Source organism: Brucella sp. RRSP16 (assembly GCF_052246815.1).
GTDB classification, from domain to species: Bacteria; Pseudomonadota; Alphaproteobacteria; order Rhizobiales; family Rhizobiaceae; genus Brucella; species Brucella intermedia.
This window is the reverse complement of record NZ_JBQQAM010000003.1, coordinates 57,672-115,342: the sequence shown is the minus strand read 5'-3', so window position 1 is coordinate 115,342 and position 57,671 is coordinate 57,672. Positions and strand designations below refer to the sequence as shown.

Genomic DNA, 57,671 nt, shown 5'->3' with positions numbered 1-57,671 from the left:
GACACGGCAACCGACTTCGCCAAGCGCGACTGGCTGGTGGCCTATACCAGCCCGAATGCGGAGAAAGTACCGGATTTCCTCAAGAACGAAACCGCGGTCGCGCAGGGCGTCTCCGCCCTCGGTATCGCGTGGAACCCAGCGAGCAAGACGCCGAAGCCTGCCGAATGGGCCGATCTCGCCAAGCCCGAATACAAGGATCAGGTCAACCTGCCGGACCCGGCGCAGTCGGGCGCGACCTTCGAGCTCGTTGCCGCCCTTCAGGCCCAGCAAGGCTGGGACCTGTTCAAGAACCTGCATGAAAACGGCGCGGCTGTGGCCGGTGCCAATGCAGAGGCTCTGAACCCCGTCCTTCAGGGTGCCAAGGCCGCCGTGTTCGGTGCCGTCGACTATATCTCGCTTGCCGGCAAGGCCAAGGGCGAATCCATCGACGTCATTTTCCCGGCATCCGGCACAGTGATCGCGCCCCGCCCCGCCATGATCCTCAAATGGTCGAAGAACCAGGATGAGGCCAAGCAGTTCGTCGACTACATGCTGTCCGACGAAGGCCAGAAAATGGTTGCCGACACCTATCTGATGCCTTCTCGCACCGATGTTCCAGCCAATCGCCCGCTGATCGGCGATCTTAAAATCCTGCCGATCGACGCCAAGGAAGTCTACGGCAAGCGCGACGAGACGCTGAAGGAATTCGGCGCCGCCTTCGCAGCCAGCAACTGATATTTGAGGGGAAGACAGACATGAAGACAGGCGGTGCGGCGGCTCGCAATCCGCTCGGGTTCGTTGCGGTTGCCGGGCTCGCTTTCATCGTCGCGGTACCGTTTGTCTTCATCGTTCTTCAGGCTGTCTTTCCGCAACTGGGGAGAGGCTCGCTGGCCGAGCCTTTCCTGCATCTCCCGGCCCTGTTTGAAGACCCGAAGCTTTTGCGCATGAGCGGCAACACAGTGCTGCTGGGGCTTTCGGTGGTCGTGCTTTCCGCCTTCATCGCCGTTCCGCTCGCCGTTTTCCGCGCGCTCTACAAGGTGCCTTTTGCCGTCCTGTGGGACGTGCTGATGCTCGTGCCTTTCATGATCCCGCCCTATATCGCCACGCTTGGCTGGATCATGACGCTGCAACCGCGCGGCTATCTCGAGCAACTCATCGGTTTCAATCTGGCGCCCTTTCTGTTTTCGGTCGCCGGCATGAGCTTCGTCATGGCGCTGAACACGTTTCCGCTCGTCTATTTTGCGGTATCGCGCACGATTGAAGCGGTCGGCGCACGTTATTCCGATGTCGGTCGCGTGTTCGGCGCCTCGCCGTGGCGCTCCTTCTTCCGCATCACCCTGCCACTGGCGACACCGGGCCTTGCGGCAAGCCTTTTGCTCGTTTTCGCCGCAGCCATCGAGGAATATGGCACCCCGGCAGCCCTTGGACACCGTTCCGGCTTTGAAGTGCTGGTGACGGAGATCGATCTTCGCATTTCCGACTGGCCCATCGACCTTGCGGGTGCTGCCGTCTTTTCGCTGGCGCTCGTCTGCCTGTCGCTGGCGGCTTTTCTGGTCCAACGCTGGATATTGACGCGCCGGTCCTATGTGACGACCGGCGGCAAGCCACAGGCAAAGGACAAGCGTCCGCTCGGAGCGCTCACCATTCCCGTGGTCGCTCTCTTCGCCCTCGTTGCCTTCGCTGCAACGGGCGTTCCCCTGCTGGCCATTCTGGCGACCGCTCTTTCCAAGACCGTATCCGGCGGGCTGGTGCCGTCGAACCTCGGCTTCGACAATTTTGCCGCCATTGCCGAAAACAGCGCAGGCGGCATGCGCGCGCTCGTCAACAGCCTCTCGCTCGGCGTCGCAAGCGCTCTCCTGACCGGGCTTCTCGGCGCGGTCGCCGCCTATGCCGTCGTGAAGATGCGTTTTCGCGGGCGCTTCTGGCTCGACATACTGACTGTCCTGCCCAATGCCTTGCCCGGCGTCGTCGTCGCGGTCGGACTCATTCTGGCCTGGAACCAGCCCGCCCTGCCCGTCTCGCCCTACAACACACCGCTGATCCTGCTGCTTGCCTATTGCTGCATTCTTCTGCCGCAGCCGATCCGCTATGCATCCGCTGCCTTCCACCAGATCGGCGACAATCTGGAAGCCGCGGCGCGTGTGTGCGGCGCAAACAGCTTCACAGCTTTCCGGCGCATCATGCTGCCGTTGATCGCGCCAAGCCTCATAACGGCCATGCTGCTCGTCTTTGCCGTTGCCACGCGTGAGCTGGTCGCATCCATACTGGTCGCTCCGGTCGGCATGCAGACAATCTCGATCTTCATCTGGCGTCAGTTCGAGCAGGGCTCTGTCGGGCTCGGCATGGCCATGGCATTCATCGCCATCCTTATCACCACACTTCTGCCGCTGATCCTGATGGGCTTGTTGAAGCGCTCCGGCCTCGTTAGAATCTGACCTTCCTTCCCTACGGGGACATGCTGCAACAGCAGGGTCGAAATTCAAGCGCCTCGAAAAGCCGGGAGAACCATTTTGACGAAACAAGCCGATGTCTTGAAAAGAGAAGACTGGGCGAGGCGCGACGATGCGTGGTCCGGCCGCGTCGAAGGCAAGAGATTTGGTACCGATGCGTCGATCATATTCTTCTCGACCGATGTTGTCGGGAATGGTCCCAAACTGCACCGGCACCCTTATGACGAGATTTTCATCGTTCGTCAGGGAAATGCGCTGTTCATGGTCGGCGACGAAAAGATGGAGGTATCAGAAGGCCAGGTTGTATTCGGTCCGGCAAACATACCGCACAAATTCGTCAATCTCGGCCCGGACGTCTGGAAACAACGGATATTCACGTGAGCCAGCATTTCGAGCAGGAAGACCTGGAGTGAAATGAGGGGCAACGCCTCACAGCATTTTCGGTAGAATTGGCTTGCCATAGCCGCAAAAGATGATAATTTTAGTCATATTAATGCATTGATATGTTGGCGCATATCCACGAAACACTTCCGGCAGACGAGCCGGAATTTCAACGAAACGCTGCGCACACGGATCGGAACGTTTTGGGCTTCTGGCATTCGATGATCTGGCAGGCCGAAGGCATCCGGGTGGTTGCGCCGGTTCAATGGCGTGTGCTGGATGGGCTGGTGAGCGTCTATTGGGAGGCTGAAAGCCAGACGGGAGCCAACGGCTATTTCCTGTCGCACGATCCCCGCATCATGATTTTCTTCCAGGATGTTTCGTCCAACATTCGCATATCGAACGATAGCGGTGTCTTTACCCAGCATCACCGCTCCCAGCACCATCGCCCGATGACGCGGGCGATCTACATCCCCGCTGGCGTCCCGATGTGGACGAATACCGTTTCGCTCCACCGTTTTTCACATCTGAACCTGCATTTCCACAAGGACCGGCTGCTCAAATATCTGAGCCCCACGCTTGGTGCATCCATGGCGATGGCCGCCATGCGCAGCCCGGTGGAAATTCAGGACCTCGGCGCCATAGAAACGCTTGCCCGCCTGATCGTCGACGAGACAGCCAATCCAACGAAACACGGGCTTTATGCTGAAAACCTCATTGGCAGCATTCTGACCGGCCTTCTCGATATACCCGGGGAAGACAACAGGCAGGGTTATGGACGCCTAACCATGGCGCAGATGAACAAGCTCAATGCGCGTTTCGACAGCTGCAGCGACCGCCGGTTGAGTGTTGCCGAAATGGCCGCAGCCGTCGGTCTGTCGGAAAGCTGGTTCGCCAATGTCTTCAAGCAGACGACCGGCAAGACACCATTGCAATGGCAGATGGCGAAGCGCATCGATCGGGCGCAGCAATTGCTGGCGGAAAGCGATATGACTGTCGCCGGCATCGCGGCCCAGCTCGGTTTTACCGATCAGGCCCATCTAACCAAGGCTTTCCGGCAGGTCGTTGGTGAAACGCCTGCCGCGTGGCGGCGTTTCCAGTCCAAACGCTAGCTGTTCCCGGTTGAGGCTCCGCTGCCTTTACTGACGGAACCGCTCACTCACCACGTTCGGCGCAGCGTCGCGGTGATCTCCCGGCCCGGATTGTAGAAATCCGCTCCAAAGCCGCCATAGGCGACATATTTCTTGTCGAACAGGTTGCTGACATTGACCTGCAACGCCGAGTTATCGAGAAACTCATAGGTAAACGCGGCGTCGAACACCACATTACCGCTCGTGCCCGACGTATTGTCCGGCGTAAAGTAATAGGCGCCGATATAGCGGCCACCAACGCCGAACGTCATGTCGCCGCGCCGGCCACTGCCCTCAACCTTGTAGTTCGCCCAAAGTGAGGCCAGGTGTTTGGAAACAAACTGCGGACGGTTGCCCTCGTTGCCGCCGGTGCCGTTCTCGACGATCTCCGGGTCCATATAGGAATAGGCCGCGATCAGGCTGAGATTATTGGTCAGTTCCGCCTTGGCCTCCAGATCGATACCGCGCACACGGACCTCACCAATGGTCGATGGCTGGAGCGTGATTGGATCGTTGACCGAGATATTGTTCTTGGTCAGGTCGTAAACCGACGCCGTAAACAGTGCAGGAAATGCGGTCGGCTGATACTTCACGCCGACTTCGATCTGCTCGCCGCGTTCAGGATCGACGCCGATGGCCGGAGGTGCGACCGATTCAGCATAGCTTGTATAGACCGCCCATTCGTCCGTTACCCGGTAGGTAAGGCCGAAACGGCTGGTAAATTCGCCCAGATCGCCATCCGTCGATGTATTGCTGAGACGGTTGGTCTCCGACAGGTCGAGCCAGTCATTGCGCAGGCCCACGCTGGCGATCAGCTTTTCTGCGAATGTCAAATCTTCCTGGAAATAGATTGCCCTGGTCTTCTGCCGGGTCGACGTATTGCCGATGAGCGGCAGACCAACCGGGGCACCGGTAAAGACCGGGTTGGTCCAGTCTATGCCTGGTGCTGGACCCCAGAGTGTCTTGTTGGTCGCCGAATAATTGTTGTACTCGATGCCCGCCATCGTCCGGCTTTCAAACCGGTCGAAGCTGGTTTCATATTTGAGATTCACATCGCCCACGAAATTCTCGGCCGAGGATTCGTTCCCGAAGAAATCGCGCCGGGCAATCGTTGAGCCATCGGTCGGCGTCGCAGAAATATAGGCATAGCCGAAATCGGTATCCTGATTGCTGTAACGTCCGTTTGCGCTCAACGTCAGGCCATTGCCGAAGTCATGATCGAACATGGCGCTGACGGTATTCCGGTCGGTACCGCGATAATTGAAGTCAGGCTCTCCAAAAAAGCGGCTTCTGCTGAAATTGGTGCCGACCGGATGGCCCCCGCTTCCGGGCACGCCATTACGGTGAAGATGATCAAAGATCACCGTCAGATTGGTCGCATCGCTCGGACGCCAGGTCAGGCCGCCCATGATGAACTTTTCATCATCGCGCGAATAATCATATTCGGCATCGGCATCCTTGAACTTGCCGGTAAGGCGATAGGAAAGCGTTTCATCGCCGGTCAAATTATCGCCGAAATCGAAGCCGACTTCCTTATGATTGAAGGACCCGCCCGTAACATAAGCTTCGCCGAAGCGCTCCGTTTTCGGTCGCTTGGTCACATAGTTGACCATGCCGCCGGGATCGGAAACACCGAAGGCCGTGGAACTGGCGCCTTTCAGCACTTCGATACGTTCGAATGCATAGGGCTCCTCCCGCACACCCCCAAAGGGGCGGCCAAGCGTAAGCCCGTCGCGATAGGTGTTGGCGTCGAAGCCGCGTATCTGGAAGAAGTCGAACCGATCATCCGATCCGTAGAAATTGGTGGACACGCCTGCCGTATATTGCAGAACCTGCTCGACAGTCTGGGCGTTACGTTCCTGCATTTCCTTGGCAGTGATCACCGATACGGAAGCTGCCGTGTCCATGATATCCGCCGCCATCTTGCCGCCGCCGGTTGTGCGCGTTGCGACGATTGATTTGGAATCGTCGTCGCTTCCGCCGGAGCCATTGACCGTGATGGTCTTGAGCACCGTGGTCGTTTCCCCCGTTGCCGCTTGCTGCGCCGAAGCCAGATCGGGCATGGATACGACCAGCGCCGTACACCCCAGAAGAATTGCCCTGCGGTAGCGGACCCGCGTGATCTTCTTCGTCTCAGCAGTCTTTTCAGTGTCCATGGTCAGGTCCGATATGCAGTTTGCGGCGGCCGCCTTCGGCGACGGTTTTCAAATCGTGGGGATGTTGGCCAGCCTTGCGATTCCAGCCTTTCAAAGACCGGACGCGTCCGGTCATCGACTGTCGGTAAACTGAAATTGTCCCCGGATCGCCATTAACTTGATAAGCGTTGTCCAGTATTGTAGAAAACTGCTTTTTTGTAGGAAGTCACGGTTAATTCGCAACAGCTTTATCGAGGCGCGTGCTTCGGCCTTGACGTGAGGGTCTTAACTTGACAGTGAAAGGCCACTTTACATGCAAGGAGAATGCGCCGGATGACGTGGTCCATTCGCTCTCTATTTTTCGCTGCCCTGGCCTCATTTGCGATCACTGCGCCGCAAAGCGCACAGGCCGGCGCAAAAGCGACTTATCCGATTGTTATCAAACATGCCTTTGGCACGACGACAATCGAGAAAAAGCCGGAGCGGATCGTCACTGTCGCGTGGGCAAATCATGAGGTTCCTCTTGCGCTCGGCGTGGTGCCGGTCGGTTTTGCGCGCGCCAATTTCGGTGATGACGACAACGACGGACTGTTGCCCTGGGTGGCAGCAAAGCTGAAGGAACTTAGCACGGATACACCGGTTCTCTTCGACGAAGGCGACGGGATCGATTTCGAGGCCGTGGCGGAAACGCGGCCCGATGTCATCCTTGCATCCTATTCCGGCCTCAGCCAGTCGGATTACGATACGCTCAGCCAGATCGCTCCGGTTGTCGCCTATCCGGAAGCGCCATGGTCCACCGACTGGCGCGACATGATCCGCCTCAACAGCGCTGGCATGGGCATGGCGGGAGAAGGCGAAGCGCTGATCGCAAGGATCGAAGCGGAAATTGCCGATACAGTCAGCCAGTATCCGCGCCTCAAGGGCAAGTCGGCCATGTTCGTCACCCATCTCGACACGACGGACCTGAGCACGGTCAATTTCTACACTACCAACGATACGCGTGTCAGATTCTTCAACGACCTCGGCCTGACTTCGCCCAAAAGCGTGGTTGATGCCTCCAAACCGGGTCAGTTCTCCGGCTCCATCAGCGCCGAGCGTGTCGACATGTTCGATGACGTCGACATCGTCGTGACCTATGGCAGCCGGGAATTGCTGGACGCGATGAAGCGCAATCCGCTTCTCGCCAGAATGCCGGTCGTGGAAAACGACGCGGTGGTGATGCTGGGCCGAAACCCGCTTGGAACAGCGGCCAATCCCACGCCGCTTTCCATCTCCTGGGTTCTGAAGGACTATGTCGCCCTTCTCGCCGGTGCGATTGATAAAGCAAAATGACCGTCGCCCGCATCCGGCGTTCAAGCCAGCCAATTACCATATATCGGTCCAATAGAGCGAGGTCCGGCTGGCTCGGCGCGGTCGTCTTTCTTCTCGTGAGCCTTTGCGTTCTATCCGTGTCGCTCGGCACGCGCGAAGTACCGTGGTCAGACATTGCTGCCGCGTTGCGGGGCCATATGGACACCGTCGGACAGGCCGCTGTCGCCATGCGCATTCCGCGCACCCTGCTGGCGCTTCTCGCGGGTGCCGCGCTCGGGCTGGCAGGTGCAATCATGCAGGGCATCACCCGCAATCCGCTGGCGGACCCCGGCATTCTGGGCGTCAATATGGGCGCGTCGCTCGCCGTCGTGATCGGCGTCGCCTGGTTCAACATCGTCTCGGCATCTGCCTATATCTGGGCCGCCATATTTGGCGCCGGTTGCGCCTCCGTCTTCGTCTATGCGGTTGGATCGCTTGGGCGCGGCGGCGCGACACCGCTCAAGCTCGCGCTGGCCGGAGCAGCCACGTCGGTCGCTTTTTCCTCGCTGGTCATCGCCGTGGTTCTGCCGCGCAACGATATCGCTGGCGGCATCCGCGCCTGGCAGATCGGCGGCGTCGGCGGAGCAACCTTCGACCGGCTTTCATATGTGCTTCCGTTTCTCGCTGTCGGCTTCATCGTCAGCCTTCTATCGGCACGCAAGCTGAACTCGCTGGCACTTGGCGATGAACTTGCCGCCGGGCTGGGTGAAAATGTCGTCGTTGCACGCGCCATTGCAGCGCTCGGCGCAATCCTCCTCTGCGGCGCGACGACCGCCATCTGCGGTCCCATCGGATTCGTGGGGCTGGTCGTACCGCATCTCTGTCGCTTGCTGGTCGGGGTCGATCACCGCTGGCTGCTGCCATTCTCGGCCCTCAGTGGAGCCTGTCTACTGCTCGCCGCCGATATTGTCGGGCGGCTGATTGCGCGGCCTGCCGAACTCGATGTCGGGATCGTCACCGCGCTCATCGGTGCGCCATTCTTCATCTGGATCGTCAGGCGCCAACGGGTTCGCGAGCTGTGACCATGCTGCATTCCACCGCCGATCTCATCGCCAGAAACCGCCGCAGCCGGACCCGCAAGCGCAATCTGGTCATCGGCCTTCTGCTCGTCATTCTCCTTGCCTTGTTCCTCCTGACTTTGATGCTTGGGCAATCCTTCACGCCGCCGAAGGATATTGTCCGCGTGCTGCTGGGCGAAGACGTTCCGGGCGCAAGCTTCACGGTGGGCAAGCTGCGCCTGCCGCGCGCCGTCCTTTCCGTGCTGGCGGGGTTGAGCTTCGGGCTCGGCGGCGTCGCATTCCAGCTCATGCTGCGCAATTCGCTCGCAAGTCCGGACATTATCGGCATAAGCTCAGGTGCGAGCGCTGCCGCCGTCTTTGCGATCGTCGTGCTTTCCATGAGCGGACCGGTGGTTTCCATCTTCGCCGTCGCCGCCGGGCTTGCCGTGGCGCTTGCGGTTTACGGACTTTCCTTCAGGAACGGGGTTGCCGGAACCCGGCTTATCCTTGTCGGCATCGGTGTTGCGGCGATGATCGAAAGCTTCATCGCCTACATTCTTTCAACCGCGCCCGCCTGGAGCCTGCAGGAAGCCATGCGCTGGCTGACCGGCAGCGTCAACGGTGCGCGGCTGGACCAGATGTTGCCGCTTCTGGTCGCGCTGGTTGTCTTCGGCGGATTGCTTTTAAGCCGGTCGCGCGATCTCGAAGCCTTGCGTCTGGGCGACGACAGCGCCGCCGCGCTGGGAACCCATGTCGGGCGAACCCGGATCGCCATCATCATCGGCGCCGTTGGCCTGATAGCCTTTGCCACCGCTGTCGCGGGGCCTATCGCTTTCGTCGCCTTTCTGTCCGGCCCGATTGCATCGCGCATCATCGGCAACAATGGTTCACTCCTCGTCCCGTCGGCGCTGATCGGGGCCATACTGGTTCTCGCTGGCGATTATTGCGGGCAGTTCCTGCTGCCGGGGCGCTATCCGGTCGGCGTCGTCACCGGGGCCCTGGGCGCTCCCTATCTCATCTACCTCATCATTCGCGCCAACCGCAGCGGGGCTTCCCTATGACCGATCACACGCTCATCGTTCAGGAGTTGACCACCGGCTATGGCGACCGGCTGGTGTTGGATGGTCTCAACCTGGAGATACCATCCGGCAAGGTGACGGCAATCATTGGGGCGAACGCCTGCGGAAAGTCCACGCTTTTGCGGACGATGTCCCGGCTTCTGGCCCCACGCCACGGGCAGGTGCTTCTGGACGGCAGGTCGATCCACACACTTCCCTCCCGCCAGCTTGCGCAGATGCTCGGTCTTTTGCCGCAATCGCCCATAGCACCGGAAGGCATACTGGTTGCCGATCTCGTAAGCCGGGGCCGAAACCCTTATCACGGCGTTTTCTCGCAATGGACACGCGCAGATGACGAAGCAATTGCGGCAGCACTTGAGGCAACCCGGACAACGGAACTGGCCGACAGACCAGTGGATGAACTTTCAGGTGGTCAGCGCCAGCGCGTTTGGATCGCCATGGCGCTGGCCCAGCAGACCGATATTCTGCTGCTCGACGAGCCGACGACCTTTCTGGACATCAGCCATCAGGTCGAAGTCCTAGATCTCCTCACCGACCTTAACCGAGAGCGCGGAACCACCATTGTGATGGTTCTGCACGATCTAAATCTTGCCGCGCGCTATGCGGATTTTCTTGTCGCAATGGCCGACGGGCGGCTGCATGTAAGCGGCGCGCCCGACACAGTGCTGACGGAACAGAATATCCGCGAGGTCTTTCATCTGGAGAGCCGCATCATGACAGACCCGACTTCCGGTCGCCCGATCATGCTGCCATTGGGACGGCATCGCCTCCGGCAAGATCAACTTGAACACCAGCCCGAATCTAGGCCCTGTTGATTTCACAGCGCCGCGATCCATTGATCGCGGCGCTCGTCGTTCTGGCGAGGCCGTCTGCGACCGCTTGATCCAGCCTGTTCGCCCATCTTTACAGCTGGTTCGAGCCATCCAGGGAGCGGATCTTCCGCGCGGTTGCCTGCAGCAGCGTGAAAGCCTCGAAACGCCTGTCGTGCCATCTGGCGCGCTCGGCGTCCGGCCTGTTCACCGCACCCAGTTCCGACATGGCATGCATGGCGGCGGCGAGATCAGGATAAGCCCCTGACGCTACAGCCCCCAGCATGGCCGAACCGAGCAGAACCGGTTCCGGCGACGTAGACGCAGCGATAACGAGGCCTGTCGTGTCCGCAAGCACCTGTCGCACCAGATGCGAACGCGCTGCTCCGCCTGAAACGACGATAGTATCGGTTTCGATACCCTTTGCCTTCTGCGCCTCGACGATCTGTCGCGCACCATAGCCGAGGCCGCAAAGACCCGCTAGATATAGCGCTGTCAGACTGTCGAGCCCGGCATCAAGATCAAGCCCCGCGATGATCGCGCGCGCATCGGGGTCGGCGAAAGGTGCACGATTGCCGAGGAATTCCGGCACGACATGAATATCACCAATGATCGCAGCCGCCTTTTCAGCGCCGCCTCTTGCTCCGACTTCTTCTGCAAGGCTGTCGGCCAGGCCCTTGCCTTGGGCTGCCGCCTGTTTTTTGGCTTCCACGGCAAATGGATGCATATGGATCAGGTGATCGATAGCGGCGCCCGCTGCCGACTGGCCACCTTCATTCAGCCACAGGCCCGGCACCATGGCCGAATAATAGGGTCCCCAGACTCCATCCACGAAAACCGGCTGTTCGGTAGTGGTCATGGTGCAGGCCGATGTGCCGAACACATAGGCCATGCGTGACAATATCCGGCCTTCCGAACCGCGCGCCCCGACTGTGCCGATACCGCCCGCATGGGCATCGATGAGGCCAGCGGCAATCGCGGTGCCCGGCACAAGACCAAGTTCTGCCGCTGCCTGTTCGCTCAAGCCGCCGAGCTTTTCGCCACCCGCACGAACCTCGGTGCCGATGCGGACGAAATTTTCATCGGCCAGTTCGCCAAGGCAAACCTCGCGGAAATAGGCTTCATCCCAGCGCTTTTCATGGCTGAGATAGGTCCATTTACAGGTCACGGTGCAGGCCGAACGAGCCAGACTGCCGCATGATTTCCATGTCAGAAAATCGGTCAGATCGAAGAACTGCCAGGCGGCGGCAAAGGTTTCCGGCTTGTTTTCCTTCAGCCACAACAGTTTTGGCGTTTCCATCTCGGGTGAAATGGTGCCGCCAACATAGTCGAGAACCCTGGCCCTGGTCGCATTGATCTGCTCGGCCTGTCCCACAGCGCGGTGATCCATCCATACGATGATGTCACGTGCAGGATCGTTGGACGGCCCCACGGCAAGCGGTTTGCCGCCCTCGCCCAGCACGACCAGCGAGCATGTCGCATCGTAGCCGATACCGGCAATATCAGCCGGATCGACACCCGCAAGCTTGACCGCTTCGCGCACACTTTCGCACACCGCCCGCCAGATATCGGCACTCGATTGCTCGACGATGCTGCCCGCCTCGCGCCAGATAGTGATATCGCGTTTGGCCGAAGCAAGCATGGTACCGCTGGCGTCGAAAAGGCCGGCGCGGGCGCTGCCCGTCCCGACATCAACGCCGAGATAATAGCTGGTCATGGTCGCTCCCATTTACAGATCGAGGCTCTGCGGAAGAATGACCAGATCGCGAATGGTGATGTTGCGCGGGCGGGTCAGCATGAACATCACCGATTCCGCGACTTCCTTCGGTTCCATCAAACTGCCATTGGCCAGCGCTTCATCGAGCTTGGCCTTCGGCCAATCGCTGATGAGGGCGGTGACGACCGGCCCCGGAAGAACGCCGCCAACGCGGATACCATGCGGGGCGACCTGACGACGAACCGTATGCACGAAAGCCTGAACGGCGTGCTTGGAGGCGGTATAGATCGGCTCCCATATCACGGGCACGACACCGGCGACCGAACTCGTAACGATGATATCGCCAGACTTGCGTTCCATCATGTGCGGCAGAACCGCATGAATGGTGCGGAAGGCGGCGTTGATGTTGAGGTTCAGCATGCGGTCCCATGCATCCGGATCGCCCTCCCAAAGAGGACCGCCGATGTAGGCGCCGGCATTGGCGTGGAACACGTCGAGCTGCCCCGCCTGTTCGAGTATCTGCGGCATCATGGTGGCGACCGACGCCGGATTGAGCAGATCGATGACCAGCGGCCTGGCCTTGTCGCCGAGTTCGGCGCATTTTTCCTTCAGCGCCTTCTCGTCGCGATCGACGAGAAAAACCGTCATGCCCGCTTCGATCATATGCTTTGCGCATTCGAAGCCGATTCCAGAGGCTGCACCGGTAACGGCGCCGACTTTTCCATTGAGATCCTGAGCCATTTTTTCAGTCCTTAGAGGTTTAGGCGCGACCGTGCGACTGGCGCGAGCGGCGGGCAAGGGAGTCGACGATCACGGCAATGGCGAGCACCGCACCCGTGATCATGTAGCGAAGCGAAGACGACAGATCGAGCAGCGTCAAACCGCTGGCGATCGACTGGATGACGATAATGCCAAGCAATGCCGACCACGCGCTGCCGCGTCCGCCGAAAAGGCTGGTACCGCCGATGACCGCTGCCGCGATGGCGTTGAGGTTAACGTCACCCGTACCGGCCTGCTGGCTGGAGGAGGCAAGGCGCGACGCTGCGAGAATGCCACCTGCGGCGGCGAGAACCGAACAGGTCATGAAGGCCGACATGTAGATGAATTTCACATTGATGCCAGCGCGACGCGCAGCTTCACGATTGCCGCCAACGGCCTGCATGGCGCGGCCCCATTTGGTGCGGGTGAGTGCGTAGTTCATCGCGATCACCAGAGCCACGAACAGGCCGAACATCCATGGCACGCCGCGCGACTGGTTGAGATAGAATACTGCACCACCGACAATGACCGTGATGACAATGGCCTTGAGCGCAATCCCGGCCGACGACGGTGCCGACAGACCGGCTTCGCGGCGGCGCTGCGCGGAACGGAACCCGGTGAAGAAGATTGCAAGTCCGGCAATTAGCACCAGCGCATAAGAAAGCGGGCGCGGCATCACCAGAAGCTGGCCGAAGCTCACGAGCCAGGAGCCGTAAGGCAGATTGATCGAGCCGGTATTGCCCAGGAGATAAAGCTGCAGGCCAAGCGCTGCCAGCAGGCCAGCCAGCGTGGAAACGAAGCTTGGCATGCTGAAGCGATTATAGAGGAATGCGTAAAGCAGGCCGATCAGCGCGCCGGTGCAGAGCGCTGCCAGCATTGCGATCCCGACCGGCCAGCCATGATTGACCCACAGCACGCCGACAATTGCCGAAGCAAGACCGCTGACCGAGCCGACTGAAAGGTCGATTTCGCCCAGCATCAGGATGCAGACGATACCGAGCGAAATGACGCCGATGGTCGAGCAGTCGAACAGCAGGTTGACGAGATTGTTGCTCGACAGGAAAACCGGGTTCAATGTCTGGAAGACGGTCCAGATGATGACGAGGCCGACGATGACCGGCAGTGATCCAAGATCGCCCGAGCGAACACGGTCGAAGAAATTGCGCAGCGCGCCTGAAACGCCTTCGTCATGGCGCACGCGGGTATCCTGCCGGTCGAGAGGGGTATTTCCGGTTGCCTGGTTCATTATGCTTCTCCCCGATCATGGACCTGACCGGTTTCATGCTGCGCCTGACGCCGTTCGGCACGGCGGGAAACGGAATTGCTGCTTGCGCCGGTGATAGCTGCGACCAGCTCCTCGTTTGAGGAATCCGGGTAGAAAACACCATTGTTTCGGCCAAGCCGCAGCACGACGATACGGTCCGCGACAGCACGAACGTCTTCCATATTGTGGCTGATCATCAAGACACCGAGCCCACGGTCACGAACGCGCTCGATAAGATCGAGAACCTCAGCGGTCTGCGCAACGCCAAGTGCTGCAGTTGGTTCGTCGAGCATAATGAGCTTGGGATCAAGCAACAGCGAGCGCGAGATCGCGACCGTCTGGCGCTGGCCACCAGAAAGGGAGGCGACCGGCTCGCGTACACTCGGAATACGGGCGGAAAGCTCGTTCAGAAGCTTCCACGCCTTGATCTCCATGGATACTTCGTCAAGCCGATAGGGGCTCATTTCGCGGCCAAGGAAAATATTGGCGACCACGTCGAGATTCTCGCACAGCGCCAGATCCTGAAAGACCGTCGCAATGCCGAGATCGAGCGCAACGCCCGGCGACGAAAGCACAACCTTCTCACCATTAAATTCGATACTGCCGGATGTCGGCTGATGGACACCTGCCAGTGTCTTGATCAGGGTGGACTTTCCTGCTCCGTTATCACCGACAAGAGCGACAACTTCGCCCGGAAAGACTTCCAGATCGATATCTGTCAGCGCTGAAACGGCACCGAAATTCTTGGATATGCCGCTTAGACGCAGCACTGGCTGCCGCGACGACGCAGCGGCTTCGTGATCTTGGGACATGATCTCACTTTCCCTGGCATATTGCAGGATACGCCATTGCACATCAAACTGCCCGACCGGATAACCGGCCGGGCGTATCGTTGCCTACTTCGTGATGCCGAGCTTCTTGCAGCCTTCGGCATAGCGGTCGACGCACAGGGTTTCAGCCGAAACGATGTTCTTGTCGATGATCTCAGCCTTGAGATTGTCAGCCGTCACGACCACTGGAACGAAAAGCTTCGACGGCGTGTTGTAGAGCGTGGCTTCTGCCTTCGGGGTTTCGTCATTCAGAAGCTGGCCCGCGACGCGTGCGGCTTCCGCAGCAACGATTTCCGACGGCTTGTTGATCGTATTGTACTGATCGCCCGAAATGATGAGCTGGAGCGCTGCAATCGTCGCATCATTGCCGGTGACCGGAGGAAGCGGATCGATACCAGCCGCCTTCATGGCTGCAATCGCGCCGCCAGCGGTGCCATCATTGGCAGCCACCACGCCGACGATCTGGTCGTTGAAGCGAGTGATCTGGCCGCTGGCCCACTGCTGTGCCTTGCTCGGTGCCCACTCGGGCGTATCGTATTCGGCAAGCGTCTTGTAGCCGCTGTCCTTCAGTCCGGCATGGATACCGTTCTTGATGAGACCGGCTGCGGCATCGGTTGGCGAACCATTGATCTGCAGGACGCCGCCCTTGTCGCCCGGTACACCCTTGTCCTTCAGGTGCTTGACCAGCGATTCGGCAATCGACTTGCCGATGGCTTCATTGTCGAACGACACGTAAAAATCGGAGGTCGCATCCGGGATCGGACGGTCATAGGCGATGACCTTGATACCCTGGGATTGGGCCAGCTTGACCAGCGAGGCTGCCGCCGCCGTGTCAACCGCATCGAGCACGATCACCTTCGCGCCCTGCGAAATGACCGAGTTGAACTGCTGCTGCTGCTTGCTCGCATCGCCATCGGCATTGAGATAAAGCACCTTGCAGCTTTCGCAGATCTTCTTCATCTCGGCGGCAAAGCCCGGATAATCACGCTCTTCATAACGGGTGGATGCCTGATCCGGCATCAAGAAGCCGACCACTGCGTCCTTCACTTCTGCCTGAGCACCGCTCGCAAAAGAGGACAGCATCACCGCAGCAAAAGCTGCCTTACCAAACAGATTCTTCATGTCTCACTCCCGTTGGGTTTTAATTTTGTTGTTTCGCAACCTTACAGACGAACTTCGCCTCGCTATTCCACCCTGAATGTTCTCCCGATAGCGACCTTCTACTCCACAAAGTTCCGATCATTCTGACGGCACATCGCATCGCGGTACGCCAATCAAATCGAGCGCTGCTGACGAGGATTGTTGTGTATGAATCGAAGGCTCTTCCCCGCCCTCGGCATGTGCGCACCGCTCCTCTCGGCTTGTCGTCACACTGCACCATCGATAGTGCAACACGATCATTGCTCGACATGCGGTATCCGGTCAAGAGGAAAATGCCAGAGGAACACACCGGATTCGCACCTGCTCCCACTTGCAGCGGGTGGTGACAGACCGCTAAGATCGAACTTCTACCCACATGAAAAGCAGGCTTGATGAACACTCCCCGGAAAGTAACCATTTACGACATATCGGAAAGAGCTGGAGTATCTCCGTCGACCGTTGCTTCTGTCATGAATGGTTCGTGGGAAAACCGCAGGATAAATAAAGCAACGGCGGACCGAGTAAGAGTAATAGCCCGTGAACTCGGCTATACGACCAACCTTCAAGCGCGCGGATTACGCATATCCAACTCCGGCTTGATCGGCATGATCTTGCCGATGCTGGACAATCGATATTTCAGCTCGATGGCGGCGTCCTTCGAAGCGGTAGCCCGCTCCCGGAATCTTGTTCCGGTCGTTGCCAGCACATTGCGCGATCCGCAGCAGGAACGCAGCACTGTGGAAACATTGATTGCTCACAACATCGATGCCCTGCTGATAGCAGGCGCAACCGATCCGGACAGTGTCGCGGAACTGTGCGAAAAGGCTCACCTGAAGCATATCAATGTTGACCTTCCGGGAAAACACGGCGCGTCCGTGATCAGCGACAATTATGACGGCGCCCGACAGTTGACCCGCCAGATTGCCAGCCGCAGGTCTCATCGAACGGAAAACAGCTTCTACTTCATCGGTGGCGTGGATAGTGACCACAACACGCGCGCACGTGTGCGCGGGTATAAGGATGAACTGGCTGCGCTGAACCTTCCGGTTCGCGGCGGAACAATCACGACGAATGGCTACGATCCCGAAAATGCCGCAAGTGCAATCCGCGCAGTTTACGGTGAACTTAACGGCCTGCCGGAGGCGCTTTTCGTTAACTCGACGAGCCCCTTTGAGGGTATCGTCAGTTTTCTCAAGACACTGCCGGTTGACGAGGTCCGGGAGTGCTCCATCGGGTGTTTCGACTGGGACCCCTTCATTGAGGTTCTCCACTTCCCGGTCGTGATGGCCCGGCAAAATGTTCAGGCAATGATCGAACGCGCCTTCGAGCTTCTGGATGAGCCTGCACAAACGACCGACCAGCCCGAAATGATACCGACGGAGCTCATTATTCCACGGGGTCTTTGAACCTCATTGCTTGGATAGGAGAAATATGCCGTCCGCGCGATCACCGGTTGTTTTGTTTTTTCAGATAGATAAGCTGAGCTGTCAGTCCTATGATGAGGATGATCAAAAGACTGCCCTGCGCGCCCAGCAACAACGGGGATTTGAGATCGGTCACAAATGGATGACCATTTGGTACGCGCCGCAATACCTCGCTTACCGCCGGCACTATTAGCAGGAAGGCAGTCAAGCTTAAAAAGACTGTTTCCAGATAGCGGGTCGCACGACCAAAGATTGAACTGTAACCGATTGAATAACCGGCAATGAGCAGAACTATCGTCGCAGCACCGATAACATAGCTGACCTGCTGGCGTGCAACGAGAAATGTTGTGCCAGCACCTATGAGCATCGAGACAAAATAAAGACCTCCGGATTTTGACCCGGGCAAAATTCGCCCGTAGCGGACGAACATGTAGATGGCCAGGGGAATGGCAGGCAAACTGCCGATCGTGTGCATCCAGCCTAGCGGGGAAATTCCAAACATAACCAAAGCTCCTGTAAAGATAACAACCTTCTAGTAGATAGGTTTTAGAATAAAACCTAGTTCATTGATCAGGACGGTCGATTAACCATTCAAAACATACTGATAGCATCCATCCACATTCACCACAGTCATCCTTCCCAAAATTCCCTCGCCATTTCGACAACTGGCCGACGAGAAGCACCGTCGTGACAGCGACATTCCAGAAACAGGCACACAACATTTCGATATTCATTCCAGGCATTGCCTGCGCCCGGCATGTTTCGAAATATCAATGCGATGATGGCTGCAGGCTGGATAACGGAGTCGCCGCATTCGCCTCCCTGCCAATTGATAGCCTGACTACCGAGCATGATCAGGCTTTGATCGAAATCACTGTGCCGCAGCCAGTCTGCGAAGCATTGGTTCAACTATAAGCGAAAACATCTTCGGATCGCTGTGGGCTCTCGCCGACAACATCCCTCCGTGAACGGTAGCAGCAAAGGCTTCTGCCTCGATGTCAGGGGAGTCGATCAAGCGAATGCGGCCCTGTCTTGCGCCGCGTGTGAGGACTGATGTCAACCATCTCGATAACGATCTGAAATAGTTTTGAATCTCAGAAGCGAGTTCCTGTGGCAATACAGGAATTTCGCTTGCCAGAAGCGCCCCTACACAGAATGGCGCACTCCCGTCCGTGATACACGCACTCCAGTATTGAGTATAAGCCTGCAGTTGCTCCAGCGGATCATCGACTTTGCTCTCGAGATTGGCAAAACCTGCTTCTGTATCTTCACGATGTCGCACGATTAGTGCCTTTACCAGATCGACCTTGCTCGGGAAGTGATGATGGATACTGGCCTTGCGAATGCCTACGACGCTGGCGATATCCGCGTAGCTGAACCCATTATACCCGCCCGACATGATCAAGGTTTTGGCGCAAGCGAGAATATCATCGGAAGTGGTGGACAAATTGCTCATACTCGATATCTACCTTCTAGTAGGTGGAATGTCAAGATGCGTCAAAATGAAGAGATTTGTCACACGGTCGAATTTTACCTCATGCAGAACCCGATCCCGTCGACACAGTTCATTGCAACAGTCCGGGGCACACGGCACGGAATGAATCTGCCCCTGGACCTTGCGAACAGGTTAGTACCGGACGTCTTGACCGCGGTCGAGTTTCTGGCTCTGACGTATCGTTGCGGTTTCCTGGGCCCTGGCGGTGTAAACTATTTGCTGAAGAACCTTCAACGTGTTCTGAAGCGCCTCGAAGACGGAACGTTGTGCCGGAGGCACGCGACTGATGGTTTCACTGTCGCCGCGCAGGATTGCGTTGCGCCCGAATCTAAGATCAAGGGCGCGGCTGACGCTTGTAAACTCCCGACGAATATGCGGCTCGAGCGAACCGACGAGGACGTCAAGCCGCGCGGTCTTCTTTTGCATCGCAGTTGTGATGCGACGGAGTTCTTCGCCGGCTTCTTCTGACAACCCGGGAATTGCGGTTGCCATCTGCTGACGCTCTGCGGCGATTGCTGTTGTTGCAGCCTTCAGGGCTGAGGCCCAGCCCGATCCCAGCGAGCGGACACTCGCCTGGACATCCGGCACGGCTTCCAATGCTGTCTTTCGCTCGCGGCCAACGGCCAGAAGCCTGTCCCTCAGCCGACCAGAGCCGCGCAGGGCACCATAGGCCGCAGGATCATTGGCAATGGCTGCCGCAATCCGATCACCGGCAATGCCTTTCCGGATCAGTGTCTCGATCGTTTCAACAGCATTGGCAGGTTCACGCCAGATCCGCATTGCTGTTTCAGCAAGCAGCGAGCGGTTGTGAACATGGAGAGCGGCTTTTGAAGCTCTTTCGCACGCCTCAACCTCGACCGGGGTCGTAAACTCTGTCACGGCGGCAAGCATCGGCGGTATGCAGCGGGCTTCTGGGGCCTGCCCGATATTGCCAGTCGGCCGGGTCCGGGACGAACTCCGGGTATTTCGATCCACGGACATCCGGGCTGTCGGATTCTGCATGGGGAATCTTCCGGATTGCCTCTCATGATAAGAAACCCTGCGTTCCCGATCGATTGCCAAAACGAGTGCCGCACCTGCCCGCTCCCAGAGATTTGCCACCTGCTGGCGCTTTTGCGCCAGCCACGCCATCTGGCGTCTTGCTCCTGCCCCTGTGCCAGCGGCAATCCCGGCAAGTAGTTCAATGCCACGCCTGCGGGCAAAGTCCTGGACATGTGCCTGGTAGCCAGCCTCGCCAGCAAAATCCAGCGTCGTGGTTTTGGCGCTCGAACGCCCGAGGCGTTTGGACAGTTGCCGGAACAATTCCGATGTATGGCTTTCCCCTTCAATGCTTTTGCGGCGGACATCTGTGGCTTCATGCAGCTTCGCCGTCCAGACATTGCGTTCGACCGTGCGCTCCTCAAAGCGCCATTCACCGCCTTTCGCATCAGGGACTGCAATTTTTACCTTCACGGTCTCCACGCCATCCTTGCGAAGCGTGACCGTATCACCTCTGGAAGCTCCCGCAGCCGACAGGACTGCCGGCAGACCGACACCCCGGAGGCGATGGACCTTCCCGCCATCAACCTTCAGATCAGCATAAGGCGTATCATTCGTACCCTCATCCCCGGGCCGGAATTTTGTCCCCCCGGTTTCGACCAGTTCGCCGGTGATACCCTTCGCGTAATCAATACGGGATCTGTCGTCCCGTTCGGGCCTGAAGTCCTCGCGCGCAGCATAAAGATCAGCCCTGTGACGATGACGGGTCATGGACACATAGGTCAGGTGCCTGTCCATCATGCCACTGGCAAGCACAAGGGCCCGGTCGACAGTCGCGCCCTGCGACTTGTGGATGGTCACGGCATAGCCGTGATCGATGTTGCGATAACTGTCCTCACTGAGAACAATCTCACCGCCGCTGTCGAGCCGGACAGAAAGAAGCGGCGCGCGGAGCGCGTTGCCGGTGGAGACCACCGTGCCGAACATGCCGTTCCTGACATATTGCGGACTGTTTCCTCTTGCACGCGGTTCGAGGAAACGGGCGTTCTCGAGAAAGATAATCCGATCGCCTGCCGCAAACTCCCGCATGCCCCGCTCTGTCCGGAAGCGGCGCGCGCCATCGAGCGCTCCCTCTTCCCTCATCACCTTGCGCAAGGCTTCATTCAGCCTGTGGACATCCCTGTTGGTGTGCGCCAGAACCAGCAATGCATCACCCCGCAACTGGCCACCACCGTTTGGTGCTGCGATCCCCGTCCCGGGCCGCATGTCTCGTCCAGGCTGTGATGGCCTGATCAGTTTCCGCCGCGCATCCGTCCAGTCCCTGACCAGACGTCCGATCAGTACATCCCGGGTTTCCGCCTCGACCAGATGCCCGCGTCTGGCGTAAATCTCCAGCCCCGCCGCGGTGTCGCCGCGAGCAAAGAGTTTTGAGGCATCGCGTGCCCATTCATCCTGTTGCCGGCGCACACCGGCAAGTTCGGCGGAACCGATCCGCTCCGATATTGCCCGGAAAGCCGCACCGGCCCCGATCGGCTGAAGCTGCATGGCATCGCCGACCAGAACAACCTTTGCGCCAGCCTTTTCTACGGCATCCAGCACACGTGCCATTTGCAACGACGAGACCATGCCTGCCTCGTCGATGACGAGGATGTCACCGCGCATCAGCTGATCGCGCCCGTTATTCCAGGCATGCTCCCACGCGGCAAGCGTTCGCGATCTGATGGCGGAACTCTCCTCCAGCCCCTCGGCAGCCTTGCCGGAAAGTGCCGCGCCCAGGACGCGATGATGTCCGCTTTCCCAGGCAAGGCGCGCAGCTGCAAGCAATGTCGACTTGCCCGTACCGGCAAGACCGACGACAGCAGCGATACCGCTGTCCCCCGTTACATGCTGAATGGCTTCAATCTGCTCAAGATCCAGCCTGAACGGCTTCAGTGGATTGTCCCCTTCGACGAAACGCACTGCCGCTGCGCGTCCAGCGTCCGAAATCCCGAAACCCTTCCTCCCAGACAGGATATCGGCTGAACGCATCATGTTATGTTCGGTGCGCAGGATCTTTCGGGTGGTGAAGATGGCCGGTTCCGTTGCCTCGCCCTTCACCCGGCCATTCACACGACCCTTGATCGGGTCGGTCAGCGCGCCAGACTGCTGTGGTTTAAGGAGCACCAGATCAGGAGAAGCCATCAGTCGTGCACGGATATTGGCAAAGTCTGCCGGATCATCGACATAGCGGTGGATGACCCTTGCGATATCCTTCTCGTCAAAGGTGGAGCGCTCATTGCCAAGCTGTCTGAGGAGAGGCTCCGGATCGGCAAGCAGTCGGGCGGTCATTTTGCGCCGGCGCGCCAGATCGGCAGGTGCAAAATACATCTCGACACCCTTGCGCATCATCGCCGACTTTCCGGGTCCCAGATGCCTCTGGGCAATGCCGTCAAGTCCCTGTTCGGCATGGGAACGACCGTCAAGGCGGATATCACGGCCAGCAAGCGCCAGATACCGGCTGGCTGTTTGCGCCCAGGCGATCTTCCACGCCTTCATTGCCTCCCTGTTGCCGGCCCAGACTGTGTAGACGATCCTGCCCTTCGGCTGGTCCCCTGCTGCCACACGCAGTGGCTTTCCGTCATCGCCGGGGACAGGCATGACCTTGAGACCGAAGCCTTGCGCTGTCAGGGGTCTGAGCGTTGTCAGAACATGTACATGCGGATTACCGTCCCTGTCGTGATAGACCCAGTCAGCAATCATGCCCCTTGAGGTCAGGTTGTCTCTCACGAACTCACGGACCAGGGAGATGTTTTCCCTAAGCGTCAGTTCCTCCGGCAGTGCTATAATCAGTTCGCGGGCAAACTGCGCGTTCACACGCGTCTCGAATGCGTCAACCGCATTCCACAGTGTCTCGCTTGCGTCAGCGGCAGTCTTCCCCTCGATAGCAGTCTGCAGCCACGCTGGAACCGCCTCCGGTAGAGCCAGTTCCTCGTGCCTCAGTTCGTCGTCGCCATCCTTGAAGCTGAAAGACACCCCCCTTTGTTCGTCCACCATCCGGGTGCGGTGCCGATAGGCGGCAGCAGAAATAATGTTGCGACCCGCGCCCCTGCTGATCATCTGCGCTCGCACGAACATTATCGCCACGTCTTTTCTCCTGACCTGCAGTCAATACGTGTGAAAGCCCAGGATTACCCGGGCAGCTGACTCGCCACTTTTCCGTCCCCTTCGCGAGCTGCACCGTTGCACTTGGGGGATTGAAATTGAAAACATGTTTAACTATCTTTTTTCAGTCAGTCAAACTCACAATGCCTACGGTTCGAACAGAAAGGTTCACAAGATGCACATTGATTTTCCGCACAGAATATTAGACGCGACATTGAAGAATGCCGCAGGAACATAAAAAACTATAAACACTAAAATTAGCTCACCGTATGAAACGGCTGCACGACTGCTGGCCGGGCGAACCCCTTGAGACGGAAAGGATGTTTGAACGAACGACGCGTCTTCTCGCAAGACCCACAAGAGCAACGCCTTACAGCAAGGCTTTTTATCCTCTGAAGAGCCAGAATGGCGACACTGGAGCAACGGCGTATGTCCAGCAAGACAATTGATCGAAAGACAGAAGCGCGGAGCAAACGCCTGCTGGGGGCGATTGTCGTGCGGGCCGGATTGTCGAGGGTCGATCGGGCATTCCTGTTAGGAGGTCTGCTGGAACTGGCCAAACTTTCGCCCGGAACACCCGAATACCGCCGTTTGCGCAAAATTGGCGAAATTGCCTTCAGGTCTGAAGTGCCAGAAGAAAATCCAGGTTCAAACCAGGGAGATCGCATTTGATGATTAGAGCAATACCGCTCCCGGGTCTGCTTTTCGCTCTTGTGCCAGTCGTTCTTTCTGGCTTTACTTTTTATGTCGCGCATTGGTTTTGGACCGAACTGGCCGCAGGCTTGTCAGGAAAGCTCCAGTACTGGTTTATGCGTGCTGCGCCTGTACCAGTGCTTCTATCGGGGCCGCTTGGGGCACTGCTGACGGTTTGCTTGCTACCGCTGCACCGGCGCCGACCGGTCACCATGGTCAGCCTGTTTTGCTTTCTGCTTATTGTGGGTTTTTACACGCTGCGCGAGATCACCCGCATCTCCCCTTTCGTAGAAAGCGGAGTCCTGCAATGGGATCAGGCTCTATCATTCCTCGATATGGTGACCCTGGTTAGCGTCGCAATTGGATTTGTTGTTTTAGTGGTATCCGTGCGCATCTCTAGCGTTGTGCCCCAAACGGTGAAGCGTGCTCGTCGCGGAATCTTTGGAGATGCAGACTGGTTACCGATGTCGGCGGCGGCACAGCTCTTTCCTGCGGACGGCGAAATCGTTGTTGGCGAGCGCTATCGTGTCGACAAGGAACTCATCCATGAACTGCCTTTCGATCCGGTCAATCCGTCTACCTGGGGGCGCGGTGGAAAAGCTCCACTCCTGACTTATAATCAGAATTTCGATTCAACCCATATGCTGTTTTTTGCGGGATCAGGTGGGTTTAAAACGACCAGTAATGTCGTGCCCACAGCCCTTGTCTATAGTGGTCCGATCGTTTGCCTGGACCCGTCATCCGAGGTTGCATCGATGGTAATCGAGCATCGCCGCAAAAGGCTCGGGCGAGACGTCGTGGTGCTCGACCCCGCCAACCCGGTTAACGGTTTTAATGTACTTGACGGGATCGAAACGTCGATCAAAAAAGAAGAAGACATCGTCAGCATCGCACATATGCTGCTGTCGGAAAGCGCTTGCCCCGAAAGTTCAACGGGGTCTTTTTTCCAGAGCCAAGCACACAATTTGCTAACAGGACTGTTGGCGCATGTAATGCTATCGCCAGAATTTTCCGGGCGGCGAAATCTGCACAGCCTGCGTCAAATTGTTTCCGGACCGGAAACGTCGGTTCTTGCCATGCTGCGTGAGGTTCAGGAAAATTCCGTCTCGACATTTATTCGCGAGACGCTTGGCGTTTTCGTCAACATGACAGAGCAAACATTTTCAGGCGTTTACTCTACGGCATCGAAGGACACCCAGTGGCTATCCCTGGCAAATTACGCATCCCTTGTCTGCGGAGACAGCTTTAGACCAGCGCAAATAGCCCAGGGCGAAAAAGACGTATTTCTCAATATCCCTGCATCAATCCTTCGCTCCTACCCGGCAATCGGGCGAGTAATCATCGGCTCGTTAATCAATGCAATGATGGAGGCGGATGGCGCATTCCGGCGACGGGTTTTGTTCATGCTCGATGAGGTCGATCTGCTTGGCTATATGCGCATACTAGAAGAGGCACGTGATCGCGGGCGCAAATACGGAATCAGCTTGATGCTGATGTACCAGTCCGTTGGCCAACTGGAACGCCATTTTGGCAAAGATGGTGCAGTTTCATGGATCGATGGATGCGCATTCGCAAGCTACGCTGCGATCAAGGCGCTCGATACCGCGCGTAATGTGTCGGCGCAATGCGGGGAGATGACGGTAGAAGTGAAGAACAGTTCACGCAACAAAGGATGGGATAAGAGCCATCTTTCCCGAAAATCTGAAAGCATCAATTTCCAGCGTCGACCGCTTATAATGCCGCATGAGGTTACCCAGTCTATGCGCAAGGATGAACAGATCATTATAGTACAGGGGCACCGCCCCATCCGCTGCGGTCGCGCCATTTATTTTCGACGCAAGGAAATGGACACAGCCGCCGCAGTCAACCGGTTCGTTAAGTCCGGAAAATGATAAATCAAAAAAGTATTCGCGAAGCTGCCGTTAGCCCCCGCTTTTTACCGTCTAGGTAAAAGGCGCTTTCGCCGCAAAGCAGTGCGTCAAAGCCTTTCCGATAGAACAAGGGGACGTCGGGTTTGTGAATTCAAGACCGGTTGATTTGAAGGGATGGGGCCCCGTCTCCGGCAGAAAAGAGGAAGGGGCACGAACCCGGGTGGAATTCGCGTCTAACATTGCGGAGGTTTCACGCTTCAACACAAGGATGTATCTGACTTCAGCCAGACCTGAAACCGCCACCGCACACTTTCGAGCATCAAACCCGGCGAGCCTGATGATCAAGGTGGTTCGGTCCACCCACTCGCCGCTGCTGTCGACTTTATCGAGCGAACTGCAGAACCGATTTTCAATCGGCGAAGGTGAAGCCCTTCCCGCGAATTGCATGCAAAGGGAGCACGATCCCGGCTTTTCTGGCCCGCCGTCTCAGGCGACTCACAATGGTATCCAGGTGAGCATAGTTGAACTCATAAGTATCTTCTCCGAGCGCAACGACCAGATCATGCCGCTCAACTATTGCGCCGCGCTCAACCAACAAACGGCTCAAAATCCGTTGTTCGGATGTCGTGAGCCGCAGACGATGCCCCCGGCCATCGGTAATGACCCAGCCGCTTTCCACCAGTGCCCATTCAGGAGACGGACACGGCGAAACAGTTATGGGCTTCTCCAGACGATTAAAGACCGCCGTCACAGTAGCAGCGAGTTCCCGAACATCCACTGGTTTGACGAGATAGGCATCGGCGCCAGATTCGAGACCATTAATACGATCATCAATAGAACCGCGAGCTGTCACCATAATAATGCCGACTGATTGCGATGTTCTCAAATGCGCGGCCGCGGATAGCCCGTTTTCCCCCTTCAGTCCGACGTCGAGAATAACAATGTCTGACGGCTTGGCTGCATATGCTCGGTACAGAGCTGCAGCGGATTCGAACCCATGAGTGTTCAAGCCCAGACTGGCTAAACCAAAGACCATTTCCTCGCGGAAGTCGTCGTCATCATCGACCACATATACGAGAGGGATACTGGCGGCATCATCTTTTCCACGTCTCTCGTCGAAATTGGGGCGATTTCGTAAGATATCTGACATTGTCAATCTCAAGTATTCACGACGTTACCGGTATCGGCAACTTTTTGGCATACAGGTCCGCGGGGGCAAGCAGAAGAGCGGCTAAATCTTGCTCACTGAACGCGAACTCTTGCCAATCCGCTCCTCGTATAGCAATGACGTCTTTGGTGCATTATCCAGATGTCTCACTTTTATTGCCCAGCGGTCTCATCCGGCATGCTCTTTCAACGCCACTCCCGAATCTCAACAAGTGTGCGCGAAGTTCCGGAACAAGCGGCTCAGACAACCGCTCGCGCCGCGCTTCACCGGGCATCAAGCCGAAACGTTCACGGAAACTACGCGAGAAATGGCTAGCGCTCGAAAATCCGTGTTCAAATGCGATTTTGGCAATCGATCGCGGAATCATGTCTGTTTGCGTGATCTCAAGAAAAGCTGCGTCGAGTCGGCGGTCTCTGATCACGCCCGCAATGCCACCGTCTTCCGCAAACGCACGATAGAGATGCGCGCGCGAGACATTAAAACGACGAATAATCAAGTCCAGGCTAAGTTCCGGATTATTGAGATTCCGATCGACATAATCCAGAACCCGCTGACGTAAGGCAATGCTTAAGGGGCGAAGTTCTTCAATCCCTGTTGCGCGCAAACCTTGCAAGGCGGCGGCCAGAATCGTAACCAACGATTCCTGCACTGCGACAATTTCGTCATTCGATAGATGTTCGCTCAGGCCATTCAACCCCTCGAGGTAAGCAGTGATCAACTGCGTCATCGGAAGATGTGCTTGCAGTACTACACCATGCAGATTTGCATGCCCCGTCGCCTTCGCCAGAATTCCGCGCGGTATAAGAGTAGACAGAGTGCCGCCCGCGGTCACGTCGCTCTGAAGAACTTGTGTTAGATCAAGGATACAGATATCTCCCGATCGTGCCGTCAGGCTGTTGTTCGCGGCGTCGCCCAGGATTTCCCCTCCCTTTACAACCGCAACGAGGAATTGATCCAGACCACTCCATGCTATTATACGTCGGTCGCGATTATATCGCTGAGAGTTAAATGTAACGGAAGCCAGAGTAAACCCGGCTATCTCGCGAGATCTTATGGCACCCTCCAGTCGACCACTTTTGCTTCCAGGAATCGGTGTCGTTTCATAAAAGGGTCGGGAAGCCTCCCGCCAGAAATCATTCCTCAGGCGTTCCTCGACGAAATCAGTTGAAATAATAACGTCCTGACCGGATTTAGCCTCACAGCCATTTTTCTTCACCGACATTTGCCGCCCTGTCCTTCGATCCAACTGCGAGTCGAGGTATTTACCTGCGAGAAGTTATAACACGCGTTTTGTTCTGCATAATGCCTCGTCCCCAAACTCAATCCTGGATCGCCTCACGCACAGGCTCATGCCGATTGAGCGAGTAGATAATTTTTTGTGCTATCTCCGCGGTTCAAAAGGCCCGAGCAAGAACCAATTCACCATCCTGTTCGTTTAATGGCGCTGGAGACGGTCAACGTCAGTTATATCAGTAATAGCTAACAGTGCTTGCATTAATATTAATTTTCATCAATTTACAAAACAGTCTATTGATAGGATATCAGTATATCAATGAGTGTGTTCTTCTAATGGAATGAAAAGCCGGGAGCCTGTTGCTCAGAAATTTCCCCGTATCCGGAGGTTGATGATGTCTAGATGGACAATAGCTGCAATGGTTTTGGCTGGTGGGACGTTCATACCGCCCGTCGTCTTCGAAGCTGGGGCACAAACGACAGTAGAGTGCCGATCCAGAGACTATAAATATGATGAATGCTATGCTGGCCCCCTGTCCAGGCCACAGCTCATTCATCAGACATCGAGTGCCTCTTGCATATTAAACCGCACATGGGGATACAACCCGAAAAGCCGCTATATATGGGTGGCTCAAGGGTGTTCGGGTGTGTTTGCGGATGTGGGTGGCTATCATCACGGTCGTGGCGACGGGTTTGATCCAGGAGCACGCCAGTACGATCACCGAGGCCATGATGTTGGCGGGGTAGTAGCGGGCGCGGTACTGGGAGCGATTGTTGAAGGAATGTTGACGGATCATCCGAAGAAGCACCATCACACGACGAGCAACCACCGTGATACGGACGACTATAATGGCTGTCACGGCATTGGATGTAATGTTGACCGACCGAATAACTCCGGTGAGATCGATACGACGCCCCAGTTCGACAGAAACGGGGAACCAAACTACGATACCCACGGCAACTACATCGGCTGCCATGGAGTTGGCTGCCTGGTCGATAGTCAAGATTAGTAAAAACCGTGCAGCCCGCCCTCCTTCAAATATTACAAGACCCACGACGAATGTTCATATTCGTGGATAGACTTCATGTCACTATCACTTCTTAATATTTCCAGAACCTGACACTCCGGCATGAAAAACATTCGAATGCGTTGAATCAATTTATACCTTTATCACGTTCCAATGGGAGAATTGAATGACAGGCCTGAAACCCAGACATTTACTGCTTGCGTTTTTACCCTTGGCGGTTGCCGGATGCGTTACCGCAGATGATGTATACCGGGACAACTGTACCTCCTTCGGTTTCAGGCCCGGCACTGATGCATTCGCAAACTGTATGATGGAACAGAGCGCACGCCACGATGAGGATGAACAACGCGCACAAGATCGCATTTATGCTCAAGAACAGCGCGACCGTGAGCGCAAAAGGGAGCGTCGCCGCCGCGAGGAACAACAGATCGATACCAGGCCTCAGTTCGATAAGGACGGCAATCCAAACTTTGATACACAAGGGAATTACGTTGGTTGCCATGGAGCCGGATGTGGGGTCGACAACCCCGATAATCCGGCTGATAGTAACAACTAAAAATCTGAACGGTATCAAAAATCTGAACGGTATCGCCGCTTATGTCTAAAAGCTGTTTGACCCGGGCAAAGGTCAAGATCGGGCCGCCGCTGCGTCAAATTCTATCGCCTTTGACATTGGGCGTATCCGTAGCATGGCTGGCTATAGTGGCGTGCCTTGGCTGGTGGATTTCCCACCTTGCAGTATCAGCTGAGACCAGGAGATTGGCTGCAAGCGCCGAGTATGAGGCACAGACAACGGCGCGCGTTGTTGATCGGCTGTTCACGGAGATGAACAGCGTCGCCAACATGGTTGCTAAGCAGAACCGGGTAATCGAACTTGCGTCTCGCTATCGGGTTGATCCCCCGGGCTTCTCGGAACTAACGCGTGAAGAGCGGGCAGCTATACTTACAAGTGATCCCCTCGTTCGTCTGGTCGGCGATTTCATGACCCGGCTATCGGACGACCTTCACTATGCCCGTATTTATATGAACAATTTGTCACACGATACCGTAACATCCAGTCAGTGGGCTGATCGCTTTAACATAGTGGGACAGATTTATACCGGCCGGGCATATCTAATTGATGCATTGCGCGATGGTAGCGGGCAACTGTTTGGTATCGCTCGCTTGAACCAGATGCCATCGTATTTTGTTACCAGTCGGATTGAGGGCACTGGCGACGAGGCGCTGGGGTCGGTTACGGTGCGGTTTGACGCACCGGTAATGGCACGCTATCTGACAGGTCAACACGTCGCATTGATCGTGAATCGCCAGGGACGAGTAACGACGGCATCTTCTGCGACATTCATGCTACGCAACGTTGCGGCGGTTTTGCCGCCCGAAACCCTGCAGCCTTCAAACAGCGACGAGAGTCCAGGAGAGGCGATGGCCGTGCAGCAAATTGCGGACGTGGAAGGGGGCGACCAGTGGTTGATCGACGGCCACTCCTATCTGATACGGCATCAGCCGCTGGGTAACGCGCAGTACCAGTTACTTACCTTGGCGCCGCTCGATTATTTGGGCGCTCTACAACGGCAATATCTTGTCGCCGCCGGGGGCGTTGCAGCCTTGGGCCTTGCGCTGATTGTACTTGCTGGTCGTTTGGTTGACCAACGTACCGAACGCCGTCAGCGAGCAGAGCAGGATCGCATTCTGGCCATCTCGCAGGCAGCCGAGCGCGAGTTGACCATCAAAGTACAGGAGAGAACGGCAGAACTAGCGGAGAGTAATGCGTCACTTGAAGCCGAGGTGGAGCGCCGCCGGCTGCTTGAGATAAAGCTCCAGCAGTCTCTCGACTCGGTTAACGATGCTCTTGCACAGCAACGGGACTTTGTAGCCGTGGTGTCCCACGAGTTCCGGGGCCCGCTGGCAGTGATTGCAGCTGCTGCTGACAACCTGCTCATTTCATTGGCTGATGGCACAGACAGCATAAAGTTACGCGTCAGCAAAATAAGCCGCACTGTTAAACGTATGGCATTGCTAATCGAAAACGTGCTGGCTGGCGACCGGATAGATGCGGGACAATCACAATCCGGGCAAGCGGATGTATTTGATCTCAACGAGATTATACACACGGCACGGATGGGATTTGATGAGGCTGCCGCTGATCGCATTACTTTCGTGAATGGTGGCAGAACGCCGGTTAAATGTGACCGCGCCCTTATAGAGATTGTTCTACACAACCTGATACAAAATGCGCTGAAGTACTCTCCTGAGAATTCTCCAGTAAATATCCAATTGTCGACTGATCACAATATGGCTCTTATTACGGTGACTGACCAAGGCAAAGGCATCACTCCAGATGAGCGTGAACTGATATTTATGAAATACTTTAGATCGCCTGGCCATACTACAACAGGGTTTGGCCTGGGACTTTACATATCACGCGAGATTGCCCGACAGAATGGGGGCGATATCACACTGATGGCCAGCGATACCACGGGATCAACTTTTTGCTTCTCGCTTCCCATTGAGGCAGAATTTGGGGCAAGTACCGTATCCAAAGCGGAATAACGACCGTTGTTGGACCGATCATCCGAACCTCATTTATCGGAATTGCCACGCCGCCGTTCCTGATGCACGTTCAAGACCCGGAATTGCCCGGCTCCGGAACCGGCCATGACGCAGATGCTCATATCAGAACAAGAAATGGCGCCGCAATGACAGGAAGTGACAGTTTGTGCCAGTTTCTGCAATTGCCTTATGAGTGCATGCTGTTAGACATACCGATTACAAGTATCACATGAACGATGGTGATTTTGCGTTGAGCGATACAAGTATTCTCTATCTTGTTCCAGATACGGGCGCGGCATTTTCGAAAATTTTGAGAACAGTATCCGGGTTTGGAAATGATTATTCAGATTTCCAGAAATCGACGACCATCAACGCCGGATATTATTATATCGACGCAAATTGGCTGCGTCAGGGATGCAAGTTAGATGTGGAAGGGGACATCAATGAAACCAGGGCGAAAAAAAAGCAGAAATAATGATCAGCCTGAAGTGACTTGGCTTCGTGGAGGTCGTGTCGGCAAGTATAAGGGAGTTGCTGGTGGCATAGCGCCTTGTGAAGCGAGCTTTACGCTGTCCCTTACAGGTTTGTCAGCCGTCTCAGCTGCGGTGTTTGCATCGCTCTTTGTTTGGTCTTCACCATCACGGGCAGGTAGCTGTGTGGAAACCACGCCAGCTTCGGGAACCTGGACTTGTTCCGGTCCTGCTTCCGGCAGCGATACATCGGTCGCTATCTCATCCTCTCCGCATGTTACAGTTGTCACTCAGCAGGGCTTTGGTCTTTCGGCCGGCGCTGGCCCGGCTTTTGTTGTAAGTTCAAGTGGCGGCATAAGCATAACGGACCAAAATGCTTCTTCCATCACGTCTTCTGGTGACCGAAGTATTGATGTTTACAATGATGCTACTGGCGACGTATCTGTCACGTCGAATGGTAGCATAACCGGCACAGATGCTATTTATATCGCCAATGATGGCACGGGATCTACAATGGTCACAACGTCAGGGACAGTGACCGGAACAACCAACCATGCCATCTACGTTGGTAATAACGTTGACACAACAGATATAATCGTCAGCCAAACAGCCGGCACCATTTCTGGTGCGCGGGATGGCATTCATACATCTCAATATGGAACTGGTGCTACGGTAATCAGTGTCTCCGGGGACGTGAACGGTGTAGGTGATAATGGCATATGGGCGGCAAATCAGGCTACCGCGACAGACATCACCATTACCCAGGAAGCAGGTAGTACGATCACAGGCTATACGCACGGTATTCGCGCAGATAACCGCGGTACTGGAGCTACATCGATCACAACTGCTGGGATCGTAAACCAGACCCAGACAACTGGCGCTTTAGTTTATGACACCTATGGTGTCTATGCCTACAATTATGCATCTTCGACGGATATTACCCTTACCCAGACCGCCGGAGCGATTTCCGGCAATTATTTTGGAATGTATGCCAATAATCAGGGTACGGGTTCAACGACGATCGTCAGTGCGGGCAATGTGACGGCAGCGGTATCTGGCGGTCTCTATGCTTTTAACGCCAGCACAGCGAAGGACATCGTTGTCAACCAGACATCCGGAACGGTCAACGGTGGTACTTATGGTGTTTTCGCAGACAACACGGGAACCGGATCAACGACAATTACATTGTCTGGTGACGTGATCGCTTCTGGTAACTACGGCGTCTATTCGCGAAATCGCAGCAGCGCAACCGATCTGACTGTAAAACAGACCGCAGGCTCTATTGCTGGCAACACCGCTATTCTCGCTCGGAATCAAGGTACGGGCGCGACGTTGGTCAGCGTTGTGGGTACAGTAACCGGCGGTGCGGGCGCGGGCATCCAAACGATAGCAGCAAACGGCTCGACCATCGATATTGCAGCTTCGGCAACAGTCAGGGCAACATCCGAGATCGCCATTCGGGATGGCGGTGCTGCTGGTAATTCGACCGCGTCGGATACGGTCGGGGGCAATGTCATTGTTAACAGCGCTGGCACTGTAACCGGCGATGCGATCCTTGGCCTCGGCAACGATACCTTCAATCTGGCTGGTGGAAGCTATAGCGGTAATATTTACGGCGATGACAGGGACGATCCCCAGAGCAATGACGGTATCGCCAACCATGAAGGCGATGATACGTTCAACTGGACGGGCGGCAAACTGACTGGTGGTTTCTACGGTCAGGATGGTTCCGATACCGCAACGGTGAGTGCATCGAGCTATGATGGTTCGCAGGTGCTTGACGGTGGCGATGACACTTCCGTCGCCGATGGCATGATCGATACGCTCACGCTCAAGGGTGTGACTGCGACCACGAATGGCGGCAAGATCACCAATTGGGAAGTCGTCAAGCTGGACGGTGCCAATCTGTCCATTGATGGCGGTGCATGGCATGTCGGTGAGCCAGATGAAGGAACGACCGGTGTGTTCCTGAACAACGGTTCTACCCTTGACGGCATGGCGTCGCTCGACTTCGACGGCAATATGACGATTGATTCAAGCTCGACTTTTGTTGGTACAGGCGACGGAGCCGGGGTTTACGCGTTCAGCGGCGATGTGACCAACGCCGGAACTATCACCACGGTCGATGATGCCGTGGGCGATGTTGTGATCATCGGTGGAAACTACAACGGCAATGGCGGACAGATGCTGTTCGATGTTGCGCTCGGTGATGACAACTCCAAGACGGATATGATCATCGTCAATGGCGATACATCGGGCACGACGAATGTTGGCGTCAACAATGTCGGTGGAACCGGCGCGCAGACTAATGAAGGTATCCGTATCATCGAAGTGAACGGAGCTTCCAATGGCTCGTTCTCGCTCATCGGCGATTACACGGTTGGCGGCAAGCAGGCGGTTGTTGCAGGCGCATACGCCTATCATCTTTACCAGGGCGGCACTTCAACACCCTCTGACGGAGACTGGTATCTGCGTTCACAGCTCAAGCCTACTGAACCTGAAACGCCGCTGTATCAAGCTGGTGTACCGAGCTATGAGGCGTATCCTCAGGCCTTGCTTGGTCTTAATGGCCTACCGACCCTACAGCAGCGTGTTGGCAACCGCTTTTGGGCCGGTAGTGGCAACAAAGTTGTTGCGCAGGGCGCTGATCCGGTCGGAACGCCTTATGCCGCTCCCGAAGAAGCTGGCGTTGCGATTGGAGGCAACGGAGTCTGGGGTCGTATCGAAGGCGCCCATAACAGCATCGAACCTCGTTTCTCGGCCTCGGCTACCGATTACGACCAGAATGTTTTCAAACTCCAGGCCGGTATTGATGGACTGCTGACTGAAACCGAAAACGGCAAGCTGATTGGTGGAGTGACGATCCATTACGCCCATGGCAAAACAGACATAAACTCCGTTTACGGCGATGGTGAAATCCGTACGGACGGTTACGGTTTTGGCGGCACACTGACGTGGTATGGCGAAAACGGCTTCTATCTCGACGGCCAGGGACAGGTGACGTGGTACACGAGCGATCTGAATTCCCTTCTTGCCAACACAAATCTGGCCGATGGCAATGACGGCTTCGGCTATACCTTCTCGCTGGAAGGTGGCAAGCGGATTGCCATTGACCCGGCATGGTCCCTCACCCCACAAGCACAGCTCGTCTATTCGAACGTGGATTTTGACGCATTTACCGATGTTTTCGGTTCTCGTGTCAGCATTGATCACGGCGAGAGCCTGCAGGGCCGTCTCGGGCTTACACTTGATCATGAAAACTCATGGCAGAATGACAAGGGCTTGCTTGACCGGACCCACGTCTACGCCATCGCCAATCTCTACTATGAGTTCCTTGAAGGAACGAAGGTCAGTGTTCAGGGAGTGAGCTTTGCAAGCCGCAATGATCGCGTTTGGGGCGGTCTGGGTATCGGCGGGACCTATAACTGGGATGATGACAAGTATTCGATCTATGGCGAGGGCCTTGTCAACACCAGCCTCAACAACTTCGGCGACAGCTATTCTGTCAAGGGAACAGTGGGCTTTCGCATGAAATGGTAAAATAGTCACCGAGGGCTGATGTTGACGCCCGAACGTATTCAACATCAGCAATCGTGACAGACCGCTGTCAGTCCGCCCTCATTTAACTGACAGCGGTCTCCCGATTTATTCAAGACGTAGCCGGAAAGAGCCTCCGGGTTACCTGTAGATAAAAAGTTGAAGGAGTCGCGTTAATGGTTGATCATTCCATCAAAGGTAAAACCGTTCTTATTGCTGGCGGCGCGAAGAATCTTGGCGGACTCATTGCGCGGGATCTCGCCGTACACGGCGCAGGGGCGATTGCGATTCACTACAACAGCGCGACGAGTAAGGCCGATGCCGACGATACGGTAGCCGCAGTGAAGGCATTGGGTGCCCAGGCAGTCGCCTTTCAGGCAAACCTTGTCACAGCCGGTGCAACCGAGAAGTTGTTTGCCGACACCATTGCAGCAGTTGGCAAGCCGGATATTGCTATTAATACCGTCGGCAAGGTATTGAAGAAGCCAATGGCCGAGATTTCGGAAGCCGAATACGACGAGATGTCTGCGGTGAACGCCAAAGCCGCTTTTTTCTTCATCAAGGAAGCCGGCAAACAAATAAAGGACAATGGCAAGATCTGCACGCTCGTCACCTCCCTGCTCGGCGCCTATACGCCATTCTACTCCAGCTATGCCGGCACAAAAGCTCCGGTGGAACACTTCACGCGCGCAGCTTCAAAGGAATTTGGAGAACGAGGTATTTCAGTAACCGCTATCGGACCTGGCCCGATGGATACGCCGTTTTTTTACCCAGCTGAAGGCGCCGACGCGGTTGCCTATCACAAAACAGCTGCAGCGTTGTCGAATTTCTCGAAAACAGGACTGACAGATATTGGGGACATAGTTCCCTGGGTACGACTTCTGGTCTCTGAAGGCTGGTGGATGACCGGTCAGACCATTCTGGTAAATGGCGGCTACACGACCAAGTAGTTTATTGCAACGGGAACTGGTACCGTCTGGACTGAAGGATGCACGACAACAAGAGGTTGGGACAGGACATGAAACGTTTAGCGACTGCGGGTTTCCTTATCCTCGCAATAATGCAGTCGTCGGTCGCATACGCCGACCTGAAAGCGGCAGACCGCAGACTGAATAATCTCTATAGCCAAGTAGTCAACTCTCTGCCTGCCTCAAATCAAATGCAGCTCAAGGAGAGCCAACGCAACTGGATCAAGTATCGCGATAGTGAGTGCCGATATCAGCAAGTAAACTATGCGATCATGGTTTCAGAAGCAGATTGCAAGGAATTTCTAACACGCCAAAGAGCTGATCTCCTTAACCAACAATTAGGCTGGCTGAAAAAAATGGCCGACGAGGCTGACACCGAATCCTCGACAGAATGCAGACAGGAGATCGGTGCGAAGGCAGCAAACGTTCTTGTTAATCAATGCAAGGAGATCTCACCTGCAACGCACCCGCCGTGTAATGCAAGCAATTCGTGCGACATGATCAGGGATGAAATCAAGCGTGGTTGCGGCATGGTCGGTGACAAGAAGCCACCTTACTGCCAGTAGAAATGGCCTTTCAATCCGTCTGCGAGAGCTCTTCCGCTCGCCGGTGTTTTGGGAAAGCGGAGCCGGCAGATGAACTGATGAAGCGTAACAATGCATGGTTCTTGATCATACGTTCCTTTTTCGCTGCCAATACGACCTGACTGCATTCTAAGAAGGCCACATTAAATGATCAATTCCTCGTTGGAATGGTCCGTTCCGTTATTGATCCTTTTTTGCGGTACTGGTTTGATCGTTGCAGGCCGGTTTGGAGTTCAGACCACCCGTTGGGGTGTCGGACTTTGCCTGCTTGGAACCGGCTATGGCTTCATGCTTATCCGTACCGAAACATTCTCGGCGATTAAACCGCTGTGGGAAGACGCGCTGATCCTGACTGGCGTCCTCATTTGCTGTCGAGCACTTACAGAACGCTTCAAACCTGGTAACGTTCAAGCTCTGGATTGGCTCGTTGCAGGCTTATTCCTCTGCACAGCCGCCCTATCACTGATACTTTACCAAAGCGTACGGCTAGAGACTTTATCGATACTTGTAGGCACAGCATCGCTGATATTAATTTCTCTTTGGCGTGTAAAGTCGCTGAAGAAGACGGCTTCTGACAAGATATTTATAGCAGCATTCATTATCATTGCTTCTTCAATTATATTCCAATGTATATTCTACTTATCATCCAACGATATTGAGGGCCCGATTGGCTCGTGGAGCAACTCATTTCCAGGGGTCATGGTTCAGTATACAGGTCTTTTTGGCGGCGTCTTGACGACCTTTGCGATTGTCATCGCAGCTGGCGTGGATGCAATTCATCATTATCGTGAGTTGGCTCACACCGACCCTCTAACCCAGGTGCGTAACCGAAGAGGTATGCAGGCATTTATAAGTTCGGTTCACCTTGACCAAGGAGCGCGCGAACCAGTGACAATTGTCCTGGCAGACATTGATCACTTCAAGATGGTGAACGATCGATTTGGCCATCACGCCGGCGATATGATTATAGTTGATTTCGCCCAGCTGTTACAAAAATGGGCAGGGCGTGGAAGCTGCGTGGCCCGTTTGGGTGGTGAAGAATTTGCAATTTTGTTACCTGGAACCTCCATGCACATTGGAGTCACGCTAATTGAGGCATTGCGGCTGGAGTTCGCTTCACGAAAATGGCCTCATATATCTGCGCATCTCCATCTGACCGCAAGTTTTGGCTTAACAACGCTGGAACAAGGTGAACCGTTCAACTCTGCAATCGCGCGTGCAGATACGAATCTTTATAAAGCCAAGCAGCGGGGAAGAGACCGTCTTGTAGAGGATAAAGCAGCATAATTATTGGTGTCGGTCGCGTACTTCTGCTTCACCCGTTTTGTGACGGAAAAAACAATATGCTTCCGACGATAGCGGCGTGGCGCGACCTGATAGAAACTGTAATCAGCTCCTCCAGAGCTGATTACTATCGTCGTACCACCCTGAAATCCCGCGTATATGCCCAACGGCTCCCTGACGGTTGCCAGGGAGCTCTGGTTCAGACAATTTACTGGCATTACAGATGAACGCCCGGCGACTCGCTATTGGATAAACAACCCCACGCCCGGTGCGATCGGCAGACCGAGTTCCATCCAGAGGATAAGGAACAACAACCACGAGACAAGAAAACCGAGTGCGACGGGGATTGTCATCGACGCAAGCGTTCCGATACCCGCATCCTTTTGATACCTCTGCAAGAATGCGAGGCAGACCGCGAAATAGGGGCTCATCGGCGTCACGATATTGGTAGAGGAGTCAGCGATGCGGAAAGCTGCCTGAATGAGTGCCGGTTCGAAACCAACCAGCATCATCATCGGCACGAAAATAGGTGCCATCAAGGACCATTGCGCAGACCCCGACGTGATAAACAGGTTCATGACGGTAGCCAGTACGACAAACGATACCAGAAGCGGGATGCCGCCAAATCCGCTGGCATCGAGCATGTGAGAGCCGCCTACGGCGATCCACTCCCCCAGGTTTGTCCACTTGAACCAGGCAAGGAACTGCGAAATGGCAAAGAACAGAACCAATGTCGGTGCAAGCTCCTTCACTGCTTCTGCCATGAAGTTTATGCCATCTTGTGACGTTTTGATTTTACCGACAGTCCGGCCATAGATCCAGCCGAGGAAGAGGAAGAATATGGCAAAAATAGCCACTGCGCTTTCCAGGAATGGTGAAGGTACCAGTCCACCATTTTCATTGCGAAGCGGAGATCCGGCTGGCACTACGGCTGCGACTATAATGGCTATGAGTGCCAGGGTTGCCCAACCAACGCGCTTCAACCCTTTCAGCTCCAGTTCACTGACAGGATGAACATCGAGCACCACACTACCACGATAGGTACCAGCCACAGGTTCGACAATTCGCTCGATAATGAATGCGCCAACAATTGAAAGTATGATCGCTGAGGACGCAATGAAATAGTAGTTGTCGATAGGCGATACGTATGCGTTTGCATCGACAGTGTGTGCAGCACTTGTTGTAATACCTGAGAGTATAACGTCTGCTGGCGTGATCAGCAGGCTCGCATCATAGCCAGCTCCGACAGCTACATATCCTGTCACTGCACCCACCAGAGGATTCCGGCCCATTGCCTGGAAAATCATCGCTGAAAGCGGGATAAGGATAATATAGGCCGCATCAGACGCAACGTGGCTGCACATGCCAACCAGAAAAATAACGAATGTAGTCAGATAGCGGGGGGCTTTCATCACGCTGACCTGCATCAGTGCAGCAATAAGACCTGTCTTGTCCGCAACTCCGATGGCAAGCATAATAACGAGCACCACACCGAGTGGTGGAAACATCACAAAATTCTTGGCCACGGTGGTCAGAGCAAATACCAGTCCTTCGCCAGACACGAGGCTTTTGACGGTGACACTTGCGCCGGTTTTCGGATTTACTCCTGATACGCCGTAGATTGCCAGAACCCATGATAAAAGTGCGACGACAACACAAAGAGATGCGAAAAGGATGACGGGATGCGGCAGTTTATTGCCCGCCCGTTCGATCGCATTGAAAAAACGTTGCATATTAATTCTTCCCTTCCAGGCCCTGTACTGTCCGATCCGCACCTTGTAATGCGGTTCCTCCCGACGACTCAGGGTCGGCATCATGATGAATGGCTTCAAGCAGAGGGGTTAAACCGCGACCTGAAGCCGGCTTTTCAAGGATTTTTTTTGAGGCGCTGTTCGGCTATTGCGACGAACATGCCCGCTGCCACCGGCAATATTTCGTCGCGATAGTTATAATGCGGATGGTGGAGGTAGGCGCTATCTTCACCGTTACCGACAAAGAAGAAGCAACCGGGAATCTTTTCCAGATAGAATGCAAAATCTTCCGCACCCATCGTGGGCAATTGATGCATGAAACCGGCGTTTTCAGCGCCGAAGCTCTCGACAGCAACCTTTATTGTAAAGTCCGTTTCATCGCTGTCATTGACAACAGGCGGAATCCGCATTGTCTGTTCCAGTCTGACGCTTGCACCATAGGCCTCGCAAGTCTGCGCAACGACCCGGCGAAGTTCCCTGTCGATTGTCGCTGCAGCCTCAGGCGAGCCATCGCGCGTGTTGATCATCATTGTTGCCTGGCCTGGAATGACGTTGTGACTATTGCCGCCATGGAATTGGGTAACCGTAACGACACCTGAGTCCAGCGGTGACACGCGTCGAGCAATGACACTTTGCAACGATTGAATAACTCCTGCTCCGATAAATACCGGATCGATGGCCAGGTCGGGGCGGGAAGCATGACCACCCTTACCCGTTATGGTGACCTCATAAAGCGAACTTCCACCCATCGCAGGTCCGGCCTTGGCAAAGACCCGCCCTAATGGGTAACCGGGCCGGTTGTGATAACCATAAATGGTCTCGACCCGGTCCAGCGCGCCTTCTTCGATCATGCGTGCGGCCCCAAGGCCGCCTTCTTCTGCTGGCTGGAACAACAGCGTAATCCGACCAGAAAGATGCTCATGATGCCGCGCAAGTCTGTCCGCCGCCAACAACAGCGAAGCGGTATGTCCGTCGTGGCCGCACGCATGCATTTTGCCGGGTGTCTTCGAAGCGTAAGTCAAACCGGTTTCTTCCTGGATAGGCAATGCATCCATATCGGCACGAAAGCCGATTGAGGAACCGGGACGCCCTGTATCAAGGATGGCAAGAACGCCCGTTTCGGCGAGACCGGTTTTGACTTCATAGCCGCGCTGTTTCAGGAATTCAGCGACCAGATCGCTCGTTGCATGTTCCTCATACTTGAGCTCGGGATTGCTGTGCAATTGTTGGCGAATTGCCGTTGCATCAGCAATGGCATCACTGGTGAAAACAGACATTAAAACCTCCCTGAAAGCAAAATCGGGGCGCTAAGTGCCGCCGATCCTCAGTTCAGGCTTGATATCAAGCCGACAGGCATGCCACAATTTCATAAATTAGTTCATATCGTTGCTTTTTTGGCAAAGCAGAAAGTCCGTTATGCAGCACATTGCCTTGCGCTATTTTCTGGAAGTAGCCCGAACAGGCTCGATTACCGAGGCCTCCGCACAGATGAACGTCTCGGGTTCAGCGATCAGCCGCCAGATATCGCGACTGGAAACCGAGCTCGCTGTGGAACTATTCGAACGCCGACCGCGCGGGATGGTTTTGAGCCCGGCAGGCGAACTGCTGGTCAAACATGTCAGGCGTATCGCATTGGACACCGAACGCGCTTTGGCTGACGTGCGGGAAATGCGCGGTCCGCAGCGCGGGCTAGTGCGTGTCGCAACTTACGAGGGCTTCGCGGTCGATCGCCTGGCGCGTATCATTGCTGATTTTCGTGCGCAGTTTCCGGGAGTTCTTTTTCATGTGTGGGTGGGAAACTCGTCAGAAATTTGCGAACGCGTCAATGAAGGCAACGCTGATATCGGCATTACCTACAGTTATTCCGCACCTGCCGGGGTGAAAATCGAGCGTATCGCCAGAAGGCCAATGTACGCCCTGATTCCACGCTCCCATCCGCTGGCCCGGCGGAAACAGGTTACACTTGCAGATCTGTCAACAGAACCAATGGCCATGCCTGACAAGGGCCGAACCCAGCGTCAGCTCATCGACACCGCTCTGGCTACCAAGGGACTGGCAATGGATCCCGTTTTCTCCACCAACTCGATGGCAACACTGAAGGTATTTGCCTTCGCCGCGGAAACGATTATGTTTTCCAGCTCAGCCGGCAGTAAGGACAATACCCTTCCGGAAAACATTGTTGCCATTCCTGTAGTTGACGAGACCATGAAAGCCAGTGTGCTGCAAATCGTAACCATGCAGGGACGAAACCTTCCGCGGAGCATTGCCGCATTTCTGGACTTCCTTGGTCAATCGGTGATTGAGCGCTGATCGTGCCTGGAGCAAGAAGGACGACACCCATTAATTTCAGCTTAGCTTTCCAACTCGTCGCGAAAGTAAATCTCCGTAGCCCTGAAAGAACCGTCAATTCGCCTGCATTGAACCACGATATCAATTGCAATCTTAAGTGACGAAAGCACTTCGACGCGCTCAAGAGCACGTCCCGCCTCCGATTCTTTGACGAGGGTGGCGAGTTGCTCGAATGCGAGATGTGTCGATCCGGCATGAACGGTGGTGATCGAGCCGGGATGTCCCGAGTTCACGTTTCGAATATAATGAAATGCTGTGCCATCCCTCAGTTCCTGCAGAAGAATACGGTCCGGTCGCATGCGAAGACAGGATTCCAGAAGCTCGCGGGGACCGACTCCGGATAACCCCTGTCCGCCCTTCGAATAGAACAGACGCACATGGTTGGGCTGAGGAATAACCAGCTCTGGTGTGTCCTCGATCGAAATCACTCGTTCATGGTTTGGAATGTGTTTGATCAGGGCCTTTGCAAGGGTTGTTTTGGCAGAACCCGTAGCGCCGGAAATTACGACATTCTTACGGGCAATGACGGCGTGCTGCAGAAACAACTTATATTCGCCGTTGCGGTATAACTCCGCCAGTTTGGTTTCCGATCTTGGACAGGCTGCGCCTGTGTTTCTCGCTTCGGAAAAGAAGCCGTTATCCTCCAGGTCCTCAAGTGCGAAATCAACAGATGAAGGTTTGCGGATCGTGATGCTGACCGTGGCATTCGTGGTTGCAGGCGGTATGACGATTTGAATGCGTTCATCGTCTGGAAGCGTTGCCGAAAGAATTGGCCGCTTTTCATCGATAGACTGGTTCGAGAATGTAGCAACTGCCCTTGCAAGACGCATAAGCCTTTCGAAGGTCAGACCCGGCGCATCATGGGAGCACCATCCATCGGGTCCTTCTGTCAGTACCTGCCCAGGCTTATTGATGATCACTTCATAAAGCGACCTGTCCTGGAGAAAGATCGCGATTGGTGACAACAGTTCGCGAACGACTGCTGCATTCGTGCTGTCCATACTTTACAACCTTTACTTCGTCACCACTTTCGATTCCGGCTTGAAATCACCCAAAATAGCCCGATCGAAGATGCGGTTCTTCGGTTCGGTAACGCGAAGGCGATAAACATCCGAAAAATCGAGATCACGAGCCACAAAGATGGAGACGACCTCGCCTTGGTGCTTGTTTAGCGTTGGGGGAATATCGACCGACTTCTCGACTGCGATTGCCGCTGCTTGCTGACCGGCGCTCATAGTGTCTTGCGCTTCGACACCGCTATTCTGCAAACGACTGCTGGCGTAGCTGGTTGTGTCGCCCACAATCGACAAAAGCAGCGCACTTCCGAAGCGTTCCCACCAATGCCTATCGACGTGGCCATCGAAACCAGAGCGTCCAAGCGCGTCGGTCGCGGGAGATGCCAGCGTGATGATCACGCCTTCGGGCGTCTTCGCTCTATTCCACAAAACGAGCAATCGTTTCTGGCCGCGCTGAAGCCCTCCGCGGTACTCTCCAAAGACCTGCGTCCCCTTCTTCATCAATACCACCCTGCCATTGTCGGAGAGGACGTCTCTGTCAATGACGCAACTCGTGAAACCTGGTTGATCGGAAGCGAGTGCGGTTTCGAGCACGCAAGGAATGGAGTTTCCCATCGCGACGATGAAATTCCGATTGCCAAGCGTTCCTGCGCGTGCGCCTTCAAGAAGTGTCGGTCGCAATAGACTATCGAACCGTTGCTCATCGTTGCTCACCTGGCCCTGGCTCATCGCGTTGCTATCGAGCGGCAAGAAGTTACCATCTATCGATTGTGCCGGATTGTCACCGGATTGCCGCACTGGTGACTTACCCTGTTCCCGGCTATAGGCCAGAACGGGTGCCCGACGTGCGGAATCGAGCAGCTTGTCTTCTATTTCCGGAACTGGCTCCAACGTGGGTATTGGAAGCACCGTCTTTGGCGCAGGCACAGGCGCAACTGGCTCCACCTTCTCCTTTGCTGGCTCAAAAGCGTTGGTTTGGCGAATGATCACACGCTCAGGGTAGGTGCGTTGATCCTTGTTGTCCTTTCCGGAAGTCGACCATATGGCAAAGGCGATAAACGCCACTACTGCGAGTGCAATTGCGCCGCGTTTGACAGCCGGATTGCTGTCGATGCGCTGATCGGTGATCGTCTCGGTGCGCTCTCCGGGGATACGGGCTTCTTCTTCGTCTGCCATGTTTTCCCCCTTTATTGTTCCGCGGGATCGGATCTCACTACACGTTCTACGGAGGGCGACGTGGTGTTGGTATCCGGATTGATGCCGACGCGGCTGTAGGCTTCGTTGAAGACACACAAAACGTCCTTGCCGCGGCGCAGGATGAACTTACTGCTGATCGCGTGAACCATGACTAGATTGCCGTCGACGGATTTCGACACCAGGCTTTCTGAGCCATCCGGGTTTTCGATATAGATTGCCGGCATTTCCTGGTTGCCCACGAAAGCGAAAGTCGTGATCTTGCCGTTATCGTAGACGCTTTGCGGTTCGAGCGACTGGGACCCCTGCGCCGAATAACGCCAGTTACGAGGCCCATAGGCTTCATGGAGGGCCAGCACATCGTCAGCTTCCTCCGCCTGTGCAGCGCGTGCACGTGCTGCAGCTTGCTGTCGTCGCGCGTTTGCTTCATCTGCGGGATACCGGAATTTCAAATAGAAATAGGTGTTCTGACCAACCTCGACGGTCCCGTCACGCGCGGTCAATTCCATCTGGTAGCTGCGAGTGGAACCGTCGCGTCTGGTCGTTACAACGGAAATGTTGGTGACCGGCTGTTTTTCGCGCGGCTTTAGAAACAGAATATTGCCGGCTGGTGCAACTTCCCAGGCGACACTGTTGCCAAGCGCGACATGGGCGATCTCTTCGTCTGCAGCAAACTCAACCTGAACAGAGGATCGTAACGAACCAACGATCCTGGTGATGTTGAAGGGCTGATAATTGACGAAGCGGACGCGGCTATCCTGCGAGGCACTGTGCGGAATCTCGAGTGCATGCCCCGGAAAGGCGGCTCCTGAAAACAGTGCAGATAAAAGGACTGTCTGTCTTATCAATTGATCGCCTCCGGATCCGAACGATATTCGCTAACCGCAAAGCCAAGCGGGTTCACAAGACGATCCGTGGAGGACATGGGTGCATTGGCGTAGGCATAGGTCAGGCTTGCGATCCAGTGTGTCGTCCGGACTTCGTCACCTCGAGTGACGGTGCGCATATAACGCACGGACGCTACGTTCTGATTTATAAGCGAGATTGAAGCGATCCTGATTTTGGTCGTCGCCGCACGCCCATAGATGACTTGCGGCGAATCCGGATTGCTACCGCGATAGTGGCTCGCAAAGCGATCCTGTTCCGCTTGCGTAGAGAGGAGCGCGACCGTCCTGAAATTTGTCTGTGCCTCACTCCAGACATAACCTTCTCGGGCACGAACATATCTCGCGGCAAAATATTTTGTCACCGCTTCATCGTAAGTCCCGGCGGTCGAAGTCAGCGCCGAAACCACATCGACGATACCGGTCGAATTGTCGACACGAACAACGAAAGGCTCCACCGTTTTCAATGGTGTCAACGCAGCGACTGCAAGGATCGAGACGACCGCAACCAGACTTGCTGCCAACGCGATAGACCAGGCCAATCGGTTCGATCGCTCTATCTGGATCATCCGCTCCTGGTCAAAACGGCGCGCTTTTTCGAAGTAGGATTTGAGGCTTTCAGTCGTAACCATCTCCTCACCCCGCGCAAGAACGATGCGATGCAGCGATATCGAGATGGGCAAACGCCGCAGGTTCTTTGCCCTGCTCAACGTAAGGCAATGCTGACATTGATGATCTTGTATCCTGGCGATGGGGTTTCAGGTTTCGGATTTCATCCCATTCCCACATAGCGCGATTGAGCGGACGGCGGGTCTGGCCATCGCACTTCGGCAAGGGATAGTTCAACGATGCGCAGCCGCCAAGCAATGCGGCCAGCGCAATGGACCAGAAAAATCTGTTCATCGGAAAAGACCTCTTCTTTCGATAAAGTCATGTGTTCGTACCTCTGGGGCCAACCGTTCGGCCCACTAGACGAACAGTGCGTTTAAGGGCGCGCCCGGTACTTCTGGTGCTGCGCGCAAGCATACCCTCATGAGCATCACGCGCCGCGCCGTAACCGTAAGCAAGTGATGCGCCACCCGAAGCGAGGGCGGATGCAATGCCGGGGAGTTGATAGAAGACGTAGAGCGCGGCGATCCCGATTGCGCAAAGGGCAATCGGACGCATGAGGACGTCGGAATAGGCGTTGATGGCAGTAAAGGTGGAATCGATACACGAGATCAGTAACGAACCCACCGCAACGACGAGGACTTGCAGAATGACGAAATTGACGAGTTGGCCGATCCAGGCCTCAGTGAAACGCCGGGTCGACTGAAACAGTGCCAATGCAACGAAGATTGGCCCGATCGCCAGTATGATTGCCAATGCCAGACGCGCATAAAGTGAGACGACATAGCCAATGCCCGCAACCAGAAAGCTCACCGCGATGACCAATATTCCTGCAACGCCTGTAACGATATCGATGGGCCAGGAAGCGCGCGACCAGATGTCGGTGGCGGACGCCTGTCCCTTGTCCAGAAGACTGTCAAAAGTGCTGGAGTCTGGAGCCGTGCCGGAGTTGAGCGCCCCGGCAATTTCATGCGGGAGTACATTAAAGAAAACATTCGTGACGTAGGTCTGGTAATCGCCGGCGTTCTTGACCAGCGTTACGATAATCGCGAGCTTGATCGCCCGAAACACAAATTCGAGGATCGGCTCGCTAACCGAACCCCGCAGTACCAGATAACCATAAAGCACGATGTATAGGGTGACGGCAACGGTCAACGGGCCTGTTATCCATTGTGCGATGTTCGACGTTCCATCCGAAACGAACGTTTCCAGTGGTTGTTTGAACTGCCCGTCGATAAAGTCGAACACCTGATACATCGCATCAATTCCCCAACGTTTCGCGCATCTTGCGCAGCCTTCGTTTTCCGTCGGCCGCTTCGGCGTTCACACAACCTGGCGTGCCGCGCAGATGGCCCGGATCATTGCGGCATTCGGCCAGGATGCGATTGAGCAGCGTCTCGTCCGCCATCAACGTCTCAACGGGAAAGGTTGGATCCTTCTCTTCTGAGCACCCGGTCAGGCAGACAAGGACAGCGATCGAAACAAGCCGTTTCATTGCAATGCAGCCTTCATCGAATCCATACGTTTGCGCCAGTCTTCCGCTTTGCGCTGTTCATCAACCTGTGTCTGCGCGCGTTGCACCATTTGCAGCCCCTCCATTCGGAGCACATCCGTCTGGAGAAAAGCCTGTTCCGCCTGAAGCCGCGCCTGGAGATCAGCGATTTCCTTGGCATCGCCGGCCGAAGATATTCTCTCTCGCAACTCATCGATCCCGTCGATGCGTTTGGTAGCTACGTCGTAGATCTGCTGACCGATACTCATCTGCCCGGCATTACTGTTCTGAATGCGCGATAGCTCCTTTGCGTAGTAATCGTCGGCGTCGGTGCGAAAGTTCGAATTGCCCTCCAGAAACCTTGAGGCAGACTGTCCGATCACGCCTGATCCATCGCCCTTGAACAAGCTTTCAATGGCTGCGAAATCTGGAGGCAGCGCCTTGCGAATGACCGGATCGTTAAGAACGCTGGCAACATCGGCCATGTCGGTCAGTTTGTTGAGCGAACCATAAAGTTGCTGCGCCTGCTCGATCTGCTGATGGAGCGCATCGAGTTGCGATTTCAGTTGCGCGATACTCTCCATGTGCTTGAGGATTGATGTTCTGTCGATGACAGGAATTCCTTCACCACTCGCAGTCCCGGCTGAGAAGATCAGCGCCGCAACAATGGCCACACACCGAATTTTATCCGCAATCATCAGCTTGCACTCCTTCGTTTCTGGAAAAGGGGCATCCAGTTTTCAAGCCCGTCGCCGACTTCACTTCGAATTGCATCTGCAAGTTCGACATTGGCAGTCCGACCGGAAAGAATGGCGAGTTCATCGTCAAAGCCGTTGAGGTTCAATTCGGCGACGACGCTGTTATGACCTTGTTTGAGAACGAAGCGGCGGCTTTCGATGCTGAGTTCGCGTGCGATCAGCTCGTATTCACGTTCTGTCAGTTTGAAACCGTCGACATAGTCGGAATGGCTTCCGCGTGCGTTCGGAAGAAAAATTTTCGTTGGGCACTGCTCTATGATGGTGTGAGCGATCGATGAGTTGATCGCGTCTCGAGGACTTTGCGTCGCAAACAGCATGAGGCCATTTTGCTTGCGGATCGTCTTGAGCTTGTTTTGTGCAAGGTCGAGGAAGGCGACATCCTGTAAAGCCTTCCAGAACTCGTCAATGACGATGACAATGCGCCTACCGTCGATGAGTTGCTCCACGCGGTAGAAAAGATAAGCCATCAAGGGCGAGCGGATTTCCTCATTATCGAGGAAGTCGGTCATGTCATATCCGAGCAGTTTTCCACCAGCCCCAAATTCTGCCAAACCGGTTTCATCATTGGCATTGTCGAAGACCCATCCAAGAGGCCCTTCCTTTTCCCATCGGCGCAGCCGGGCAGCAATGCCCTCGGGGTTCGTATTGTCGAGGAAAGTCCGGAGTGCACCGATCGTACGTTGTGCCACCGGAAGATCCGCTAACCCATCGATGGCGGTGGCAATGTCGCGCAGTTCGGTGACAGACAACTGCCCCACCAGCTTTCCAATCCAGTCTGCGAGGAAGATCTTGTTTTCTGGCGTCAGGTCGAGTGCCTTAAGTGGCGCACAACCGGTGGGCTTCCCGTTTTTAAGCGGATGATAGGTGCCACCAGCAGCTCGGATGTAGAGATCGGCGCCGCGGTCCTTGTCAAAAAAGATCACGTGCGGATCGTGCTTTTCAAGCTGGGACAGCATGAAATTGAGCAACACGGTCTTGCCCGCGCCCGATGGCCCGCAAATGAAAGCGTTGCCAAGATCACCGTAATGGAAATTGAAATAGTATGGCGAACCGGATGCAGTTTTGAGGAGCGCGACGGCAGCGCCCCATTCGTTGTCGTCCTTCTGGCCTCCTGGATAGGAATGGAACGGCGACAATGCTGCGAAATTCCGCGAGCTGATTGCACCGGAGCGCGCGCGATATCTGAAATTGCCGGGGAGTTGAGACCACCACGCAGCTTCAAGACCAAGGTCTTCGCGCGCAACAACAGCACCGCCATTGGTGAGGCTTGCGCGCGCTTTTGCGAGGTGGTCGCTCAGTTCTTTTACTGACGAGGCAAACGCTGCCAGTGTCAGATGATGCTCGCCGAGAACAAAACGGTTGGATTCCAGATCGTCCATGGCGTCGTCGAGCTCTTCGATCTGCGAAGCAGCCTTGTCACTGCTGCTGAGCATCTGGTTTTGCTTGCGCCCCATAATTGTACGGGCGTCGGCCTTGGAGACGAAGGAAAAGGATTGCGACAAAATCAGTTCGAAGGGGCTAATCAGGACAGCATCCAACATGCCCGGCTTCGTGGTAGCGGGGTATTCCTTGAAGCTCAGCATCCCGGTAAAGCGGCTTTCAGCCTCGTGCCGGATTTCGATTGTCTCCCGACCGAAAATAACACGATCAGAATAGATCGCCGAGGCAATGCATCCCTCTGTGAGCGGGACCGGCTCCCTTCGTCCGCCGACGAGTTGATGCAAGACCTCGCACGGTTCGGAAAAAAGCAGGCCATCGGCATCGTATAGCGATAACACTCGCGGCTCGAAGCGTTTCAATCCTGCTGTTATGTCGACCACCTTGTCGCGGAGTTGTTTCAGTGCCTCGTGGTCGAATTCGATATCGCCGTTGCGCGCACGGATGAGACGCGAAAGCAGGTTTGCTGCTTTTTCGGCAGGATCGCGCAGGGGTGACCAGACGACCGTCAGATATAGATCGTTTCGAAAAAGATCTTCGCTCACCATTCGCTGGCGATAATTTTCGTTGAGTTGAGCGGAGAATTTCGCATTAAACCGTCCGTCGGGATAGGTCTTGTCACGCCGACGGATCAGATGGGTCCATAGTGCGAGCCGCTCATCGGAAATGTTCTTGTAGAGCGTGTTTATATCGCGGTGCAGAGCGTTGATATCCAGAACATCTGCGGTTTCGAACGAAACGCCTTCAAGTGCAATCATCACCATGAGCGAACGCGAGTTCAAGGCGATTGTCGTTTCATCGACGTGACGCACGTAAGGAATGAAGGTTTCGGGACCGAGCTCCCGGGACTTGAAGATTGCGGTATCAGGCAAGACCGAGATCCCTTTCGTCGAAGCGGCGGGAGAGTCTGAGCGGCGTGATCGAGCCACCACCCCACAGGGAGGTGTTTCGCGACCGGCCACGCGTCTCGACCCAGGCTACGGCGATACGAAACATGTTGTGATCGTGCCTGACGAGCGCACGGAAGATGCAATGAAAAACCACACCTACGAGCGCATAGACGACAGAACCGGCTGCGAGATAGAAAATCGTCGTTGCGATGACGTTCATGCCCATGGCTTCCATGGTGACACCTGCGAACATGGCAGGTCGGGTACAGGCGATGAACAGTGTATCCTCCTCAAGCACAGGCTTTGAGATCGACATTGCCTCAACTCCCGACAATCGTGCTGACAAGCTCGGAAGAACCGGCAATCACGCCGATTCCGATGATCCAGTAGCCAGCCCGACGGAGGTCCATGTAACCGAACATCCAGGCGACTGCGATCAGTATGACCGCGATGGTCGCGATCAACTTGAAGACATTGCCTGTGAGGAGATCGACGATGTTCTGAAGGATGGACTCGATGCCTGCGGCCTGGGCGAAGGCCGGTTCGACCAGGGTTGCGAAAATTATGGTCGTCATAATGGCGGACGTTGCAATCGAGCGCATACGGTAACCATAGGTCATTTTATTCTTCTCCACGCTGGTTCTGGAAAACGAGGACCGACGACTGACGCCTGGACTTGAAGACATCCCAGGAAGGCGCGGTGGCGTCGGAGGTGGCCTTCCGGCCGAGATTCTCTGCGACAGCGTTTGATGTCGCAGCGGCCCATTCTTCGCGCTGTCCATCTTGACTGCTGCCGACACTCAACGTCGCGCTCGTTGATTTTAGCCGTTCGATCTCACGTTGAACCTGGCTGTCATATTCGGCGGATGAACCGGCAGAGATATCTCCGCCACCGTAAAATGACTGAAGCATGATCTTCCCGGCCTCGGTTTCATCGGCACCGGCCTGGACGGCCCGACGATAGGTGCTGTCAAGCAGTGTCGCGGTCGCTTTCAGATTGAGGCACGGATCGAAAGCTTCGGCGATCGTGAGGTTGAGCCTACTGAGGTCATCAAGACCTAATCCCGCGAGACCAAGCTGAATGTCCTGATGCCCGGCGACCAGGGCAGCGGCGACTTCTATCGCCTCGGCTTTTGAGGCCGGCTGCTGCTTTAAAGGGGGGCCGCTATTGATGCGGATGTTAAATGGTTCGAAACGGCTTTCGAGGCTGACAATACCGGCAAGCGTTTCGGTAGCAACGGACGGCGCGCAATTGTGGGCAAGATCGACAAACCATACGGGCATGACTAGAACCACACCCTCTGCTTGCCGACACCGTCGATCGTAACATCAATGTAGTTAGGTTTTTCGCGAACAAGAGGTCGAGCAGTTTTATGGCCCATACACTGACGGTAGCCTTTTTCGTACTGCCATTTGGCATCAACGAACAGGCTATCGTCATTGCGAAGCTGTTCGCTGCGATGTTTGCACAGGCTGCTGTTTACAGCCTGTGCCGAAGTGGAGACGCAAGACACTACGCGTCTGCGATCAGCGTAAGAAACGGTAAGGCGATAACCGTCATTACAATAATACGGTTCGTAGCGAGGACGTGAGCTCTCAAACCCTGCGCTGCTGCAGGTTGGAAACGACTTGCCTCTGGCAAGCCACCGCCATAGCTTTTGCACCGGTGGACGGCATTGTGCATATTGCGTGGCCCCACCGGGATTGGATAAGCACAAGATAACTTTACAACCCCAGTCATCGGCACGAGCGTTTTGACTGGAACCGAGATATAATGCACCGAGTCCGAAAACTGCGATGGCACCACGAAAGAGAAAGTTGCTCATGCCTCCTATCCTCCTATTGTTGTTGGGCAAGTTGTCAGAACACGTTTCGCCTCAACTCCATTACTATGCAAATAATCGATAGTTAAAAAAATGGCAAGCAATTTAAGCGAACGATGGCAAAACCAGGCGCTGGCTCTTTTTGGCCTTCGGGAAATTCTGGAAAAACCGATTGAAGATGAATCGCCGCAATCGCGTATCAAACAAATCGGGATGCTGAATGTACTGTACATGATGCATCAGGCTCATGAGCCACTAACCCTTTCATCTATAATGAAAATTACCGGATTGACGCGCGGCGGCGTTATCGAAACGGTCGAACAACTGGTGCAACGTGGCATCCTCACCGAGACGCTTGGGCGCAATTCGATGGGTCGGGGAACGGCGAGACAGTTTGAATTCGCACGCAACGTATTCGAGCATATCCGCTCCACCGGCGCAGAGTAATTTAACTTATAATCATATTATAAGTTAAATGAATTTTGGTCCCGACTATCCATTTGAAGGGCCTATCTTTGATTACTCCTGTCGAAGCAAGAGGGAACGGATTTCTCGATGAAGCTCTCAACGCAGGGCAATAGGGGATCGCCAATCGGAACGCTGACAAATCGGAAGGGCTTCCTTTATGTGACCGATGAGCGACAGCCGCTCACAGTGCGTCGATCATCTCACTTGAACGCGCTTCCTTCTCAAAAATCCAGTCAAACCCCACCTGTGGTCCCCTTTTGCTGAGAGTGAGGCCGATAGTGAGGAGAGATCGTATTCCAACGAAAGTAACAAAGTCCGCCGCCTCCACCCGAAGGTGAAGGCCATTTGTGAAGGGTCGCAGAAACGCGTAACCGTCGCCAAAACCGATGACGCTCTCACGACCAATAATGTCGATCGACACAAATTGTGCACTGAATTCGGTGTGTAGAAATTTGCCTGCCTCATCGGGGTTCGAAACGAGGACGAACGCTTCAGCACGGTGTTTATACGTAAGATTTTTCATCATAGGGCCTGAGTTTTTCACGTTCCGACGCACAGAGCACCTTTCTCCATTACGGTCGCTGAACTGCTTGCACCTCTGCAGTCGCCCTCACTAAACCAACATATCGATCAGTTACTGCTGATCGTCATGCAAGTGAGACGTCGCGGAGCGAACGAGACTTGATAACGCGATGGCTATCGAAACCCTTCTGTGCGGAACCGAGGCAGTTGGGGCTAGCCGTTGTCGACCAGGAGCTCTTTGACTGCGCTACAAAAACTCTCGATCTCATCCGCCTGATGGCTGGCGGTGAGAGAGACACGCAATCCTGCTTCTCCCCTGGCTACCGTTGGGAAGAAAATTGCTGAAGCGTAGAATTTATGTTTCAGAAGTTCCTGAGCACACCCAATTGATGTCATTTCATCGCCGATACGGATAATGCGGATCGGCAGCGTGGATCCCGATTGGGCTGTGGGCATCAGTCTGTCAAAAAGTGCGATATTGTCCTGCAACGCGGCTTGTCGTTGCCCAAGCTCTGGAGATCGATGGATTTCAGCTGAAGCCAACGCTGCACCAATAGCTGCTGTATTGAGTGATGCCGAGAATGCGTGTGCAATTGCATAACGGCGAAACAAACTTTCCTGATGGGCGGTTCCCAGCATCAGCAACCCGCCAGATGCTCCAAATCCTTTGCCCAACGATGTGACGATTATGGTTCGGTCTCCCAGGTTATCGAATTGGGATCTCGCATAACCCTGCCCTTCCTTACCGACAATGGATACTCCATGTGCATCGTCAATGTACAAGAACAAGTCGTATTTTTCTTGCAGCTGTTTCAATTCATCGATGCGCGCGCCGCCTCCCATAGAGTACACGCCATCGCAAATGTATGCGACGTTTCGGTTCTTTTTGCAGATGTCCTCGAGTGCTTCATAGTCGTTGTGCGGTATCGTTTGAACGGCGGTTTCATCGGCCATTGTTTTCTTGTGGTAGGCAAGGGTCGCGTGAGCAAACCGATCGAAAACCATCGTTGGCTTTATACCGCCAGTCAGATGACCAGAAGCAACCAATGGAAGTGCGCTCATGTTAGCGGCCAGAACGGTCGTATAGGTAATTGAACGGGCTTCGAAGAGCTGCGAAAGCGCCTCTTCGAGTTCGCCAAGCTGTGCGAAGTTCAGCCTTGTCCGCGCGCAGGACCAATGTAGGCTACCGTTTTGTCGAACTGCTTCAATGGCTCCCCCGACGATACGTGGGTGATTGTCCAGCCCGAGATAGGAACACCGGACGAAATCAATGACATTGTCGTTGCGACCGAGTAACTGGACCTGGCGCCTTTCTCTCGGGACCGCGTAAAGCGCCATAACACCTTGAAGGTGAGCCGCTTCGAAATGAGAGCCTGCAATATCGATCAACTTCGCAGTATTGCGAGTACCCGTTCCAGATAGACGTTGAGATGAATCAAACGGAATTCTTGGCATCACATCCTCCATTGTGGTGCCAGTATGAAAGCTGGAAGAAATATTATTCGCAACAAAGCAGTTAAGAAGAATTATAGTTTATATTAATTACAATATTTACATTATTATCATTCATAAGTTTATTGTGAAAATTCGAACGCATATCCTGTCGTATGTACTGTTCGGATAAGGTTCTTTCCGGTCAATTTCCATAGCTGACGCCTCAGATTGCCGACATGTACGTCCACCGTTCGCAGTTGGACATAGTGATGCGCGGGCCAACCGATCTTGATGATTTGCTCCCGCTTCATTACCTGTCCTGGTGCGGCAATGAACCCTCGCAGAATTCGAAACTCGGTGGGCGTTAACCTTATTTCCAGACTCCCAAGTCTCAGGATTCTTTCGTCTGGCAGGATATTTAGATCGCCGATATGGACACGTTCACGACGATCAGACGTCAGTGTCTTGCGTTCCAGTGGCATGGATTCCCGTTTGTGTAAAAAGGACAGAACCCGCTCGGGCACGAATGGATGAGGGAAAATTTCGTCAAATCCAGCCTGTAAAAAATCAAGAAAATTCGTCGAATTACAGGGTTTAGTCAGCGCTACGAGAATTATATCTCTGGTGGCGGGGTTTTGTTTGATGGTAGCACAGACATCAAAAATGGGCTCCGTGTTCTCGCTTGTATCAAACAATATCGCATATGGAATTGCTTCCGTTGCGAAGTTCGATGAAGCTTGCAGGTCCATGAGGCTTGGCACGTAACCGCCGACACTGAGAATGTGACTTAGTATGAGGTAGCTCTGTGGGTTCTCTGTGCAGATCGGTACGTTGAGATTCACGATCAATCTTCTCCGATGAGATAAATGTTGCGACAAAGTTTTTACAAGTGCGATAAATTTTAATAAAAATTGCACATTGGTCAACCAAAATAAGTTTGAAAGTCTATTATCGAGAGTTATTATCATATTTTTGTTACATCAAAATTCGGATCGAGTATATTGCACGGCATGCGTCCTTGGCTACGAGTCCGCCGACTACCGGGTCATCTAACCTTTAAGGTTACGCTCCACAGGTGCTTGTAACTCGGGAGATGTTTCCAGCACCGCTGGAGCTTCACGTTTGCGGTCAGTTCAGCACGTTTCGACGAAATTACGACGCCGGAACTACACGGTCCGGCGTCTGTTTGCATACTTTCGCGATGTTCAACCTCGAACCCACATGTTCCATCTTTGCAGTAACACCCTGGCATTCTCGTTGATCCATTTGGCATCTGGAACCACGACGGTGTCTCGAACTTGTATTGCTGTCGGCATGAAACTCCTGGTTTCATCGGACATCATTGCAATCGCTTCCGTACTCGGAGGTGTACAGGCCAAGACATCGCAAGCCTTTGCCTGGGCGATCGGATTCTCGAGCCAGAAAGCTATGAGTTTGAGTGCATTTTCCCGATTTGGCGCTCCCTTCACTAGCGCAATGCGATCGCCAACCAAGAACGATGCTTCATAGGACCAACCGATTGGGCGCCCCTCAGCTTGCAGAGCACGTGCACGGGTAAGCCAGATTTGGCCGAGCGCATATTCGTTGTTGCGAAACCCCTGGACACTTTGATCTCCGCTCTTCCACCATAACGAGACGGCTGGACGGATTTCGTCCAGTTTCTTGAATGCTCGATCAACATCGAGTGGGAAAAGTTCATCGCGTTTCACACCGTCAGCAAGTAGTGCGGCGGCCAGCACGCGCCAGGGATCGTCAAAATTCGGGAATGCCCTGCCTCCTGGAAACTCGGATACATTCCACATATCAGCCCAAGTCCGCGGCTCCCGTCGACCTTCCTTTTCTTTCCGGTAGACGAGCAACGTTGCGGTCGACTGGAGCAAAGCACCGCCCGGCGCACACGCATTCTCGGGCAAATCAGGCCGGTCAGCGAATGCTTTACAAAACTCGCTCAGGTCTTCGGTTACAAGTCGATGAGCCTCGGATTCCGACTGGATTTCTCCATCAAGATAAAGATCCCAGGAAACGTTTCCGGCCTTGACCATTGCTGAGGCTTTCGCCCGCATTTCCGAATTGGTTGCTGATACCATTCTTACGCGAATGCCCGTCTGCTCAGTAAAAGGATCGAACCAGGCTTCTTTTAGGGCGCGATCGTAAGCACCTCCGGTCGATGCGATAACGACCTCATTGGCCGATGTCGCACCGGCGTGCGCACTTATCGCAAGGGTTATCGCCGTGACAGTCATGGATCTGCAGACGAATTCGGTCACTTTATGAATTATCATGATTGTTTCCCCGTTTTTCAGTTTTGTTTGCAGCGTGTAAGCGCGAACGACAATGCGATAAGGCACATCGACACCAGGACGACCACAGTGGAGGCGGCTGCAATGGTCGGTGTCAGATTAAAGTCAATGTCTTCAAACATCTTTCTACCGATCGTCTTGCCGTTGATATCCGAAATGAAGAACGCCACGGTGGCCTCATCGAAAGAGGCCAGAAAGGCGAAGACAAATCCGGCGCCGATACTTGGGGCGATCATCGGCAACGTGATGTGGAAGAACGCTCTGCCACGTCCTGCTCCGCAATTCAGGGCCGCAAGCTC

Annotated in this window: 51 protein-coding genes and 2 pseudogenes (2 of these 53 cut by a window edge); 22 read left to right on the top strand and 31 right to left on the bottom strand. The window is 55.1% G+C overall.

Annotated features, from left to right (window positions below; all coding sequences use genetic code 11):
• The 4 genes and pseudogenes from ACS5UA_RS06065 to ACS5UA_RS06050 form a co-directional block, all read left to right on the top strand.
• On the top strand, positions 1-714 hold the 3' portion of the coding sequence (locus ACS5UA_RS06065; RefSeq protein ID WP_006468295.1) for an ABC transporter substrate-binding protein. 249 nt of this gene lie to the left of the window's left edge; the window shows 714 of its 963 coding nt (coding positions 250-963); its start codon lies beyond the left edge, outside the window; it ends in the stop codon at positions 712-714.
• A 20-nt stretch (positions 715-734) separates the two neighbouring features.
• Positions 735-2,414 carry an ABC transporter permease gene (locus ACS5UA_RS06060; RefSeq protein ID WP_273771174.1) on the top strand — a complete coding sequence of 560 codons (1,680 nt, stop codon included), beginning with the start codon at positions 735-737 and terminating at the stop codon, positions 2,412-2,414.
• Positions 2,415-2,489: 75 nt separating this feature from the next.
• Positions 2,490-2,842, top strand: a pseudogene (locus ACS5UA_RS06055) (cupin domain-containing protein).
• Between the two features lie 171 nt (positions 2,843-3,013).
• Positions 3,014-3,922 (top strand): helix-turn-helix domain-containing protein, encoded by a 909-nt coding sequence (locus tag ACS5UA_RS06050; protein WP_273771176.1) that lies wholly within the window; start codon positions 3,014-3,016, stop codon positions 3,920-3,922.
• Positions 3,923-3,969: 47 nt separating this feature from the next.
• Here ACS5UA_RS06050 and ACS5UA_RS06045 read toward each other — a convergent pair whose 3' ends face one another.
• Positions 3,970-6,096: a TonB-dependent siderophore receptor gene (locus ACS5UA_RS06045; RefSeq protein ID WP_112701361.1), complete on the bottom strand. Its 2,127-nt coding sequence runs from the start codon at positions 6,094-6,096 to the stop codon at positions 3,970-3,972.
• Between the two features lie 312 nt (positions 6,097-6,408).
• Here ACS5UA_RS06045 and ACS5UA_RS06040 point away from each other — a divergent pair, with 312 nt between their 5' ends.
• The 4 genes from ACS5UA_RS06040 to ACS5UA_RS06025 are packed head-to-tail and all read left to right on the top strand — an operon-like array spanning position 6,409 to position 10,317.
• Positions 6,409-7,407 (top strand): iron-siderophore ABC transporter substrate-binding protein, encoded by a 999-nt coding sequence (locus tag ACS5UA_RS06040; RefSeq protein WP_112701362.1) that lies wholly within the window; start codon positions 6,409-6,411, stop codon positions 7,405-7,407.
• Positions 7,404-8,447: a FecCD family ABC transporter permease gene (locus ACS5UA_RS06035; protein WP_063882529.1), complete on the top strand. Its 1,044-nt coding sequence runs from the start codon at positions 7,404-7,406 to the stop codon at positions 8,445-8,447. Before ACS5UA_RS06040 ends, ACS5UA_RS06035 begins: the two co-directional genes overlap by 4 nt.
• A gap of 2 nt (positions 8,448-8,449) precedes the next feature.
• Positions 8,450-9,484, top strand: a complete 1,035-nt coding sequence (locus tag ACS5UA_RS06030; RefSeq protein ID WP_063882530.1) for a FecCD family ABC transporter permease — start codon at positions 8,450-8,452, stop codon at positions 9,482-9,484.
• Complete coding sequence (locus ACS5UA_RS06025; RefSeq protein WP_063882532.1) at positions 9,481-10,317, top strand: ABC transporter ATP-binding protein; 837 nt, start codon at positions 9,481-9,483, stop codon at positions 10,315-10,317. The genes ACS5UA_RS06030 and ACS5UA_RS06025 overlap by 4 nt, the downstream gene beginning before the upstream one ends.
• 88 nt (positions 10,318-10,405) lie before the next feature.
• Here the strand turns inward: ACS5UA_RS06025 and ACS5UA_RS06020 are convergent, their stop codons facing one another.
• The 5 genes from ACS5UA_RS06020 to ACS5UA_RS06000 form a co-directional block, all read right to left on the bottom strand.
• A complete protein-coding gene (locus ACS5UA_RS06020) occupies positions 10,406-12,028 on the bottom strand; it encodes an FGGY-family carbohydrate kinase (RefSeq protein ID WP_063882534.1) in 1,623 nt (540 codons plus the stop codon).
• Between the two features lie 12 nt (positions 12,029-12,040).
• On the bottom strand, positions 12,041-12,769 hold the full coding sequence (locus tag ACS5UA_RS06015; protein ID WP_063882536.1) for an SDR family oxidoreductase: 729 nt from the start codon (positions 12,767-12,769) through the stop codon (positions 12,041-12,043).
• Positions 12,770-12,788: 19 nt separating this feature from the next.
• Entirely contained in the window at positions 12,789-14,033 is a 1,245-nt protein-coding gene (locus tag ACS5UA_RS06010) for a sugar ABC transporter permease (RefSeq protein WP_063882537.1), read from the bottom strand.
• Entirely contained in the window at positions 14,033-14,863 is an 831-nt protein-coding gene (locus ACS5UA_RS06005; protein ID WP_021585435.1) for an ATP-binding cassette domain-containing protein, read from the bottom strand. The genes ACS5UA_RS06010 and ACS5UA_RS06005 overlap by 1 nt, the downstream gene beginning before the upstream one ends.
• Before the next feature lie 84 nt (positions 14,864-14,947).
• Positions 14,948-16,003 (bottom strand): ABC transporter substrate-binding protein, encoded by a 1,056-nt coding sequence (locus ACS5UA_RS06000; RefSeq protein WP_063882539.1) that lies wholly within the window; start codon positions 16,001-16,003, stop codon positions 14,948-14,950.
• Between the two features lie 410 nt (positions 16,004-16,413).
• On the opposite strand from ACS5UA_RS06000, the pseudogene ACS5UA_RS05995 reads away from it, so the two are divergent.
• Both ACS5UA_RS05995 and ACS5UA_RS05990 read left to right on the top strand, forming a co-directional pair.
• A pseudogene (locus ACS5UA_RS05995) lies at positions 16,414-16,521 on the top strand (LacI family DNA-binding transcriptional regulator); the annotation flags it as partial.
• Between the two features lie 117 nt (positions 16,522-16,638).
• The gene (locus ACS5UA_RS05990; protein WP_235691704.1) at positions 16,639-17,427 is read left to right on the top strand and encodes a substrate-binding domain-containing protein; all 789 of its coding nucleotides are present in this window, start codon (positions 16,639-16,641) and stop codon (positions 17,425-17,427) included.
• Positions 17,428-17,467: 40 nt separating this feature from the next.
• On the opposite strand, the gene ACS5UA_RS05985 is transcribed toward ACS5UA_RS05990, so the two are convergent.
• The 3 genes from ACS5UA_RS05985 to traA all read right to left on the bottom strand — a co-directional run bounded on the left by ACS5UA_RS05985 (position 17,468) and on the right by traA (position 23,041).
• A complete protein-coding gene (locus tag ACS5UA_RS05985) occupies positions 17,468-17,947 on the bottom strand; it encodes a hypothetical protein (protein WP_021585432.1) in 480 nt (159 codons plus the stop codon).
• 369 nt (positions 17,948-18,316) lie between these two features.
• Entirely contained in the window at positions 18,317-18,901 is a 585-nt protein-coding gene (locus ACS5UA_RS05980; protein WP_029928293.1) for a TetR/AcrR family transcriptional regulator, read from the bottom strand.
• Positions 18,902-19,072: 171 nt separating this feature from the next.
• Positions 19,073-23,041 carry a Ti-type conjugative transfer relaxase TraA gene (gene traA, locus ACS5UA_RS05975; RefSeq protein WP_112701364.1) on the bottom strand — a complete coding sequence of 1,323 codons (3,969 nt, stop codon included), beginning with the start codon at positions 23,039-23,041 and terminating at the stop codon, positions 19,073-19,075.
• Between the two features lie 447 nt (positions 23,042-23,488).
• On the opposite strand from traA, the gene ACS5UA_RS05970 reads away from it, so the two are divergent.
• Together ACS5UA_RS05970 and traG are read left to right on the top strand one after the other, a co-directional pair.
• Positions 23,489-23,731 carry a conjugal transfer protein TraD gene (locus tag ACS5UA_RS05970; RefSeq protein WP_006468271.1) on the top strand — a complete coding sequence of 81 codons (243 nt, stop codon included), beginning with the start codon at positions 23,489-23,491 and terminating at the stop codon, positions 23,729-23,731.
• Positions 23,731-25,644, top strand: coding sequence for a Ti-type conjugative transfer system protein TraG (gene traG / locus ACS5UA_RS05965; RefSeq protein ID WP_443101231.1), 1,914 nt, complete (start codon positions 23,731-23,733; stop codon positions 25,642-25,644). The genes ACS5UA_RS05970 and traG overlap by 1 nt, the downstream gene beginning before the upstream one ends.
• Before the next feature lie 388 nt (positions 25,645-26,032).
• Here the strand turns inward: traG and ACS5UA_RS05960 are convergent, their stop codons facing one another.
• Positions 26,033-26,773 carry a response regulator transcription factor gene (locus ACS5UA_RS05960; protein ID WP_443101230.1) on the bottom strand — a complete coding sequence of 247 codons (741 nt, stop codon included), beginning with the start codon at positions 26,771-26,773 and terminating at the stop codon, positions 26,033-26,035.
• A gap of 151 nt (positions 26,774-26,924) precedes the next feature.
• On the bottom strand, positions 26,925-28,013 hold the full coding sequence (locus ACS5UA_RS05955) for a helix-turn-helix domain-containing protein (RefSeq protein ID WP_006472042.1): 1,089 nt from the start codon (positions 28,011-28,013) through the stop codon (positions 26,925-26,927).
• A gap of 352 nt (positions 28,014-28,365) precedes the next feature.
• Here ACS5UA_RS05955 and ACS5UA_RS05950 point away from each other — a divergent pair, with 352 nt between their 5' ends.
• The 8 genes from ACS5UA_RS05950 to ACS5UA_RS05915 all read left to right on the top strand — a co-directional run bounded on the left by ACS5UA_RS05950 (position 28,366) and on the right by ACS5UA_RS05915 (position 38,448).
• Complete coding sequence (locus ACS5UA_RS05950; protein ID WP_081255535.1) at positions 28,366-29,034, top strand: DUF3011 domain-containing protein; 669 nt, start codon at positions 28,366-28,368, stop codon at positions 29,032-29,034.
• 184 nt (positions 29,035-29,218) lie between these two features.
• Positions 29,219-29,608, top strand: coding sequence for a hypothetical protein (locus tag ACS5UA_RS05945; RefSeq protein ID WP_006472040.1), 390 nt, complete (start codon positions 29,219-29,221; stop codon positions 29,606-29,608).
• 203 nt (positions 29,609-29,811) lie between these two features.
• Positions 29,812-31,602, top strand: coding sequence for a sensor histidine kinase (locus tag ACS5UA_RS05940; protein ID WP_246468511.1), 1,791 nt, complete (start codon positions 29,812-29,814; stop codon positions 31,600-31,602).
• Between the two features lie 229 nt (positions 31,603-31,831).
• Positions 31,832-32,077 carry a hypothetical protein gene (locus ACS5UA_RS05935; protein WP_112700865.1) on the top strand — a complete coding sequence of 82 codons (246 nt, stop codon included), beginning with the start codon at positions 31,832-31,834 and terminating at the stop codon, positions 32,075-32,077.
• Positions 32,046-35,612: an autotransporter outer membrane beta-barrel domain-containing protein gene (locus ACS5UA_RS05930; protein ID WP_112700866.1), complete on the top strand. Its 3,567-nt coding sequence runs from the start codon at positions 32,046-32,048 to the stop codon at positions 35,610-35,612. Before ACS5UA_RS05935 ends, ACS5UA_RS05930 begins: the two co-directional genes overlap by 32 nt.
• 173 nt (positions 35,613-35,785) lie before the next feature.
• Entirely contained in the window at positions 35,786-36,559 is a 774-nt protein-coding gene (locus tag ACS5UA_RS05925) for an SDR family oxidoreductase (protein WP_006468263.1), read from the top strand.
• Between the two features lie 68 nt (positions 36,560-36,627).
• Complete coding sequence (locus ACS5UA_RS05920) at positions 36,628-37,143, top strand: lysozyme inhibitor LprI family protein (protein WP_244629952.1); 516 nt, start codon at positions 36,628-36,630, stop codon at positions 37,141-37,143.
• A 165-nt stretch (positions 37,144-37,308) separates the two neighbouring features.
• Positions 37,309-38,448, top strand: coding sequence for a GGDEF domain-containing protein (locus ACS5UA_RS05915; RefSeq protein WP_006468261.1), 1,140 nt, complete (start codon positions 37,309-37,311; stop codon positions 38,446-38,448).
• 239 nt (positions 38,449-38,687) lie between these two features.
• On the opposite strand, the gene ACS5UA_RS05910 is transcribed toward ACS5UA_RS05915, so the two are convergent.
• Both ACS5UA_RS05910 and ACS5UA_RS05905 read right to left on the bottom strand, forming a co-directional pair.
• A complete protein-coding gene (locus ACS5UA_RS05910; RefSeq protein WP_006472036.1) occupies positions 38,688-40,178 on the bottom strand; it encodes an AbgT family transporter in 1,491 nt (496 codons plus the stop codon).
• A gap of 134 nt (positions 40,179-40,312) precedes the next feature.
• Positions 40,313-41,473: a M20 metallopeptidase family protein gene (locus tag ACS5UA_RS05905; protein WP_036587040.1), complete on the bottom strand. Its 1,161-nt coding sequence runs from the start codon at positions 41,471-41,473 to the stop codon at positions 40,313-40,315.
• Positions 41,474-41,612: 139 nt separating this feature from the next.
• Between ACS5UA_RS05905 and ACS5UA_RS05900 the strand changes: the two genes are divergently transcribed.
• Positions 41,613-42,506, top strand: coding sequence for a LysR family transcriptional regulator (locus ACS5UA_RS05900; RefSeq protein WP_021585419.1), 894 nt, complete (start codon positions 41,613-41,615; stop codon positions 42,504-42,506).
• Between the two features lie 41 nt (positions 42,507-42,547).
• Here ACS5UA_RS05900 and virB11 read toward each other — a convergent pair whose 3' ends face one another.
• From virB11 to ACS5UA_RS05835, 13 genes are read right to left on the bottom strand one after another with little or no spacing between them, the layout of a single operon-like run.
• Complete coding sequence (virB11, locus tag ACS5UA_RS05895) at positions 42,548-43,546, bottom strand: P-type DNA transfer ATPase VirB11 (protein ID WP_112700868.1); 999 nt, start codon at positions 43,544-43,546, stop codon at positions 42,548-42,550.
• 12 nt (positions 43,547-43,558) lie between these two features.
• Positions 43,559-44,737 carry a type IV secretion system protein VirB10 gene (gene virB10 / locus ACS5UA_RS05890; protein WP_112700869.1) on the bottom strand — a complete coding sequence of 393 codons (1,179 nt, stop codon included), beginning with the start codon at positions 44,735-44,737 and terminating at the stop codon, positions 43,559-43,561.
• A gap of 11 nt (positions 44,738-44,748) precedes the next feature.
• Positions 44,749-45,603: a P-type conjugative transfer protein VirB9 gene (gene virB9, locus ACS5UA_RS05885; protein ID WP_006468255.1), complete on the bottom strand. Its 855-nt coding sequence runs from the start codon at positions 45,601-45,603 to the stop codon at positions 44,749-44,751.
• Complete coding sequence (locus ACS5UA_RS05880) at positions 45,600-46,271, bottom strand: virB8 family protein (protein WP_006468254.1); 672 nt, start codon at positions 46,269-46,271, stop codon at positions 45,600-45,602. Before ACS5UA_RS05880 ends, virB9 begins: the two co-directional genes overlap by 4 nt.
• Before the next feature lie 4 nt (positions 46,272-46,275).
• A complete protein-coding gene (locus ACS5UA_RS05875) occupies positions 46,276-46,542 on the bottom strand; it encodes a hypothetical protein (RefSeq protein WP_063881586.1) in 267 nt (88 codons plus the stop codon).
• Positions 46,543-46,569: 27 nt separating this feature from the next.
• Positions 46,570-47,505: a type IV secretion system protein gene (locus tag ACS5UA_RS05870; RefSeq protein WP_006468252.1), complete on the bottom strand. Its 936-nt coding sequence runs from the start codon at positions 47,503-47,505 to the stop codon at positions 46,570-46,572.
• Between the two features lie 4 nt (positions 47,506-47,509).
• A complete protein-coding gene (locus ACS5UA_RS05865) occupies positions 47,510-47,743 on the bottom strand; it encodes an EexN family lipoprotein (RefSeq protein ID WP_006468251.1) in 234 nt (77 codons plus the stop codon).
• Entirely contained in the window at positions 47,740-48,438 is a 699-nt protein-coding gene (gene virB5 / locus ACS5UA_RS05860; protein WP_006468250.1) for a P-type DNA transfer protein VirB5, read from the bottom strand. The genes ACS5UA_RS05865 and virB5 overlap by 4 nt, the downstream gene beginning before the upstream one ends.
• Positions 48,438-50,807, bottom strand: coding sequence for a VirB4 family type IV secretion/conjugal transfer ATPase (locus ACS5UA_RS05855; RefSeq protein ID WP_443101229.1), 2,370 nt, complete (start codon positions 50,805-50,807; stop codon positions 48,438-48,440). Before ACS5UA_RS05855 ends, virB5 begins: the two co-directional genes overlap by 1 nt.
• Positions 50,800-51,141, bottom strand: a complete 342-nt coding sequence (locus ACS5UA_RS05850) for a type IV secretion system protein VirB3 (RefSeq protein WP_006468248.1) — start codon at positions 51,139-51,141, stop codon at positions 50,800-50,802. Before ACS5UA_RS05850 ends, ACS5UA_RS05855 begins: the two co-directional genes overlap by 8 nt.
• A 4-nt stretch (positions 51,142-51,145) precedes the next feature.
• Positions 51,146-51,445: a TrbC/VirB2 family protein gene (locus ACS5UA_RS05845; RefSeq protein WP_112700871.1), complete on the bottom strand. Its 300-nt coding sequence runs from the start codon at positions 51,443-51,445 to the stop codon at positions 51,146-51,148.
• Position 51,446: 1 nt separating this feature from the next.
• Positions 51,447-52,109 carry a lytic transglycosylase domain-containing protein gene (locus ACS5UA_RS05840; protein ID WP_006472032.1) on the bottom strand — a complete coding sequence of 221 codons (663 nt, stop codon included), beginning with the start codon at positions 52,107-52,109 and terminating at the stop codon, positions 51,447-51,449.
• Positions 52,110-52,111: 2 nt separating this feature from the next.
• Positions 52,112-52,651: a hypothetical protein gene (locus tag ACS5UA_RS05835; RefSeq protein WP_164874698.1), complete on the bottom strand. Its 540-nt coding sequence runs from the start codon at positions 52,649-52,651 to the stop codon at positions 52,112-52,114.
• Positions 52,652-52,741: 90 nt separating this feature from the next.
• Here ACS5UA_RS05835 and ACS5UA_RS05830 point away from each other — a divergent pair, with 90 nt between their 5' ends.
• Positions 52,742-53,095, top strand: coding sequence for a hypothetical protein (locus ACS5UA_RS05830; RefSeq protein ID WP_006468244.1), 354 nt, complete (start codon positions 52,742-52,744; stop codon positions 53,093-53,095).
• 202 nt (positions 53,096-53,297) lie between these two features.
• Here the strand turns inward: ACS5UA_RS05830 and ACS5UA_RS05825 are convergent, their stop codons facing one another.
• From ACS5UA_RS05825 to ACS5UA_RS05805, 5 genes are all read right to left on the bottom strand, one after another.
• Positions 53,298-53,639, bottom strand: a complete 342-nt coding sequence (locus tag ACS5UA_RS05825) for a hypothetical protein (RefSeq protein ID WP_176074287.1) — start codon at positions 53,637-53,639, stop codon at positions 53,298-53,300.
• A 212-nt stretch (positions 53,640-53,851) separates the two neighbouring features.
• Positions 53,852-55,093: an 8-amino-7-oxononanoate synthase family protein gene (locus tag ACS5UA_RS05820; protein WP_006472030.1), complete on the bottom strand. Its 1,242-nt coding sequence runs from the start codon at positions 55,091-55,093 to the stop codon at positions 53,852-53,854.
• Positions 55,094-55,212: 119 nt separating this feature from the next.
• Complete coding sequence (locus ACS5UA_RS05815; RefSeq protein WP_443101228.1) at positions 55,213-55,914, bottom strand: winged helix-turn-helix domain-containing protein; 702 nt, start codon at positions 55,912-55,914, stop codon at positions 55,213-55,215.
• Between the two features lie 363 nt (positions 55,915-56,277).
• Complete coding sequence (locus ACS5UA_RS05810; protein ID WP_050791035.1) at positions 56,278-57,315, bottom strand: ABC transporter substrate-binding protein; 1,038 nt, start codon at positions 57,313-57,315, stop codon at positions 56,278-56,280.
• A gap of 56 nt (positions 57,316-57,371) precedes the next feature.
• Positions 57,372-57,671: the end of an ABC transporter permease gene (locus ACS5UA_RS05805; RefSeq protein ID WP_006472027.1), read on the bottom strand. The gene runs 486 nt beyond the window's last position; only the last 300 of its 786 coding nucleotides appear in the window; its start codon lies off the right edge, out of view — the gene reads right to left on this strand; its stop codon occupies positions 57,372-57,374.

Coding starts and splice junctions, on each gene's coding strand:
- ACS5UA_RS06045 (WP_112701361.1), bottom strand. CDS start 6,096: ATGGACACTGAAAAGACTGCTGAGACGAAGAAGATCACGCGGGTCCGC.
- ACS5UA_RS05850 (WP_006468248.1), bottom strand. CDS start 51,141: ATGTCGATCTCAAAGCCTGTGCTTGAGGAGGATACACTGTTCATCGCC.
- ACS5UA_RS05930 (WP_112700866.1), top strand. CDS start 32,046: ATGAAACCAGGGCGAAAAAAAAGCAGAAATAATGATCAGCCTGAAGTG.
- ACS5UA_RS05910 (WP_006472036.1), bottom strand. CDS start 40,178: ATGCAACGTTTTTTCAATGCGATCGAACGGGCGGGCAATAAACTGCCG.
- ACS5UA_RS05935 (WP_112700865.1), top strand. CDS start 31,832: ATGAACGATGGTGATTTTGCGTTGAGCGATACAAGTATTCTCTATCTT.
- ACS5UA_RS05955 (WP_006472042.1), bottom strand. CDS start 28,013: ATGTCGGTGAAGAAAAATGGCTGTGAGGCTAAATCCGGTCAGGACGTT.
- ACS5UA_RS05905 (WP_036587040.1), bottom strand. CDS start 41,473: ATGTCTGTTTTCACCAGTGATGCCATTGCTGATGCAACGGCAATTCGC.
- ACS5UA_RS05825 (WP_176074287.1), bottom strand. CDS start 53,639: ATGAAAAATCTTACGTATAAACACCGTGCTGAAGCGTTCGTCCTCGTT.
- ACS5UA_RS05820 (WP_006472030.1), bottom strand. CDS start 55,093: ATGCCAAGAATTCCGTTTGATTCATCTCAACGTCTATCTGGAACGGGT.
- ACS5UA_RS05960 (WP_443101230.1), bottom strand. CDS start 26,773: ATGTCAGATATCTTACGAAATCGCCCCAATTTCGACGAGAGACGTGGA.
- ACS5UA_RS05900 (WP_021585419.1), top strand. CDS start 41,613: ATGCAGCACATTGCCTTGCGCTATTTTCTGGAAGTAGCCCGAACAGGC.
- ACS5UA_RS06020 (WP_063882534.1), bottom strand. CDS start 12,028: ATGACCAGCTATTATCTCGGCGTTGATGTCGGGACGGGCAGCGCCCGC.
- ACS5UA_RS05945 (WP_006472040.1), top strand. CDS start 29,219: ATGACAGGCCTGAAACCCAGACATTTACTGCTTGCGTTTTTACCCTTG.
- ACS5UA_RS06015 (WP_063882536.1), bottom strand. CDS start 12,769: ATGGCTCAGGATCTCAATGGAAAAGTCGGCGCCGTTACCGGTGCAGCC.
- virB10 (WP_112700869.1), bottom strand. CDS start 44,737: ATGGCAGACGAAGAAGAAGCCCGTATCCCCGGAGAGCGCACCGAGACG.
- ACS5UA_RS06060 (WP_273771174.1), top strand. CDS start 735: ATGAAGACAGGCGGTGCGGCGGCTCGCAATCCGCTCGGGTTCGTTGCG.
- ACS5UA_RS05875 (WP_063881586.1), bottom strand. CDS start 46,542: ATGAACAGATTTTTCTGGTCCATTGCGCTGGCCGCATTGCTTGGCGGC.
- ACS5UA_RS05970 (WP_006468271.1), top strand. CDS start 23,489: ATGTCCAGCAAGACAATTGATCGAAAGACAGAAGCGCGGAGCAAACGC.
- ACS5UA_RS05870 (WP_006468252.1), bottom strand. CDS start 47,505: ATGTATCAGGTGTTCGACTTTATCGACGGGCAGTTCAAACAACCACTG.
- ACS5UA_RS05840 (WP_006472032.1), bottom strand. CDS start 52,109: ATGCCCGTATGGTTTGTCGATCTTGCCCACAATTGCGCGCCGTCCGTT.
- ACS5UA_RS06040 (WP_112701362.1), top strand. CDS start 6,409: ATGACGTGGTCCATTCGCTCTCTATTTTTCGCTGCCCTGGCCTCATTT.
- ACS5UA_RS05925 (WP_006468263.1), top strand. CDS start 35,786: ATGGTTGATCATTCCATCAAAGGTAAAACCGTTCTTATTGCTGGCGGC.
- ACS5UA_RS05980 (WP_029928293.1), bottom strand. CDS start 18,901: ATGAGCAATTTGTCCACCACTTCCGATGATATTCTCGCTTGCGCCAAA.
- ACS5UA_RS05915 (WP_006468261.1), top strand. CDS start 37,309: ATGATCAATTCCTCGTTGGAATGGTCCGTTCCGTTATTGATCCTTTTT.
- virB5 (WP_006468250.1), bottom strand. CDS start 48,438: ATGATTGCGGATAAAATTCGGTGTGTGGCCATTGTTGCGGCGCTGATC.
- ACS5UA_RS05830 (WP_006468244.1), top strand. CDS start 52,742: ATGGCAAGCAATTTAAGCGAACGATGGCAAAACCAGGCGCTGGCTCTT.
- traG (WP_443101231.1), top strand. CDS start 23,731: ATGATTAGAGCAATACCGCTCCCGGGTCTGCTTTTCGCTCTTGTGCCA.
- ACS5UA_RS05880 (WP_006468254.1), bottom strand. CDS start 46,271: ATGGTTACGACTGAAAGCCTCAAATCCTACTTCGAAAAAGCGCGCCGT.
- ACS5UA_RS06025 (WP_063882532.1), top strand. CDS start 9,481: ATGACCGATCACACGCTCATCGTTCAGGAGTTGACCACCGGCTATGGC.
- ACS5UA_RS06000 (WP_063882539.1), bottom strand. CDS start 16,003: ATGAAGAATCTGTTTGGTAAGGCAGCTTTTGCTGCGGTGATGCTGTCC.
- ACS5UA_RS05920 (WP_244629952.1), top strand. CDS start 36,628: ATGAAACGTTTAGCGACTGCGGGTTTCCTTATCCTCGCAATAATGCAG.
- ACS5UA_RS05985 (WP_021585432.1), bottom strand. CDS start 17,947: ATGTTTGGAATTTCCCCGCTAGGCTGGATGCACACGATCGGCAGTTTG.
- ACS5UA_RS05990 (WP_235691704.1), top strand. CDS start 16,639: ATGCTGGACAATCGATATTTCAGCTCGATGGCGGCGTCCTTCGAAGCG.
- ACS5UA_RS05810 (WP_050791035.1), bottom strand. CDS start 57,315: ATGACTGTCACGGCGATAACCCTTGCGATAAGTGCGCACGCCGGTGCG.
- ACS5UA_RS05835 (WP_164874698.1), bottom strand. CDS start 52,651: ATGAGCAACTTTCTCTTTCGTGGTGCCATCGCAGTTTTCGGACTCGGT.
- virB11 (WP_112700868.1), bottom strand. CDS start 43,546: ATGGACAGCACGAATGCAGCAGTCGTTCGCGAACTGTTGTCACCAATC.
- ACS5UA_RS05865 (WP_006468251.1), bottom strand. CDS start 47,743: ATGAAACGGCTTGTTTCGATCGCTGTCCTTGTCTGCCTGACCGGGTGC.
- ACS5UA_RS06010 (WP_063882537.1), bottom strand. CDS start 14,033: ATGAACCAGGCAACCGGAAATACCCCTCTCGACCGGCAGGATACCCGC.
- ACS5UA_RS06030 (WP_063882530.1), top strand. CDS start 8,450: ATGCTGCATTCCACCGCCGATCTCATCGCCAGAAACCGCCGCAGCCGG.
- ACS5UA_RS05845 (WP_112700871.1), bottom strand. CDS start 51,445: ATGACCTATGGTTACCGTATGCGCTCGATTGCAACGTCCGCCATTATG.
- ACS5UA_RS06005 (WP_021585435.1), bottom strand. CDS start 14,863: ATGTCCCAAGATCACGAAGCCGCTGCGTCGTCGCGGCAGCCAGTGCTG.
- ACS5UA_RS06035 (WP_063882529.1), top strand. CDS start 7,404: ATGACCGTCGCCCGCATCCGGCGTTCAAGCCAGCCAATTACCATATAT.
- ACS5UA_RS05950 (WP_081255535.1), top strand. CDS start 28,366: ATGAAAAGCCGGGAGCCTGTTGCTCAGAAATTTCCCCGTATCCGGAGG.